Below are 51514 nucleotides of genomic sequence, written 5' to 3'. Positions count from 1 at the left end.
AAAATCGCGGAAGGGATGAAACAACAGCGCCTGACGGCGCTGTGTCTGGCATGCCTGCAATCCGGGAAACCGGACCAGGAAAAAACTTGCAGGCCATAACAGTATCTACACTCCGGGGGTTATTTTCCCCACAACCGGCGGGAAAAATCTTCGATCTTGCCGCTCAGTCGGCGCTTTTGCATCGTCCGCGTCCAGCTTTTCGATAACCCGGCGGCGGAGAGTAAACGGTGATACTGATCGTCATCAAACGGCATATGCCATGCGATGGCGGCAGCCTCCTGCACGGTCACATCACTGACACGGGAAACCAACTCCAGTGGCGCATCAGCAGATACCAACCCTGGTGCAATTACGCTATACAACCACCCCACTTTACCCGTGTTTTGCATCAACTGCGCTATGTCGCTGATATCAAAATGGTAATTGAGTTTATAGCAAGGCGAGCGCGGCTGGCTGACCTGAATTAATGCCTCTCCCCAGCGGAAAATATCGCCCATATAAACATTACTTTCCGTCAGACCGTCGGTTGAGAGATTTTCACCAAACGCAGGCGCAACAAACAACTCCGCCTGTTCCGGAAATTCCCGCGCCCAGTAGAGATAGTGCTCACGAGGATAATGACACAGCGCTCTGTCTGGCCCGCCGTGAACCATTTTCTCCGCCTGCTCGTCACCTTCCAGCCCCAGCTCCGTCAGCATCAACTCACCATCAACCTGGATTTTGGCAATTGCGCTGGGTTTGCCTTCGGGATAAGCCTGAATCTTGCCTGTGTATACATCAACCGGATATCGCATCTGTTCCCTCTCCACGAGAAATTTCCCCATTAGACCATATTTATTTTATGTCAGGCGTGCTGTTTTCGCGGTATGTATCCAGGCAGGAGCTCAATAGCAAACCGGACGAACGTTAGTTCATCCGGCTGTGGGGATTAAGGAAGCAGGTTTATTTCACCGTACCTAAAATTTCGATTTTCGCCGCTCTGGCTTTGACTTTACGTGACCAGATAGAGGTAAGAATTGGCACCAGAATCGAAGTCACAATGACCGCCGTCGCGACCAGCGAAGTTGCTGCCGGAGCCATCGGTTTAAACGCAGGCACCATTTCTGCAATCAGCACAGGTGTCGCTACCGCGGCCCCTGCGGAACTGGAAGCGGCAATTCCGGCAGTGCCATCGCCACCGCCAATCAATTTATCAGCGATAATCAACGGAATACCGGTCACGATAATTACTGCCACACCCAACAGGATCCCCAGCAAACCTGTCTGGGCAATTACAGTCAAATCAATGGTATTGCCCAGCGCGAAGGCAAAGAATGGAATCAGCGTCTGCACCGCTTTGCTGAAAAATTCTCGTAATTCAGGGTCAAGGTTCCCAAGGGCAAAGCCCACCAGGAACGGTAATACTGCGCCGACGAAAACATGCGGTTCAAACGAGGCAATCCCGGCAGTGCCCAGAATAATCATCGTCATGAGCGGCCCGGACTCCAATGACATCAACACAAATGCCCCAGCTTCTTCTTTTGTGCCGTACTGCTGCATGATGGAAGCGTAAAGTCCGCCGTTGGTCATATCCATCGCCGCCACCAGCGCCAGCGTTGAAAGTCCGGCAAAGAATCCAACTTCAACACCATGTTCCGGAATAATGCGCGAGGCAATTGCCGCAACCACCCACGCGACGGCAATTTTTGTTACCACCAGCGTACCGGATTTACGCAATACCGTTCCCGTCGCGCTTAATTTTATTGACGCCCCCATGCAAAAAAACCACACCGCCAGAATGGGCACCGTACCGGTAATCATCCCGTTGGTGAATGATCCAAAATATTTCCCCGCCCCCGGCGAGAAGGTGTGGCACAGTGCGCCAAGGAATAGCGGGACGAGCATCATCCCCCCCGGGATTTTCTCAATCGAGCGTTTTATCTGCATTTCCATCACCTGTCGGCATATTTTTAAGGGCTGATGCGTCATTCCTCAATGGAGCATCAGTGTTGATGGAAACGAAGATAGACATTCATTTGATCAATAAAAGTGATCAAAACCACATCAATTGAAACACTGTTTTATTTTTATCGGATCATTGTTTTTATTTTGAAATTGATCACAAAAAAACCACCGCCGTTGGCGATGGTTCATTTTTTAAGCTGCAATGCGACGTAAACGCCTCATTGCAGCAGGCGGCAAATGATTATTTTTTCGCCGCGAAACGTGCCGCTGCTTCGTCCCAGTTCACCACGTTCCAGAACTCTTTGATGTAGTCCGGACGGCGGTTCTGGAATTTCAGGTAGTAAGCATGTTCCCACACATCCAGGCCCACAATCGGGAAGCCGGAAGCGCCAGAAATAGCTTCACCCATCAGCGGGGAGTCCTGGTTAGCAGTAGAAACCACCGCCAGTTTATCGCCTTTCAGCACCAGCCATGCCCAGCCGGAACCAAAGCGGGAAGCTGCCGCTTTCTCAAATTCTGCTTTGAAGTTATCAACGGAGCCGAAGTCACGTTCGATAGCCGCTTTCAGGTCACCCTGCAGGGTGGTGCCTTTTTTCAGACCTTTCCAGAACAGGCTGTGGTTAGCGTGACCGCCAGCGTTGTTGCGCAGTACGGTTTTCTTGTCTGCTGGCAGCTGGTCCAGTTTGGTGATCAGCTCTTCAACCGGCAGGTTAGCGAATTCTGGCAGGCTTTCCAGCGCCGCGTTGGCGTTGTTGACGTAGGTCTGATGGTGTTTGGTGTGGTGGATTTCCATGGTCTGCTTATCGAAGTGCGGTTCCAGGGCATCGTAAGCATACGGCAGGGATGGCAGGGTATAGCTCATATTCATCTCCAGTATTGTCGGGCGGCCGATTGTTAATGCCGCGTAAGCAGTTGGTTCATTATAGTTAATTAAATGATATTGAAAATGATTATCAATGCCGTACTTTTCGTAAGGGTATGGTTTTGCAGGAAAATGCCCAAGATGTGAAGCAAATCACCCACTTAATGCCGTGATTGCCAGTAAATCGGCAGCGGCGGCAACAGGCGAAAGGTTAATCGACAGCACGATTTTTACACTCATCTCGTCGGAGATGTGACGCGACGAAAAATGATGAGGATAAGAAGATGAGTAACGCGATTACGATGGGGATATTTTGGCATTTGATCGGCGCGGCCAGTGCAGCCTGTTTTTACGCTCCGTTCAAAAAAGTAAAAAAATGGTCATGGGAAACCATGTGGTCAGTTGGTGGGATTGTTTCGTGGATTATTCTGCCGTGGGCCATCAGCGCCCTGTTACTGCCGAATTTCTGGGCGTATTACAGCTCGTTTAGTCTCTCTACGCTGCTGCCTGTTTTTCTGTTCGGCGCTATGTGGGGGATCGGTAATATCAACTACGGCCTGACCATGCGTTATCTCGGCATGTCGATGGGAATTGGCATCGCCATTGGCATTACGTTGATTGTCGGTACGCTGATGACGCCAATTATCAACGGCAATTTCGATGTTCTGATTAATACCGAAGGCGGACGCATGACGTTGCTCGGCGTTCTGGTGGCGCTGATTGGCGTAGGGATTGTGACTCGCGCCGGGCAGTTGAAAGAGCGCAAGATGGGCATTAAAGCCGAAGAGTTCAACCTGAAAAAAGGGCTGGTGCTGGCGGTGATGTGCGGCATTTTCTCTGCCGGGATGTCCTTTGCGATGAACGCCGCAAAACCGATGCATGAAGCAGCTGCCGCACTGGGCGTCGATCCACTGTATGTCGCTCTGCCAAGCTATGTTGTCATCATGGGCGGCGGCGCGATCATTAACCTCGGTTTCTGCTTCATTCGTCTGGCAAAAGTGAAGGATTTGTCGCTAAAAGCCGACTTCTCGCTGGCAAAACCGCTGATCATTCACAATGTGTTACTCTCAGCACTGGGCGGGTTGATGTGGTATCTGCAATTCTTTTTCTATGCCTGGGGCCACGCGCGTATTCCGGCGCAGTATGACTACATCAGCTGGATGCTGCATATGAGCTTCTATGTATTGTGCGGCGGTATCGTCGGGCTGGTGCTGAAAGAGTGGAACAATGCAGGTCGCCGTCCGGTAACGGTGTTGAGCCTCGGTTGTGTGGTGATTATTGTCGCCGCCAACATCGTCGGCATGGGCATGGCGAATTAATCTTTCTGCGAATTGAGATGACGCCACTGGCTGGGCGTCATCCCGGTTTCCCGGGTAAACACCACCGAAAAATAGTTACTATCTTCAAAGCCACATTCGGTTGAAATATCACTGATTAACAGGCGGCTATGCTGGAGAAGATATTGCGCATGACACACTCTGACCTGCCGCAGATATTGATTGATGGTCATGCCAGTCTGCTGGCGAAATTGCTGACGCAAAACGCGCTCACTGCACGATGCCTCATCACAAAAGTTATCCAGCGCAAAGGGACTTTTCAGGCTGGCCGCCAGCCGGGTAATCAGCTTATCCAGCAACGTTTCGCTGGATGTTGGCGGCAACGAATCACTGGTGTAACGATGGCGATTCAGCAACATCACCAACTGCCCGAACAGCAACTCAGCCATTTCGTTAGCAAACGGCACATGCTGACTACTTTCATGTTCAAGCTGACCGATAATCTGCCGCGCCTGTGCCATCCCCATGCTACCTAAGCGCCAGTGTGGTTGCCCTGCGCTGGCGCTAAATCCCGGAATCGCCCCCTGCCAGTCAAGATTCAGCTTCAGCCGCTCCGGGCAATAAATAATATTCTGCAAAACCAGATCGTTAACGGAAGCGTAGGAGTGTTTATCGTCAGCATGAATGTAAAAGAGATCGCCACGGGTAATGCGATAAGGGCGATCGTTGAGTACATGCAGACCATTACCGCGCCAGACAATCACCAGCTCACAAAAATCATGTGTATGTTCGGCAAAGACATCTTGCGGATAACGGTCAGCCACAGCGACTGCCTGCTGGTCGCTGGCAAAAAAATCATCTTTGAGAAGTTTTAACTGATGCGCCACCGTGGCTACCTCGGCCAGAGAACGAAGTTGATTATTCGCAATATGGCGTACAAATACGTTGAGAAGATTCGCGTTATTGCAGAAAACCATCCCGTCCCTGACGAATATCACGCGGTGACCAGTTAAACTCTCGGCGAAAAAGCGTCGAAAAGTGGTTACTGTCGCTGAATCCGCAGCGATAGGCGATGTCAGTAACGCTGGCCTCGCTGTGGCGTAGCAGATGTCGGGCTTTCATCAGTCGCAGGCGGTTCAGGTAACGCTGAGGCGTCAGTCCCGTTTGCTGCTTAAGCTGCCGATGTAGCGTACGCAGTGAAAGAGAAAATTGATCCGCCACGGCATCCCAATTCACCTCATCGGCAAAATGGTCCTCCAGCCAGGCCAGAAGCAAGTTGAGACGTGATGCGCTGTTTTCCAGGTTCTCCTGCAAACTGCTTTTACGCAGCAAGAGCAGTAATTGCATAAACAAGATCTCGCGACTGGCGGTCGAGGGTAAATCATTTTCCCCTTCCTGCTGTTCCATCTGTGCAACCAGCTGTCGCACCTGCTGCAATACGCTGTGGTTAACGCGCCAGTGAGACGGATACTGCCCATCCTGCTCTTGTGGCAGCAACTGATTCAGCCCGGCGAGAAACTGAAATCGATCCGGCGAGCGATACAGCACATTGGTCAGACACAGATTATCGGTATGTTCATACAGATGCCGATCATGATCGCGTACGAAACAGACCGTTCCACCGGTGATGGTATAGGGCTGCCCATTAAACACATGAATACCCGTGCCATGTTCGACAATCACAATTTCATGAAAATCATGATGATGTTCAGGAAAATCCGCCTGCGGGAGCCGGGGTTCTATCGCCACGGACGCGTTACCAGACGGAAAAAAATCCACACTATGTAATACGGTCATACTGGCCTCCTGATGTCGTCAACACGGCGAAATAGTAATCACGAGGTCAGGTTCTTACCTTAAATTTTCGACGGAAAACCACGTAAAAAACGTCGATTTTTCAAGATACAGCGTGAATTTTCAGGAAATGCGGTAAGCATCACATCACCACAATTCAGCAAATTGTGAACATCATCACGTTCATCTTTCCCTGGTTGCCAATGGCCCATTTTCCTGTCAGTAACGAGAAGGTCGCGAATTCAGGCGCTTTTTAGACTGGTCGTAATGAAATTCAGCAGGATCACATTATGACCTTTCGCAATTGTGTCGCCGTCGATCTCGGCGCATCCAGTGGGCGCGTGATGCTGGCGCGTTACGAGCGTGAATGCCGCAGCCTGACGCTGCGCGAAATCCATCGTTTTAACAATGGCCTGCATAGCCAGAACGGTTATGTCACCTGGGATGTGGATAGCCTGGAAAGTGCCATTCGCCTTGGATTAAACAAGGTGTGCGAGGAAGGGATTCGTATCGATAGCATTGGGATTGATACCTGGGGCGTGGACTTTGTGCTGCTCGACCTACAGGGTAAGCGTGTGGGTCTGCCCGTTGCTTATCGCGATAGCCGCACCCATGGCCTGATGACGCAGGCACAACAGCAACTCGGCAAACGCGATATTTATCAGCGTAGCGGCATCCAGTTTCTGCCCTTCAATACGCTTTATCAGTTGCGTGCGCTGACGGAGCAACAACCTGAGCTTATTCCACACATTGCTCACGCTCTGCTGATGCCGGATTACTTCAGTTATCGCCTGACCGGCAAGATGAACTGGGAATATACCAACGCCACCACCACGCAACTGGTCAATATCAATAGCGACGACTGGGACGAGTCGCTACTGGCGTGGAGCGGTGCCAACAAAGCCTGGTTTGGTCGCCCGACGCATCCGGGTAATGTCATTGGTCACTGGATTTGCCCGCAAGGTAATGAGATTCCTGTCGTCTCCGTTGCCAGCCATGACACCGCCAGCGCGGTTATCGCCTCGCCGTTAAACGGTTCACGCGCCGCTTATCTCTCTTCTGGCACCTGGTCATTGATGGGCTTCGAAAGCCAGACACCATTTACCAATGACACAGCGCTGGCAGCCAACATCACCAATGAAGGCGGGGCGGAAGGTCGCTATCGGGTGCTGAAAAATATTATGGGCTTATGGCTGCTTCAGCGGGTGCTTCAGGAGCGGCAAATCAACGATCTTCCGGCGCTTATCGCCGCGACACAGGCACTGCCGGCTTGCCGCTTCACCATCAATCCCAATGACGATCGCTTTATTAATCCTGACGAGATGTGCAGCGAAATTCAGGCTGCGTGTCGGGAAACGGCGCAACCAATCCCGGAAAGTGATGCTGAACTGGCGCGCTGTATTTTCGACAGTCTGGCGCTGCTGTATGCCGATGTGTTGCATGAGCTGGCGCAACTGCGCGGTGAAGATTTCTCACAACTGCATATTGTCGGCGGTGGCTGCCAGAACACGCTGCTCAACCAGCTGTGTGCCGATGCCTGCGGTATTCGAGTGATCGCAGGGCCTGTTGAAGCCTCGACGCTCGGCAATATCGGCATCCAGTTAATGACGCTGGATGAACTCAACAATGTGGATGATTTCCGTCAGGTCGTCAGCACCACCGCGAATCTGACCACCTTTACCCCTAATCCTGACAGTGAAATTGCCCACTATGTGGCGCAGATTCACTCTACACGACAGACAAAGGAGCTTTGCGCATGACCACTCAACTGGAACAGGCCTGGGAGCTGGCGAAACAGCGTTTCGCGGCAGTAGGGATTGATGTCGAGGAGGCGCTGCGCCAACTTGATCATTTACCCGTTTCAATGCACTGCTGGCAGGGCGATGATGTTTCCGGTTTTGAAAACCCGGAAGGTTCGCTGACCGGTGGGATTCAGGCTACTGGTAATTATCCGGGCAAAGCGCGTAATGCCAGCGAGCTACGTGCCGATCTGGAACAGGCTATGCGGCTGATTCCGGGTCCGAAACGGCTGAATTTACATGCCATCTATCTGGAATCAGATACGCCAGTCGCGCGCGACCAAATCAAACCAGAGCACTTCAAAAACTGGGTTGAATGGGCGAAAACCAATCAGCTCGGTCTGGATTTTAACCCCTCCTGTTTTTCGCATCCGCTAAGCGCCGATGGCTTTACGCTTTCCCATGCCGACGACAGTATTCGCCAGTTCTGGATTGATCACTGCAAGGCCAGCCGCCGTGTTTCAGCCTATTTTGGCGAGCAACTCGGCACACCGTCGGTGATGAACATCTGGATCCCGGATGGCATGAAAGATATCACCGTTGACCGTCTCGCCCCGCGCCAGCGTTTACTGGCAGCTCTGGATGAGGTGATCAGCGAGAAGCTGGATCCGGCGCACCATATCGACGCCGTTGAGAGCAAATTGTTTGGTATTGGCGCGGAGAGCTACACGGTTGGCTCCAATGAGTTTTACATGGGGTATGCCACCAGCCGCCAGACGGCGCTGTGCCTGGACGCCGGGCATTTCCACCCGACTGAAGTGATTTCCGACAAGATTTCCGCCGCCATGCTGTATGTGCCGCAGTTGCTACTGCACGTCAGCCGTCCGGTTCGCTGGGACAGCGATCACGTAGTGCTACTGGATGATGAAACTCAGGCGATTGCCAGTGAGATTGTTCGTCACGATCTGTTCGACCGGGTACATATCGGTCTCGATTTCTTTGATGCCTCTATCAACCGCATTGCCGCATGGGTCATTGGTACGCGCAATATGAAAAAAGCCCTGCTGCGTGCGTTGCTGGAACCTACCACTGAGCTACGCAAGCTGGAAGCGGCGGGCGATTACACTGCGCGTCTGGCGCTACTGGAAGAGCAGAAATCGTTGCCGTGGCAGGCGGTATGGGAAATGTATTGTCAGCGTCACGATACGCCAGCGGGTAGCGAATGGCTGGAGAACGTGCGGACTTATGAGAAAGAAATTTTGAGTCGCCGCGGGTAAACACTGCCGGATGCGGCACAAGTGCCTTATCCGGCCTACGGGTCGGCAATAGTTGTAGGCCTGATAAGACGCGACAGCGTCGCATCAGGCATTGATTGCCGGATGCGGCACGAGCGCCATATCCGGCCTACGGGTCGGCAATAGTTGTAGGCCTGATAAGACGCGACAGCGTCGCATCAGGCATTGATTGCCGGATGCGGCACGAGTGCCTTATCCGGCCTACAGATCGTACATCCGGCAACAGGCACGGACGTCCAATTAACAGGAACACAGAACATGCAAAACATTACCCAGTCCTGGTTTGTCCAGGGAATGATCAAAGCCACCACCGACGCCTGGCTGAAAGGCTGGGACGAGCGCAATGGTGGTAACCTGACGCTGCGCCTGGATGACGCCGATATCGCGCCTTATCACGGCAACTTTCATGCACAACCGCGCTATATCCCGCTCAGCCAGCCCATGCCTTTACTGGCAAATACACCGTTTATTGTCACCGGCTCCGGCAAATTCTTCCGTAACGTCCAGCTTGATCCTGCGGCTAACTTAGGCGTCGTAAAAGTCGACAGCGACGGCGCGGGCTACCATATTCTCTGGGGGTTAACCAACGAAGCCGTCCCGACATCCGAACTTCCGGCTCACTTTCTCTCTCATTGCGAGCGCATTAAAGCCACCAACGGTAAAGATCGGGTGATCATGCACTGCCATGCCACCAACCTGATCGCCCTTACCTACGTACTGGAAAACGACACCGCGGTCTTCACTCGCCAACTGTGGGAAGGCAGCACCGAATGTCTGGTAGTGTTCCCGGATGGCGTCGGCATTTTGCCGTGGATGGTGCCCGGCACGGACGAAATCGGCCAGGCGACCGCACAGGAAATGCAAAAACATTCGCTGGTGTTGTGGCCCTTCCACGGCGTCTTCGGCAGCGGTCCGACACTGGATGAAACATTCGGTTTAATCGACACCGCAGAAAAATCAGCACAAGTATTAGTGAAGGTTTATTCGATGGGCGGCATGAAACAGACCATCAGTCGTGAAGAGCTGATAGCACTCGGCCAGCGTTTCGGCGTTACACCACTTGCCAGTGCGCTGGCGCTGTAAGGAGCAAATATGATCCGCAAAGCCTTTGTCATGCAGGTTAACCCCGACGCCCACGAAGAGTATCAGCGTCGGCATAATCCCATCTGGCCGGAACTGGAAGCAGTGTTGAAATCTCACGGTGCACATAACTACGCCATTTACCTCGACAAAGCGCGTAATCTGCTGTTTGCCACGGTAGAGATTGAATCTGAAGAACGGTGGAATGCGGTAGCCAGTACTGATGTTTGCCAACGTTGGTGGAAATATATGACCGACGTTATGCCAGCTAACCCGGATAACAGCCCAGTCAGTAGCGAGCTGCATGAAGTGTTTTACCTGCCTTAATGAGTTGCGGTGCCGGAAAATATCCAGCACCGCGCCTTCATCAGAAGAAGTATTTAAAGCGAACGCGTGCGCCGTAACGGTCATCAGTATCATCACCGTGTTTTTTATCACCGTCGCTATCCAGAATGGAGTAATACGTCCCGAGGTAAATATTAAAGTTCTCCATATCCATCACATTAGCGAACTGATAAGACGCATGAATGGTGTGAATGGTGTACGTCCCTTCATCATCAATCCAGCAGTCGTTATCACAAACTACACCGCTGAATTCATCAATCTTATTGTGCGCGTAGATATAACCCAGCTCGAAACGTTTCCACAGCGCGTTAATCCCGGCAGTGAAATCTTTCTCATTATTAGCATCTAAATAGGCGGTATTAAGATTAACCACGACGCCATTTTCCGGATCCGTTTTCAGGCCATTCCAGGTCATGCTCATACCATAGCCGGTACGATCGGACTGATCGACAAAATTACCCTTGCTATCGGTATAACCATAAGCATTATTTACCACGTTCGCTTCCATCGCTGCGGAAACGGTGAATTCTTCTGTCGGCGACCAGGCAATTACCGGACGCAGATAAGCAACATTTTTCTGCTGCTCCATATCGCGTCCATGATAATTACCGTCATTATATAAAGATGTTCCGTCTTCAAGTAACGTGTTTAATTCAAAATACCAGTTATCAAGTTGTTTGCTGACGAGGAAATTACCGCCAGCGTTAGAACGCCCGCGGCCCTCTTTCATCATATAGATATAACCGCTGCCATCGTCATAAAGATCGTTCGCAGTATTACCGGAATGTTCAACAAAGGTATCCTGATTCAGCGGGAACATATCGTAGGCTTCAAAACGGCCTACTTTGACCTTCCAGTCGTTTTCTTTGCCAAAGAAGAAAACCGCATCATCGATATTTACTGAACCGTGCATATCCCCCAGCGGTTGTGCGGAGAACCCGGCGAAATAGCCATTATCCAGTTTTCGCATACCATCAAAACCTAACAAAATACGACCATTGAGATTCCACTGTTCATTAGTGGGATCGCTATTCACATCAGCGTTGGTCATTGCCAGCAGGCCATGATTACTTTCCGCATCCATATTAAATTCTACGTCGCCGTAGATTTTTAAATCGCCATAACCTGAGAGCAAAAGATTAGGTGAGGTGGAATTTTTCTTTGCAGATTCCGCCGTTGCCTGTCCATTTACCGGCGTATTGCCCTGGGCAGCCTTAATTTCGCGGATCTCAGCGGCTTGTTGTGTCTGCAGCTGTTTAACCTGGCTCTCTGCTTTTGCTGCCCGCATTTCTGCCGCTTCCAGGCGTTCTTCCAGCAATGCCATGCGTTGTTCCAGCGTTAAATGCTGTGTTTTTGCCATTCCGGTACTACATGCCAATAATAAACCGATGGCTAAAGATAATGTCGATTTTTTCATTATTTACGTTCCCTGAAATAAAAGAGACCCTACGCTTTCCAAAAGGAATACGTATATAGAGAAATATAAGGTGTGCACTTTCGAATTTTTAATCCAACTTCAGCAGGCCGATGGATAGTATCCTGCTGCATAATATGAGTAAATCCGCTGATTTCCTGGAACGTGAGGAATATAACAATAGTGCCGTTTTTAACCAAATATCGTAAAAAATATTAGATATAATTCACGCTGACTCATAAGCCACAAATATAAATAACCTTGCTGCAAAACATGTGCGGCAGTTAAACATTCACAACATCATTAAATAATGATTTTTTATTCACGGCATTTATTTTTCCCATCAATATGTGCCTTACACTGCAAAATTTATCCTTCACTCTGCCTTATATTGTCACGACTTCACGACATATCCGCGCTCATCACAAAACCGCCCCGCCGTTACAATTAACTATAATATTTTTTCATGGAATCCAATAATGGCAGCACTTACTGCAAGCTGTATTGACCTGAATATTCAGGGCAATGGCGCTTATTCCGTTCTGAAGCAGTTGGCGACAATGGCGTTACAAAACGGTTTTATCACCGACTCACACCAGTTCCTGCAAACCCTGCTGCTGCGCGAAAAAATGCACTCCACGGGATTTGGTTCCGGTGTCGCCGTGCCGCACGGTAAAAGCGCCTGCGTTAAACAACCGTTCGTGTTATTCGCCCGCAAAACGCAGGCCATTGACTGGCAGGCCAGCGATGGCGAAGACGTCAATTGCTGGATCTGCCTCGGCGTGCCACAAAGTGGCGAAGAGGAACAGGTCAAAATCATCGGCACGCTGTGCCGCAAAATTATCCACCAGGATTTTATCGACCAACTGCGACAGGGCGACGCCGACCAGGTGCTTGCTTTGTTAAATCAAACCCTCAGCTCATAAGGACGTGGCGATGGAGTCATCCTTACGTATTGTCGCGATCACCAACTGCCCCGCCGGGATCGCTCACACCTACATGGTGGCGGAAGCCCTGGAACAGAAAGCCCGTTCTCTCGGTCATACCATTAAAGTTGAAACTCAAGGATCCAACGGCGTCGAAAACCGCTTATCCAGCGAAGAGATTGCCGCTGCCGATTACGTGATTCTCGCTACCGGGCGTGGCCTGAGCGGTGATGATCGCGCGCGATTTGCCGGGAAAAAGGTTTATGAGATTGCCATCTCCCAGGCGCTGAAAAATATCGACCAGATTTTCAGTGAATTACCGACAAACTCACAACTTTTTGCCGCAGATAGCGGCGTGAAGCTCGGCAAGCAGGAAGTGCAAAGTGGCAGCGTAATGAGCCATCTGATGGCGGGTGTTTCTGCGGCGCTGCCGTTTGTCATCGGTGGCGGTATCCTGGTGGCGCTTGCCAACATGCTGGTGCAGTTCGGTTTGCCGTATACCGATATGTCGAAAGGTGCGCCGTCGTTTACCTGGGTGGTTGAATCCATCGGTTATCTCGGCTTCACCTTTATGATCCCCATCATGGGCGCTTATATTGCCTCGTCGATTGCCGATAAACCCGCTTTCGCTCCGGCGTTTCTGGTTTGCTATCTGGCGAATGACAAAGCCCTGCTCGGCACCCAGTCTGGCGCGGGCTTCCTCGGCGCGGTGGTGCTGGGGCTGGCGATTGGCTATTTCGTCTTCTGGTTCCGTAAAGTGCGCCTTGGCAAAGCATTACAACCGCTGCTCGGTTCCATGCTGATCCCGTTCGTCACTCTGCTGGTTTTCGGCGTACTGACTTACTACGTTATCGGACCGGTGATGTCCGACCTCATGGGCGGGTTGCTGCACTTCCTGAACACCATTCCTCCGTCAATGAAGTTTGCGGCAGCGTTTTTGGTCGGTGCGATGCTGGCGTTCGATATGGGCGGCCCTATCAATAAAACCGCCTGGTTCTTCTGCTTCTCACTGCTGGAAAAACACATTTACGACTGGTACGCCATCGTCGGCGTTGTCGCGCTGATGCCGCCCGTCGCGGCGGGTCTTGCGACGTTCATTGCGCCCAAACTGTTTACCCGACAGGAAAAAGAGGCTGCCAGTAGTGCCATTGTGGTCGGTGCCACGGTCGCGACCGAACCGGCTATTCCTTACGCTCTGGCGGCACCACTGCCAATGATCACCGCCAATACGCTGGCGGGCGGCATTACCGGCGTGCTGGTGATCGCTTTCGGAATCAAACGACTGGCACCTGGTTTGGGTATCTTTGACCCGCTGATCGGCCTGATGTCACCGGTAGGTTCGTTTTATCTGGTGCTGGCGATTGGCCTCGCGCTGAACATTTCATTCATTATCGTCCTGAAAGGATTATGGTTACGCCGCAAAGCCAAAGCTGCGCAACAGGAGCTTGTCCATGAACATTGAGTTACTGCAACAGTTGTGCGAAGCCAGCGCCGTCAGCGGCGATGAACAGGAAGTTCGCGACATTCTGATAAACACGCTGGAACCCTGCGTGAATGAGATCACCTTCGATGGTCTGGGCAGCTTTGTTACCCGTAAGGGGAATAAAGGGCCGAAAGTTGCCGTTGTCGGGCATATGGATGAAGTCGGCTTTATGGTCACCCACATCGACGAGAGCGGTTTTCTGCGTTTTACCACCATTGGCGGCTGGTGGAATCAGTCGATGCTCAATCACCGGGTAACCATACGCACACACAAGGGAGTGAAAATCCCTGGTGTAATTGGCTCCGTCGCCCCACATGCGTTAACCGAAAAGCAAAAGCAACAACCGCTGTCATTTGATGAAATGTTCATTGATATTGGCGCGAACAGTCGCGAAGAGGTGGAAAAACGCGGCGTGGAAATTGGCGATTTTATTAGCCCGGAAGCCAATTTTGCCTGCTGGGGCGAAGATAAAGTGGTCGGCAAGGCGCTGGATAACCGCATCGGCTGCGCAATGATGGTCGAGCTACTACAGACAGTAAATAACCCCGAAATTACGCTTTATGGCGTTGGCAGTGTGGAAGAAGAAGTTGGGCTACGCGGGGCACAAACCTCGGCTGAACACATTAAACCGGATGTGGTGATCGTGCTGGATACCGCTGTCGCGGGCGATGTTCCAGGCATTGATAACATTAAATATCCGCTGAAACTGGGCCAGGGGCCGGGGCTGATGCTGTTTGACAAGCGCTACTTCCCCAACCAGAAACTGGTAGCTGCGTTAAAAAACTGTGCCGCACATAACGATTTACCGCTGCAATGTTCCACCATGAAAACCGGAGCGACGGATGGCGGGCGCTACAACGTGATGGGCGGCGGGCGTCCAGTTGTCGCGCTGTGTCTGCCAACGCGTTATCTGCACGCCAATAGCGGTATGATTTCAAAAGCCGATTACGATGCTCTGCTCACGTTGATAAGGGATTTTCTGACCACCTTAACCGCGGAGAAAGTCAACGCGTTTAGCCAGTTCCGTCAGGTGAGCTAATGCTAAACGAACGCCAGTTAAAGATTGTCGATCTGCTGGAGCAACAGCCGCGCACGCCTGGCGAGCTGGCGCAACAGACTGGCGTTTCCGGCAGGACCATCCTGCGTGATATTGACTATCTCAACTTTACCCTCAACGGCAAAGCCCGCATCACTACCAGCGGCAGCGCGGGCTACCAACTGGAAATTTTTGAGCGTCGCAGCTTTTTTCAGTTGCTGCAAAAGCACGATAACGACGATCGGCTGCTGGCGCTGTTATTACTGAATACTTTCACTCCCCGTGCGCAACTCGCCTCGACGCTTAATTTGCCAGAAACGTGGGTAGCAGAGCGCCTGCCCCGCCTGAAACAGCGCTATGAACGCGGTTTTTGTCTCGCTAGTCGCCCTGGTTTGGGCCATTTCATTGATGAGACAGAAGAGAAACGCATTATTTTGCTGGCGAATCTTTTACGCAAAGATCCGTTTTTAATTCCGCTGTCGGGCGTAACACGAGACAATTTTCAACAATTAACCACCGCCTGCGAAAAGCAACGTCGCTGGCCGCTGATGCAAAGCGACTATCTCTCAAGCCTGATTCTGGCTATTTACGCGTTGCGTAATCAGCTTACTGACACATGGCCTGAATATCCCGGTGACGAGATAAAACAAATCGTTGAACAAAGCGGCATGTTTCTTGGTGATAACGCTGTAAGAACCCTGACAGGTTTGATAGAGAAACAGCATCAGCAAGCACAGGTAATTTCTGCCGATAATGTGCAGGGGTTGCTGCAAAGGGTGCCGGGCATCGCGTCATTGAATATTATTGATACGCAGCTGGTTGAGAATATTACCGGGCATTTATTACGTTGCCTTGCCGCACCAGTATGGATTGCTGAGCACCGCCAAAGCAGCATGAATAACCTGAAAGTCGCCTGGCCTGCGGCCTTTGATATGAGTCTGCACTTTATTACGCTACTGCGTGAACAGCTCGATATTCCCCTTTTCGACAGCGATCTGATCGGCTTGTATTTTGCCTGTGCGCTGGAGCGGCATCAAAACGAACGCCAGCCGATCATTTTGCTCTCTGATCAGAACGCGATTGCTACTATTAATCAGCTCGCCATTGAGCGCGATGTCCTGAATTGTCGGGTGATTATTGCCCGCAGCGTAAGCGAACTGGTTGCCATTCGCGAAGAGATTGAGCCGTTATTGATCATTAATAACAGCCATTATTTACTGGATGACGCGGTCAATAATTGCATCATCGTAAAAAATATCATTACGGCTGCCGGTATCGAACAAATAAAACATTTTCTGGCGACGGCATTTATTCGCCAGCAACCGGAGCGTTTTTTCTCTGCCCCCGGAAGTTTTCATTATTCGAATGTACGCGGTGAAAGCTGGCAACATATTACCCGGCAAATTTGTGCTCAATTAGTCGCACAACACCATATTACCGTCGATGAAGCGCAACGGATCATCGCCCGCGAAGGCGAAGGTGAAAACCTGATTGTTAATCGCCTCGCCATCCCACATTGCTGGAGCGAACAGGAGCGACGTTTTCGTGGATTTTTTATTACCCTCGCCCAATCAGTTGAGGTGAATAACGAAGTCATTAACCATGTTTTGATCGCCTGCGCCGCCGCCGATGCGCGTCATGAGCTAAAAATATTTAGCTATCTTGCCAGCGTATTGTGTCAGCATCCGGCAGAGGTTATTGCCGGGTTAACAGGATATGAGGCATTTATGGAGTTACTTCACAAGGGGTGAACTGTGTCGGATGCGCCGCATCCGACACTGCATTTATCATCAAAAACGTTTAACGCAGGCGATTATAATCATCGACCATTTCGTTGTACTCGCGTAATGCTCTCGGGAAAGAGTCTTCGACCATCCAGCTTGAGTTTGCGTCCTGAAGTTGCTCTTTATCCCAGTCAGAGTACGGGACTTTATCTCTGATGCGGCGAACGTATTTTTTAGCCTCGAGTTGATACTGGCCTGCCGAATTAATAAACGAGAAATTCATGCCGCCTTTATCCGCTTCTTTGGCCTGCGCCACCAGCGTTTCCAGTTCAGAGACTTTCTTCATTGCCGCATCAACATCAAACTTCTCTTGCGAAATCAGGTTATTAATTTGTTTCGCTGAAATCATGACTGCCAGAGAGTAGTAGTGGAATGTTTTCCCTTCTCTTTCTTCAATATTTTTCAATTCCGCAAGCTGACGCTTATCATTAATTTCCTGGATCGCCGCATGATAAGATTCGGCTACAGGTTCAAAGGCTTCCAGATTTTTTAAGAATGTCTGGTGCAGCGTTTTCCCTTTCGCAAAAGCATCGTCTTTATAATTTTCCTGGGTGTAATATTTATCCATTTCGTTAATGGTATTACCCAACGCCACGGCAGCATCGATATAACTCACCGCTACGCCATCAATAGGTTGCAGCGCAGGCGTTAACGCCACAGCACTTTTTACGCCTTTTTCACACTCAGCGAGGCTGGATTCACTAATGCCGTAGATGCCATAAACAGTACTCTCTTTACCGGTAGGCCCCTGTTTAAAATCTTTCAGCCAGTCAGCATAACGCGCCAGACTGCGCTGTACCGGGATCTGTAACTTGTTGTAGCACTTGATATAGACATCCATTTTTTCGTCGAAAACCGCTTGTTCATCGACCACCGGTTGGGCAGGCGTTTCAGGTTTAACTTCTGCTTTTGCAACGGGAGCTTCAGCAGGTTTCGCTTCAGGAGCTGGTGCGGCAGGTTGACTATTGGCAGGCGGGGGCGTTTCTGTTTCGGCTTTTTTATCATCACAACCCGTGAGACCGAGGGCCATGATGGCGACTATAATAGCGGAAGATAATAAATTCCTTTTCATTTAATTGCCTTATAAATATTTAGATAAGAGAGATAATATTTTAAATGAAAAAATGATCCGTCACTATACACATTTTGCTTATAAACAAACCGAAATCATTCACACTCCGAATAATTCCTGCGACTTAAAATATAAATCGCAGGAAGCGATTTTAATTACCCGCTCTACCACTGGCGCAGGATATAAACTCTCACCTACATTCCATAACGTTCAGAAATAGCAGCATGCTTCTCTTCATTCGCCCCGGCTTCTTTGGCAAGACGCCACCAGCACAACGGATGTTCCCAGTCAGCGGTCAATTCGTGCAAGGTCTTATCGATATCACCTTTAGAAACTGAACGCGGCGCGCTGATAACAAAGTAGAACGCGGGCAGCGGCTGTGCATCTTCTCCCTGCTGGCTGTCCGTTAACGTATAGTCCTCGTTACTGTTGCTCCAGTAGTACCAGTTTCGTTCACGGAGCGCCTCACGGAAGGCATTAAACTGTTCTTCACCAGGCATGACACCTTCGCAGAACCAGGACTCGCCGTACTCAGTCGGGATAATGGTTTGCAGGCAGGCATAAAGTGGCGTGAAATTCTTCCGTTCTTCCTCATCCTCTGGTTGGGTGTTCAATATTTCCGCATCGAATACCACAACTTCATCAACATGTTGCGGATAATCGGTCCGGTAAGTTGGCTCAATGATCCTTGCTGTTACCGGCCCAATACGTTGAGCATAGTAATAGCGGTATTCATAATTTTCCCGGAAGCGAATGTTTAGCAGTCCCCATTTTTCGTCGATAAAACCTTCACCTTCCGTAAGTTCGATTTCCAGTTCAGCTGCAATAGCACGAACCAATTCCCATTGTTGCAGGATGCTGGCGGTCGCCATGATATCCCACTGGATATTACGAATATCTTCTTCACGGCTAATCATCAGTTGCTGCAATTGTTGTAAATAATCCAGCTGTCGATCCCAGGCTTCCTGTTTTTGTGCTGCCCAGGAGCACATGCGATAAACGCCGATCCACTCACGCCCTTTTTCGTTTTGCAGCAACTGGTGCCCAATCGACTCGAGTTCACTCCAGTCTTCCTGTTGGTTGATCACTCGCGCACGGAACCACAAGGCCATATGTAGCAGCCCCGCCTGTTCATACTGCTTCGCCAGGTGCTCAATGGTTTGCAGATCGTCACGGTGGAGCAATAAATCCAACAGATCGAAGCAAAGACCATTATCTTCCTGGATGTGGCTTTCGACGTAGCGTTGCAGAAGTTCAATCGACTCATCAATCGCATTACAGGCGTTTAACGCATTGACCAGTTTGCCCAGCAATTCCGCATCATCTGGCGCGTTCAGGTAAGCGCGGCGGAATGTTTCGACGTCTTTTTCTGGATCTGGCTGCGTTTCTTCATCGCTATTTTCAGGTATTTCTACAACCGGACGAGCAAGCAACTCTGCTTCTTTGGCGGCGATTTTTTCACTCAGTTCGAGAAACTCACGATCAACCCCCAGTAACACGCGTAATTTTGGCATGTGTCGCTGGGCCAGTTTCATCGCTATTTTGGCAACCCAGACGGATTCACGCTCCAGCGCCAGGGTAATTTGCAGTTTCGCCAGATCAACCACTTTGCGGTGCGCTCCGGCCTGCGAGCGGTGCTCCAGTATTTTTTGGATGATGCGCGCCAGTTGCCAGTTGTTTCTTTGTGGATGACGGGGAAGTAACACAGTAATGATTTTCAGCCATGACCCCCATGAATGGGGAGTCAGATCTGACCAACGCGGTAATTCCTCCCAGACTTCTTCGTCCTGCCCGCATAACGCCATGATGTACAGTTTTTTGAGGTGATTACTAATGCGGTCGCGGCCCCAGTAATCATTGGCTTCTGTCAGCTCATCAATCAGTATGCGTGCTTCATCATAACGCTGAAGTTCAATCAGAATATCGGCACGAGTATAAAGTAATGCATCAATATCATCTTCCCCGGCTGCTTTAACTGCGTCGATTTGTCGATCCAGATAAGCCAGTGCCTCCTCTATTCTTTTGGAATCTATCAGTGCACTGGCATATTCAGTGGACAAACACTGAAAACAGCTCCAGGTCGGATCAATCCGCGCGATGGTTTCTTCACATACCGCCATACGTTCATTCGCCCAGCCAGGTGCATCAATATTTTCGTAGCAGGCGGATAAATCCTGGGTAACGCAGATAGATTGTGGGCAATCTTTTGTCTCTTCCCGGTGCGCTTTTTCAAACAGCGCTACCACGTCTGGCAGCACCTTTTCACCTTCTTCATAGTTAGTCAGGCGATGACGCATTTCCCAGTGACCAATAAATATTTCCAGCCACGGATTTTTTGCCACCTGGGTAAGTGCTTTTACTTCAGGTAACAGCGAATCGCACTTTTCCATTTGCAGGTGCATAACGCCTTCCGAATAATCATCGATAAGTTGCGGAATATACTCCTGCCCGGCATCGCGTAACTCCTTAGTATATTTGTGATACCACTCCCATATATCCATTTTATTTTCCTTGATTAATTAAGACAGGAATAACCTGAGTAAAATCTTCCAGTGCCTGGTGTAAATCCCAATGCTGTTCTTTATTACCGCTGGAGCACAAAATCACTTTCAGCGATTTTAATAAGCGTAATGCCGCTGCGGGCTGTTGCTGGTGTTGTAATGCCGTCACCAGTTGCATGATGCAAGGGTTATTAAGGTTGATGTATAAACTTGAGGTTTTCGTTTTTTGGATTTGTGAAGTAAATTGCCGCGCCAGCATTAACGCTGCGGTGCTGATGCGTTTATCTGCGTCATCCTGTTCGAGAATTTGTTTTAATTCTGCTTCGCGGTCTGGCGTAACCACTAACGGTAAAACGGCGGGTTCGAAGCGGGAGATAATTAATTGCTCGCCATCGCAGAGATGCTCTTCCAGATAAGCTACCTGCTCTTCGGGTAATTCCGCCAGGCTGAACAACTGCTCATTACCTGTTTGCGTACCGACTTCGACAATCCGGCAGTGATATAACAGCGCCCAGCGACGTAAAAATGGCACGACGGCATAGCGATCGCCACGGGCAACGGGCCGTTGCAGAATGTGGAACAACATCTCTTCAAAACCGCCGTCGCGGCTTAACAGAATATGAATGCTGTTATTAACGCGTAAATCCTTCGCCAGCAACGCCCCTTTTGACGTTGGCACCTGCAAGCGATCTTTGAGCAAATCAAACAGACGGTCATCACATAATGCCGCACCGAGCAACGCTTCGTTGTGGCGCATTAATACACGCCGCCAGATTTCTGGCTGATTTTGTGCGAGATCGGACAAACCAGAAATCAGCGCCTCTTTTAACGCCTCCTGCACCGCAACCCAGGTTTCGTCCCGCTGGAGATCTTCCCGGCTCGCCGTAGGCGTTAGTTTCGATGACTCAATCACGCCGCCAATAAATCCGGCCCAGGGAGGTAACAACTCACGCGCTTCATCATCCAGTAACATACCGCGCAAAAACAGCGACAGGTTGCGGTTATCGCTGGTGCCGTAGGTTGCGCCATCCTGAATCCATAAAATCCCAACCGCGTCGCTCATCCCCACGGGCACCACCGGAATGGTGCAAATCGGTTCGAAGGAGGATTCAAACTGGGCGGCAAAGGCGAGATTTTTACGCTGTACCAGCGCGCGGTGCATGGTTACGCCTTCGGGGGCAACTTCACGCCACGGTGGTTGAAGTTTATTTACCGGCTCGCTGGCATCGCCGACATAGACCGGTTCGTGCAGCAATATACAGTAGCGGGAAAGAACGCGGTTCAGCAAATTGTTACTCGCCAGATGGCTGTACTCTTCTTTGAGCGTCAGAATCACCTGCGTACCCGTTTCCGAGGACTGATGCGGCGTAACGGTATATTTTTGCCCGTCGGTAGAGTGGTATTTCCAGCTCTGATCCGGCGTTTGCCAGGATGTGGTCAACACCGTGACCTCTTTCGCCAACACAAAGGCCGACAAAAAACCGAGGCCGAACATACCAATTAAACCGGTGTTGTCATCCTGCTGGCGCAACATTCGGGTATAACCCACGCCTACTGTCGCCAGGAAGCCGTGAATTTCACTTTCTGTCAGTCCAGCGCCAGTATCGCTAATAGTGATAGTGGACTTCGCCACGTCTGCCACCACACGAATCGCGTTATCCTTTGGCGCATCGGGCTGCTCAATCCTGCGGCGAACGATCGCATCATGGCCGTTCTGCACCAGCTCGCGCACGGCAACCACGGGAGTGGAGTAAAGATGCTTACTGAGCACCTCAATTAAGCCGTTTAAATTAACTTCTGTAGAATATGAACTACCAGGTAACTGTAATGTACTCATTTTTCAATACTCATAATCCATCACCTACTATTGAAAATACATCGCTGTTTTTACAACCGGTGCAAGGTTTGTTATTTCATTCACTCATCGGAAACATTTATTTATTGACGCGATGATTAAAACAAAATGTCTTATATAAATAATGATTAATTCTTAAAGGATTAATGCGACTGGAGTATATCGATATAACCCGGAGTTAACGAGATAATTTCTTGTGGTGAAATTATTATTTGAATGCTGAATAATATATTGAGGATTATTTAATAGAAAAATAAAACCGCAATCCAGAATCAGAATTGCGGTATTTCTTTAATTATGAATCAATCGCTGCGGATGAGTATAAACCGTTGCCCGACCCGGTTTACAAAAACCTACCAGTGTCAGATTACAGCGTTCAGCCACTTCTACAGCAAGTGTGGTCGCGGCAGATACCGCAAACAAAATCTCTACGCCACACATCGCTGACTTTTGCACCATTTCATAACTGGCACGGCTGGAAACCAGCACCGCACCTTGCTGCCAGCTTTCCCCTTCTTGTGACCGGCGGCCTAACAGTTTGTCCAGCGCCACATGGCGACCCACGTCTTCATGCCCGCCGACCAGTTCGCCAGATGGCAACATCCATGCAGCGGCGTGAGTACAACCAGTCAGTTGCCCCACTGGCTGGAAATCATTGAGATGACGTAATGCATCATCCAGTTTGTTGAGATCAAACGTCTGGGTGAATGGCAGCGGCTGCACCGGTTTACCGATGTCATTAAGTTGCTCCACGCCGCATACGCCACAGCCCGTACGCCCCGCCAGCGCCCGGCGACGTTCCTTCAACCCCATAAAGCGGCGGCTGGAAAGCTCAATTTGAACTTCAAGACCATTACAGGAAGGAACGACATCCATGCCAAAGATATCGCGCGGACTTTCGATTATCCCCTCGGAAAGCGAAAAACCGAGCGCAAAGTACTCAAGGTCTTTGGGCGACGCCATCATCACCACATGCGAAATGCCGTTGTAGACCAGCGCAACGGGAACCTCTTCCGCCACCTCATCTAACCGTGGGTGTTGTAAATCATCACGCCGCCATAACTCAATTTGACGAACACCTGTGATATTTGTCACATTTTCGATTTCTTTTTGCTGTGTTTTTTTCACTTTCTCTTAACCAGATAAGAACACACACACCAACATTATGGTATTCTGTTACAAACCCTTCCTGGATGGAGGGAAATTGAGCCAATTCTGGACCTTTGCGGCCCCTTCCGCAAAGAAAAATAACTCCCACTCCCTGCACACGCAGCAAGCGAATGTAAATGGGACGTGACAATGTCGAAACAAGGAGCAATCCATGCAGGTCAGCAGAAGGCAGTTCTTTAAGATCTGCGCTGGCGGTATGGCAGGCACCACGGCAGCGGCACTGGGTTTTGCACCCAGCGTAGCACTCGCGGAAACCCGGCAGTATAAACTGCTGCGCACCCGCGAAACCCGTAATACCTGCACCTATTGTTCCGTAGGCTGTGGGCTGTTGATGTACAGCCTCGGTGACGGAGCAAAAAACGCCAAAGCATCTATCTTCCATATCGAAGGCGATCCGGATCACCCGGTCAACCGCGGTGCACTTTGTCCGAAAGGCGCTGGCCTGGTGGATTTCATCCACTCCGAAAGCCGCCTGAAGTTTCCGGAATACCGTGCGCCAGGTTCTGATAAATGGCAACAAATCAGTTGGGAAGAGGCGTTTGATCGCATCGCCAAACTGATGAAAGAAGACCGCGATGCGAACTACATTGCGCAAAACGCCGAAGGCGTGACTGTTAACCGCTGGCTCTCCACCGGGATGCTGTGTGCTTCCGCGTCGAGTAACGAAACCGGCTATTTAACGCAAAAATTCTCCCGCGCGCTGGGGATGCTCGCGGTCGACAACCAGGCGCGTGTCTGACACGGACCAACGGTAGCAAGTCTTGCTCCAACATTTGGTCGCGGTGCGATGACCAACCACTGGGTCGACATCAAGAACGCCAACCTCGTCGTGGTGATGGGCGGTAACGCCGCTGAAGCTCACCCGGTCGGGTTCCGCTGGGCGATGGAAGCCAAAATTCACAACGGCGCGAAGCTGATTGTGATCGATCCTCGCTTTACACGTACGGCGGCGGTGGCTGACTACTATGCCCCTATTCGTTCCGGTACTGACATTGCTTTCCTGTCAGGCGTATTGCTGTACCTGCTGAACAATGAAAAATTCAACCGCGAATACACCGAAGCCTATACCAACGCCAGCCTGATCGTGCGTGAGGATTACGGCTTTGAAGATGGCCTGTTCACCGGCTACGACGCGGAAAAACGCAAGTACGATAAATCCAGCTGGACCTACGAGCTGGACGAAAACGGCTTCGCCAAACGCGATACCACGCTGCAACATCCGCGCTGCGTGTGGAACTTGCTGAAACAGCACGTTTCCCGTTATACGCCAGATGTGGTTGAAAACATCTGCGGTACGCCAAAAGACGCGTTCCTGAAAGTCTGCGAATACATCGCCGAAACCAGTGCTCACGATAAAACTGCCTCGTTCCTTTACGCGCTCGGCTGGACGCAACACTCCATTGGTGCGCAAAACATTCGTACGATGGCGATGATCCAGCTGCTGCTCGGCAACATGGGGATGGCAGGCGGCGGCGTTAACGCCCTGCGCGGTCACTCCAATATTCAGGGGCTGACCGACCTGGGGCTACTGTCGCAGAGTCTGCCAGGTTACATGACGTTGCCAAGCGAGAAGCAGACCGATCTGCAAACTTACCTCGCTGCCAACACGCCAAAACCACTGCTGGAAGGCCAGGTCAACTACTGGGGCAACTACCCGAAATTCTTCGTCTCTATGATGAAGGCCTTCTTTGGTGATAAAGCGACGGCGGAAAATAGCTGGGGCTTTGACTGGTTGCCGAAGTGGGATAAAGGCTACGACGTCCTGCAATACTTCGAGATGATGAAAGAGGGCAAGGTCAATGGCTATATCTGCCAGGGCTTTAACCCTGTTGCCTCATTCCCGAACAAAAACAAAGTGATCGGCTGTCTGTCGAAGCTGAAATTCCTCGTGACTATCGACCCGCTGAACACTGAAACCTCTAACTTCTGGCAGAACCACGGTGAGCTGAACGAAGTTGACTCGTCGAAGATCCAGACCGAAGTGTTCCGTCTGCCATCGACCTGCTTTGCGGAAGAGAACGGTTCAATCGTCAACTCTGGTCGCTGGTTGCAGTGGCACTGGAAAGGTGCGGACGCCCCGGGGATTGCGCTGACTGACGGCGAGATCCTCTCCGGTATCTTCCTGCGCTTGCGCAAGATGTATGCCGAACAGGGTGGCGCGAACCCGGACCAGGTGCTGAACATGACCTGGAACTACGCCATTCCGCATGAGCCATCTTCAGAAGAAGTGGCGATGGAGAGCAACGGCAAAGCGCTGGCCGATATTACCGACCCGGCAACCGGTGCGGTTATCGTCAAGAAAGGCCAACAACTTAGCTCGTTCGCCCAACTGCGCGATGACGGTACAACCTCCTGTGGCTGCTGGATTTTCGCCGGTAGCTGGACGCCGGAAGGCAACCAGATGGCGCGTCGTGATAACGCCGATCCGTCTGGCCTCGGTAACACGCTGGGCTGGGCATGGGCATGGCCGCTTAACCGCCGCATTCTGTATAACCGCGCCTCCGCAGATCCGCAGGGTAACCCATGGGATCCGAAGCGTCAGTTGCTGAAATGGGACGGCACTAAGTGGACCGGCTGGGATATTCCGGATTACAGCGCAGCGCCTCCGGGCAGCGGCGTAGGGCCGTTTATCATGCAGCAGGAAGGCATGGGACGTCTGTTTGCCCTCGATAAGATGGCGGAAGGTCCGTTCCCGGAACACTACGAGCCGTTTGAAACGCCGCTGGGAACTAACCCGCTGCATCCAAACGTTATCTCGAACCCGGCTGCGCGAATCTTTAAAGACGACGCCGAAGCATTGGGTAAAGCCGATAAGTTCCCGTATGTCGGAACCACCTATCGTCTGACCGAGCACTTCCACTACTGGACCAAACACGCGCTGTTGAACGCGATTTTGCAACCAGAGCAGTTTGTGGAAATCGGGGAGTCGCTGGCGAATAAACTTGGCATTGCCCAGGGCGATACTGTGAAAGTCTCCTCCAACCGTGGCTATATCAAAGCCAAAGCGGTAGTGACCAAACGTATTCGCACGCTGAAAGCAAACGGCAAAGATATCGATACCATCGGTATTCCGATTCACTGGGGCTATGAAGGTGTTGCGAAAAAAGGCTTTATTGCCAATACGTTGACGCCATTCGTCGGTGATGCGAACACGCAGACGCCGGAGTTTAAGTCCTTCCTTGTGAATGTGGAAAAGGTGTAACGGAGACGACATATGGCTTATCAATCGCAAGATATCATTCGTCGTTCCGCGACTAACGGTCTGACCCCCGCGCCTCAGGCGCGGGACTTCCAGGAAGAAGTGGCGAAACTCATCGACGTCACCACCTGTATCGGCTGTAAAGCCTGTCAGGTGGCGTGTTCAGAGTGGAACGACATTCGCGATACCGTCGGCAATAACATTGGGGTGTACGACAACCCCAATGATTTAAGTGCCAAATCGTGGACGGTGATGCGATTCTCGGAAGTGGAGCAGAACGACAAACTGGAATGGCTGATCCGCAAAGACGGCTGTATGCACTGTTCCGATCCAGGCTGCCTGAAAGCGTGCCCGGCGGAAGGGGCAATTATTCAGTATGCCAACGGTATCGTCGACTTCCAGTCCGAGCAGTGCATCGGCTGCGGTTATTGCATTGCGGGCTGTCCGTTCGACATTCCGCGCCTCAACCCGGAAGACAACCGCGTCTACAAATGTACGTTGTGCGTTGACCGCGTGGTGGTTGGGCAAGAACCGGCCTGCGTGAAGACCTGCCCAACGGGCGCGATTCACTTCGGTACGAAAGAGTCGATGAAAACGCTGGCGAGCGAGCGCGTGGCGGAGCTGAAAACCCGTGGTTACGACAATGCGGGTTTGTACGACCCGGCAGGCGTCGGTGGTACACATGTTATGTACGTGCTGCACCATGCTGACAAGCCAAATCTGTATCATGGCTTGCCGGAGAACCCGGAAATCAGCGAAACCGTGAAATTCTGGAAAGGCATCTGGAAACCGCTCGCAGCTGTTGGCTTTGCGGCTACCTTCGCAGCCAGTATCTTCCACTACGTGGGTGTCGGTCCGAACCGTGCGGATGAGGAAGAGAATAATCTGCACGAAGAGAAAGACGAGGAGCGCAAATGAAACGACGTGACACCATCGTGCGCTACACCGCGCCGGAACGTATCAACCACTGGATCACCGCCTTCTGCTTCATCCTGGCGGCGGTGAGCGGGCTGGGCTTTTTGTTCCCGTCCTTCAACTGGTTGATGCAAATCATGGGCACACCGCAGCTGGCGCGCATTCTGCACCCGTTTGTCGGCGTGGTTATGTTTGCCTCGTTCATCATCATGTTTTTCCGTTACTGGCATCACAACCTAATCAATCGGGATGATATCTTTTGGGCGAAGAATATTCGTAAGATCGTCGTCAACGAGGAAGTAGGTGACACCGGGCGTTATAACTTCGGTCAGAAATGCGTTTTCTGGGCGGCGATTATTTTCCTGGTTCTGCTGCTGGTGAGCGGCGTGATTATCTGGCGTCCTTATTTTGCGCCTGCTTTCTCAATCCCGGTGATCCGATTCGCGTTAATGCTGCATTCATTTGCCGCAGTGGCGTTAATTGTGGTTATCATGGTGCATATCTACGCCGCCCTTTGGGTAAAAGGCACGATTACCGCCATGGTGGAAGGATGGGTGACCAGCGCCTGGGCGAAGAAACATCACCCGCGCTGGTACCGTGAGGTCCGCAAGACAACGGAAAAGAAAGCTGAATGAGTATTCGCATAATCCCGCAAGATGAGCTGGGTTCGAGCGAGAAACGTACGGCGGATATGATTCCGCCGTTATTGTTCCCTCGGCTCAAGAATTTATACAACCGCCGCGCCGAGCGTCTGCGCGAGCTGGCAGAAAATAATCCGCTGGGTGATTACCTGCGCTTTGCTGCGCTTATCGCCCACGCCCAGGAAGTGGTGCTGTACGACCATCCGCTGGAGATGGATCTGACCACGCGCATTAAAGAAGCCAGCGCACAAGGCAAGCCCCCGCTGGATATTCACGTTCTGCCGCGTGATAAGCACTGGCAAAAGCTGCTGATGGCGCTGATTGCTGAGCTGAAACCTGAAATGAGCGGCCCGGCGCTGGCAGTGATTGAGAATCTGGAGAAGGCATCGACTCAGGAGCTGGAAGATATGGCCAGCGCACTGTTTGCCTCTGATTTCTCGTCCGTCAGCAGCGATAAAGCGCCGTTTATCTGGGCTGCGCTGTCGCTCTACTGGGCGCAGATGGCTAATCTGATCCCCGGCAAAGCCCGCGCTGAATACGGCGAACAACGTCAATATTGCCCGGTATGTGGCTCTATGCCGGTGTCCAGCATGGTGCAAATTGGCACCACTCAGGGGCTGCGTTACCTGCACTGCAACCTGTGTGAAACCGAATGGCACGTAGTGCGCGTAAAATGCAGCAACTGTGAACAGAGCGGCAAACTGCATTACTGGTCGCTGGATGACGAACAGGCCGCGATTAAAGCCGAAAGCTGCGATGACTGCGGCACTTACCTGAAGATTCTTTATCAGGAAAAAGAACCGAAAGTTGAAGCCGTGGCAGATGACCTCGCCTCTCTGGTACTGGACGCGCGAATGGAGCAAGAAGGCTATGCCCGTAGTTCCATCAACCCGTTCCTGTTCCCGGGTGAAGGGGAGTAATCTCTGACGTTTTCCGGGTGGCGCAGGTCGCCCGGATTACAGCTCATAGGGTGTGACGACACCTGCTATTCCCGCAAAATCTCTCGTATTTCGCGTTACCAGTTCAAAGCCATAAATCTGTGCTGTTGCCAGAATAATGGCATCTGGAAGTTTCATTCTATACTCCTGCCTTAAAGCAACGCTTCGTTCCGCGATATCCTGCGAAATCCCAATAACGTTAAACGCACTCATTGCAATCCGTGTGCGATGTTCTTGATCATATTTTTTTGCGCCAACCAGCACCTCCATCCATGTGACCAGACTAATCGCATTCTGTAGGGGCCATGCCTCCAGAGCCTGTTTTGCCTCAATTCGTCCGCTGAACAAATCGATAAGGATATTGGTATCAAAAAGCGCAGTTCTTTTTGCCATTACCATTCCTCACGCAGCTTACGCTGATATTCGACACCATCTTCCTCACACCCTTGCCAGATACCAAAAGCACTGGATATTGTCGTTTTCGATTGATTTTCCAGATATTGATCTACAGCTTCTCGTAATAGCTCTGCGCGAGGAAGATTGCGCTGCACTTTGAGATCATCAAGTCGCTTAATCACCTCATCGGATAAATCGAGTAAAATTCTGCCCATATCCATACCTGCCATAGCGCTCATATATACCTCCAGTATATCATTTTTGAATGCATGGTGAGCAAAATACTCTTGCAAAACCTTTAAAGAAAGCGCATTTACGCATCATTTTTTATTTTTGCGAGGCGTTTTCCAGATATGATGTAACAGTTGCAGTTATTATAAGTTCAAGTAAAACAACCTTGTATTAATACCAGAATAAGGGCATCTGGTTTTTTATATTCAAGAATAAAAAATTTTTTGTCATTCCTTATGCTCCTTACACTGATCATCGACACCCACTGTCTCCCCCTTTTGCCTGCCTCCCTTTGCTTTACGCACCGGGAATTGCTGACGTTCCAGATATTGCTCTACCGCTTCGCGTAAAATTGCAGATCGTGAAACCTTACGCCAGCCCCTAAGCTTGTTCAGCCGTTTAATTGCCTCTTCTGATAAATGAAGAAAAACCGTATTCATCGCCATTACCAATACCTTATATATGACTCATTAATGTATGTGCGAAAATTACGCCGAAAAATCATTTAAAAAAAGCGGATTTTTGCATGCTGTTTTGTTTTTGCGAGACGTTTTCCAGAAATAATAAGAACGTTGCAGTTGTTTCATTTGTTAATCAAAAATGGTTTAGTTATCGCCCAGGATGAGATATGGGTGCTATAAATATATTATATTCAGGGATATTTATTTTTTGATTGGGTCTTCATTTGCATAATCTGAATGGTGTACCCGAAAAATGTCAGCATCCTAACAGCACCAGGATTTAAGGTGAAATTAATCATCCATCACAGACCGGTCTTTACTTGCTCGTCGTTATAATTTTGTTGGTAACAGTTTGGGAAACAAGGAATTCCTTCCGGAACACCCCCGGTATCATCCGATAGCATTGACGTCAATCATCGGCGCGACGATGAGTTTTTTTAATCGCATCATAGGGTGGCAACGGTCAGCACGATACGGGTCATAGCAAAACTCCTGCACAGGCGGCCACTATGCCGCTTTCACAGGAGTTCTGAATGCTAGTGCTTTCTGTATGGCATCGCCATGCCCCTCGCGGCTAAGCGCCTGCACACATCTCTCTTTGAATGTCATTTTTGCAATGCATTGTCCGAATTCTGATAATCCTAATGAGTTTTACCCGTCAGACTCCCATCCCTACGGTATACGAGCTAGATTCATGAATGAAATCGACATTTTTAAAAAACGAATCTTGTAAAACATCAGTGTTGATATTACCTTGCAACCCAACATTGAATTTGTTAGAGACATGAAGAACTCGAATATCAAAAAGGTCTTTTAATATCATTAATTCTTCGGCTGTTAATGAATCGCAGTTAAAATATCCCTGTTGATCAACAAGATTTTCTATTTCTCCATCATCAGCGAGGCGTTTTTCAAAGAGTGTTTGCAACATCGAGTTGCCAAGGACAATGGATATCGTGCGATCTTTCGCAGATTTACACCCCATCACAACGGCAACATTCGTATCCCCCTCAGGAGTTTCATTTATCGCCGTCGCTAAAATGGTGGTCAAACACGCAAACGGAACTGTATTTCTTTCGTGATTTAATTTATCTACCAGCTCATTCCATTTATCAAAAGCCGGGCGATATTTGTTGCGCACAGAAGCATCCAACTGGGTAAACAATTGAGCCATGCGATTTTTTATCATCTCGATATCCGGCGAACCAGAAAGACTTTGTGCATAATACGGTCCTGATGATGTTGCATACATTAAAGCCGAGCCCACACCTGTCGCCATGATGGGCGCAGCCACGGTTTTGGCAAGGGCGACGCTGCGATGGCTATGCGCTTCACAGGCTAAAGGAACATATTCCACTGACTGCGGTAATTCCTCACATGCCTCCCTCATCATTGCGGTATGCTTTACAAACAACGGTTTTTCACTGCCCAAAAAAACTTTCTGCTTAATTGCACTAAGAAAACGTAAATCAAAAATGATTGTTTTTGGTTTATTATTTTTTGGCACATTTCCTATTATCCCGCTAAGAACCTTTCTTGCTGCATGGAGATTTTTTTGCACAGCACATAACACAATTGACGAAGCCTTCTCTACTGCATTATTGATTTTAATTTTAAAATCTGCATGATATACGTTGACGGGCAATGCAAGTATATCTTCCCCTACATCTTTGGCTGAGTATTTATTTGTGATCGACGGTCGTGAATCCACGAGAAAACTTAGCTGCAAATTATGCTCTATATTACCAGCTGTTTTTGTAGTGTGATTAAACATAGAGATGCCACCTCTCATTCTTTCACACATATCCTCAACTTTTTCACTTCGTTCTTGAGGCAATTTGGCTTTAACGTTAATTTGATGATTTTTACCCGTGCATTCCTTAACTACAAGAGGAATGTTATCTAAAGTGCCATACAGGCTAATAACGTCACCAGGATTTTTATCATGTAAGTAAGTTTGATTAATACTCGAAGCATTCACAAAGAGGTCAATATTATAACTGTTTATAACTTCACCTACATCAAATGTGTAGTGCTTACTCTGGAGGCTGCCATCCTTGTTTAATTGTATATCAATCAATATATCCCCGGACTTTGTCACCATATCTTTGCCATAAACCATTTGCATAGCCATTTCGAGGAGATTTTTATCTAACTGATTGCGGGCGTTGAGTAAGCGACTACCAAATAATTTATATACTGTTCCCGTCATTGCCAGCGCTGCACTTTCTGGTACTTTGCGTTTCCACAGTGAGGTTTCTTTATTTTTAAACAGGTCATATTTATTATTACTCGACAACCCGAGTTTAAGTTCGTTAACACAATCGCACAGTTGCTCCTCACTTTCCATTTTAAGGCGATGTGAAAAATCATTTAATAGCGTTTGCTTCGGTGATTCATTACTCATTAGTTGTTTTTCTAAATTAACAATAGAATAACTTTCTTGTTTAATGAGATTAATATTGGCAACCATTACAGCCTCCTTCCCACGGTTTAAGAGCAAACATGCCACATAATTATTTACAACATCCAGAAGCAGTAAATGAATGATACTGACAATGACGCCAGTCCATTATCTTTGCATAATGTTTGTTAGCTATAGATTTTAAAAATATTTATGAGAAAAGTATGGCACCAGAGGGGATTTTGACTATCAAAAATCGCTCAAACCTGAACTAAGATGATGAATTAAGCATTATCAGCGATAATTGCCACTCAGCTCTACAAATAATATTTAAATGCTCCTGAACAGTGATGTAGCAAGACACGTATGGTGCCAACGAAGAATAAAAATTTATGGAGTTCTTATTCAATATAACCGAAATAGTCAGGGGCTGATGTAAATGACCTGAAAGAATGAGAGAGGCAGCACCGCCCCTCTCCATCAGCTACTCTTCTTCGTTCCCGCCCTCTTCATACGGGCCAAATGGCTTCGCGGGCAGAACGATATACGTGCCTTCAAACACTGCGCCCGGCGTCTCGTCGCCAAAGATTTCGACCTGCATTTGTACCCGCGCTTTGCGCCCGCGCGCCAGACGGTCGAGATCGCCGCTTAAGGCACCGAGGTCGGCTACCGCATGAGGTTTACCGCTAATCGGCTTGCTGTAGCGAATATGCGCATCCGCCAGAATAATCGTACCGCCCAGATGGCGTTCACGCAGCATCAGCCAGATAAGCCCCCAACCGGTGAGCGTTGCCAGTGAGAATAAACTCCCGGCAAACAGCGTATGGTGCGGATTCTGATTACCGGTTTCCGGCATGGTGGTGATAAATTTTTGCCCGGTATATTGCTGAATGCGCACGCCCATTTTTTCACTCAGCGGGATATGTTCGTACCACGCCTGTTGCAGCTGCGCGCACCAGTCGCCGCGATGCAAAATATCATCCAGAGTGGCAACGGGTTTAATCATCAAAAAATGGCGAATCGGCGTGGTGGTTGGGGTAGTGATCTCCCCTTGATTGACAAACCCCAGTTTGGCAAAAAACTCCACCGCGTCTTCACGGGCACTACAGGTCACGCGCTTAACGCCTTCCTGACGCGCCACCGACTCAAGGGTCATCGCCATCAGCGTTCCTAACCCTTTGTCCTGCACGTCGGGATGAACGGCCATAAAGCGAATGGACGCTTCATTGTCGGCATTAATATACAGTCGGCCTACCGCCACCAGATTACCCTGCTCGTCGACGACCATCTGGTGATGCGCCATCGCATCCCACGCGTCGCGTTCCGAACCTTTCGGTTGATGCAGGGGCTTACGCAACATTTCCCAGCGAAACTGATAGTAACGCTCTAATTCTTCTTCTGTTTGTGGAACCCGAAGGTGATACATAGCGATACTCTCTCTTGTTTCCCGTGACAACCCTGGAAGCTGGCTCATACCTGCAACCAGAATGTCACGGGGCCATCATTGACCAGCGATACCTGCATATCGGCAGCGAAGCGTCCTGTTTGCGTGTTCATCTCTTGCTGACGGCAGCGTTCGACGAAATAGTCATATAACGCCTCTGCGCGATCCGGTGATGCACCTTTGGAGAAACTTGGACGCATCCCCCGTTCGGTATCTGCGGCGAGGGTAAACTGGGAAACCACCAGCACACTGCCGCCCGCCTGTTGCACGTTGAGGTTCATCTTGCCTTCGGCATCGCTAAAGATGCGATAGCCGAGCACACGCTCGCACAGACGGTTTGCTTTCTGTTCGTCGTCATCCTTTTCGACACCCAATAACACCAAAAGTCCCGCGCCAATTTCGCCCGTCACTTCTCCCTCCACGGTGACGCTGGCACGGGTTACGCGTTGAATTAATGCAATCATGGTTCGTCGTCTTCTTCTTGTTCAGCTGCTTGTTTTAGTTTGCGGTATTCCCCGAGAGTGACAGTAATTTCCGCACCAAGCAAGACGATACACCATGTCCAGTAGACCCAGACAAAGAGAATGGGGATCACCGCCAGCACACCGTAAATGAGCTGATATGAGGGGAACATGGTGATATAAAGCGCGAAACCTTTCTTTCCTGCTTCGAACAGGAGTGCGGCGACAAACGCGCCGACAATCGCGTCGCGATTAGGTACGCGGATAGTAGGAACAATGCTGTACAGCAACCAGAAGGAGATCCACGACAACAGCAGCGGAAAAATACGCAGCACGTTGTCGATGACAGTATTGAGATCGCTCGCCCAGCGCAGGGAGAGCAAATAGGAACTGATCGCCAGACTGGCCCCTGCCAGCAGCGGCCCCAGCGTTAAAATCATCCAGTACACGGCAAACGAGTAAATTTTTGGTCGCGCTCGTTTACTGCGCCAGATGGTATTCAACGCGCTATCGATGGAGTACATCAACAATAACGCCGTGACGATCAGCCCGCACGCCCCAACGGCGGTCATCTTGTTGGAATTGGCAACAAATTGTTCGATATACCGCTGAATAACATCGCCAGTAGCAGGCAGAAAGTTGGCAAAAATAAAGTGACGCAACTGAATGCTGACGTCGGAAAACATGGGAAAAGCGGCGAAAAGCGCAAAAACAACGGCAACCAGCGGCACTAATGAGAGCAATGACACATAGGCAAGGTTACCTGCCAGGGTTGTCATGTTGTCCTCATCAATGCGTTGCCAGAGTAGTTTTAGCCAGGCCCATAGTGGACGGGTACGGTGCCTGGCTTTGTCCTGAATGGTTTTTAGCATAACACCTTCGCGAAATAGTCCGGGATGGTGGTTTTATCTTTCACCAGAATACTGGTAATGCCTAGCTGATTCGCTCCTTCTATATTATCGGCGTTATCGTCGAAAAAGACCGTATCGCTGGGTGAAAAACCTTCTGCCTGCAAAACATGCTGATAAATTCGTGCTTCAGGTTTGCGCATCCCCAGATCTTGCGACAGATAGATATGGTCAGCAGCATCACGGATTTCCGGGTATTCCTCCGGCCAGAAGGTAGTATGCAGGCGGTTAGTATTGGAAAGCACCACCACGCGATGCCCCTGCTCACGCAGTTTATGCATGATGGCGATCACTTCCGGGCGCAGCGCGACAAACACCGCCTGCCAGCCGTGAGAGAACTGCTCGTAGCTTAGCGGTAGAGCCATCTCATGACACAGCGCCTCTGCGAACGCTTCGTCGCTAATTTCCCCACGCTCATGCTGATGAAACGCCTCGCCCATGTGGAAACTCTTCTTAAGCGTAGCCAGTGGAACACGCGTTAAATCGCTCCAGGCTCCCAGCACACGGTTAAAGTCGATATCGACAATCACATTACCTAAATCAAAGATATAGAGCATTTTTGCCTCCTTTCGCGCCACAAGAAATTAACTGTAGCGGGAAAGGATGGGTTTGGCTATGTGGCCAGGTATGAAGGCAGGTCAACGGTCACAAAATTCTACGTGTCTTCCTGGGGAAGGATGATTTCAATTTGGCTGTCTTGTAAGCGTGATTTTAGCGCAGCGGGCGGCAGCTCGTCGGTAAAGAGCGCAGTGACCTGTGCCACATTACCAATTTCAACCGCCGCCGAAGCATGATACTTAGTGTGATCGGCGACCAGCAGAATATTTCTCGCGTGCGCCATCATCGTTTTCACCACGTTAGCTTCGTTAACATCAAACTCCATCAACGCGCCATCGCTCTCAATTGCGCCTACACTTGTTACCAGATAATCGGCGCGAAAATCGGCCACAAAGGACGCCGCTGAAGGGCCAATGATCCCACTGTTATGGGAACGCAGCGTTCCGCCAGGCACCATCACTTCAAAGCGCGGGTTGTGGTAAAGAATATGCGCCACACGCAGGCTGTTGGTGATTATCCGCAAATGATTATGGTTAAGTAACGCCCGGGCAACATGCTCAACAGTCGTACCGATGGTGATAAATATTGTCGATCCATCAGGAATATAGTCTGCCACCGCTTCGGCAATCGCTTTTTTCTCTTCAGTTTGCGAAACCTCACGCTGCTCAAACGCCGTATTAACGACGCTGGAGGCCCGACCCGCGCCACCGTGATGGCGCGTAATCAGTCCTTGCTCGCTTAATTTACGAATATCCCGGCGGACCGTCTGCGTGGAGACATCCAGCAGATTTGCCAGCTCATCAATATTCATATACCCACGCTCGGCGATCAGCATGAGGAGTTGGTCGTGCCGCGGGTTACCGGTTAGTTCGGTAAGGCTCATGAAAATTCCTCGAAAAACCATCACCCTGGCATTTTATACAAAAAGTGACAAAAAAGATCGGGTTTGATCACAGTCGGGGATCCCGGCTCGTCCACCGGGACGCGTGCATTTTAACGCCGCCACACCGCTGGCGAAGCGGACTGACCCCGCTAAATCCCCACCTGTGGCCAGCGCCACCGCCAAAGCGCCGTGAAAAACATCACCCGCTCCTGTGGTATCTACCACATCAACTTTGAAGGCCGGTTGATGTTGACGCCCGCCATTTTCCAGCCAGTCGCAGCCTGCGCTGCCCTGGGTCACATAGACATGACCATTTGTGAGCGTTTGTGCCTGTTTTAGCGCACTGGCCATCTCTTTCACCCCCGTTAAGCGCGCCAGACCCGGTTCTGAAAAGGCCGCATGATCGCTTAATGCCACCAGCTCACTGATATCCTGCGGCGTAATGTCCCCGTCCAAAACAGTCATCACGCCCGCCTGCCGGGCCAGGGTGAAAGCTTTTTTAGCACCTTCGTGCCAGCGTACATCCGCCAGCACAACATCCCACTGAGAGAAATCAATTTCCTCCAACCACTCTGCGTCAGGCAGCAAGTCCGGGCTGGGGTAGTTAATGATTATCCGCTCGCCTTTGGTATCCACCATGATGGCGGATTGCGAAGATTTCGCCTCGTTATACCGTTTGGTATAACGGGTGTTAACGCCCCAGGACTCCAGCTCTGCCAGCAGGCTGTTGCCTGTGTCGTCGTCACCGACGCGACCAATAAAATCGACCTGCGCACCTAGTCTGGCCGCCGCAACTGCTGCTGTAGCCGCTGGCCCGCCGCCAACTTCCGTATAATTTTTCGCCACGTATTTACCGCTCTCCGTCGGCAATCCTTCCACGTAATAGATGCGATCCATCACGGTAATTCCTACACAAGCAACACGAATCATGGTCATTCCTTAAGCATTTTGGGATGCGTTCATTTTAATTTCACCAATTGTTTAAAAAGTGACGGCTGTCAATTTTTTGACGATAAATTACAAATACGATCAAAAACAGACAAGCAAGGCATGTCATAAATGACAAAAAGTGACATTACTGTATTCAGGAGAGGGTTATGGCAGCAATCGCGTTTATCGGTTTAGGGCAAATGGGTTCGCCAATGGCGAGCAATTTATTGCAGCAAGGGCATCAACTTCGCGTCTTTGATGTGAACGCCGAAGCTGTGCGGCATCTGGTAGACAAAGGTGCGACTCCCGCCGCCAACCCGGCGCAGGCCGCTAAAGATGCCGAATTTATCATTACCATGTTGCCGAATGGTGATCTGGTGCGCAGCGTGTTGTTCGGTGAAAACGGTGTCTGTGAGAGCTTATCTTCCGATGCGCTGGTCATTGATATGTCGACCATCCATCCGCTGCAAACCGATAAATTGATTGCTGATATGCAGGCCAGAGGCTTCAGCATGATGGATGTTCCGGTAGGCCGTACTTCTGCAAATGCCATTACCGGTACTCTGCTACTGCTGGCTGGCGGCACTGCTGAACAAGTTGAACGCGCCACGCCGATCCTGATGGCGATGGGCAGCGAGTTGATCAACGCGGGCGGTCCGGGCATGGGGATCCGCGTTAAGCTTATCAACAACTACATGAGCATCGCGCTCAATGCGTTGTCGGCAGAAGCCGCCGTTTTGTGCGAAGCCCTGAATCTTCCCTTCGATGTTGCCGTCAAGGTGATGAGCGGTACCGCCGCCGGTAAAGGCCACTTCACCACTTCCTGGCCGAACAAAGTCCTCAGCGGGGATCTTTCTCCCGCCTTCATGATCGATCTTGCCCATAAGGATCTTGGCATCGCCCTTGATGTCGCCAACCAGTTGCATGTGCCGATGCCACTGGGGGCCGCCTCACGGGAGGTTTATAGCCAGGCGCGCGCAGCGGGTCGCGGTCGCCAGGACTGGTCCGCCATTCTGGAGCAGGTCCGTGTCAGTGCCGGGATGACTGCCAAAGTAAAAATGTAACGACTGGATAAAGGAATAAATGAATGAATAAGTACACCATCAACGACATTACGCGCGCATCGGGCGGTTTTGCCATGCTGGCGGTCGATCAGCGCGAAGCCATGCGCATGATGTTTGCCGCGGCTGGCGCACCCGCTCCAGTAGCCGATAGCGTTTTAACTGATTTCAAAGTTAACGCCGCGAAGACTCTTTCACCTTATGCATCGGCGATTCTGGTAGATCAACAATTCTGCTACCGCCAGGTGGTTGAGCAAAACGCAATTGCCAAAAGCTGCGCCATGATCGTCGCTGCCGATGAATTTATTCCAGGCAACGGTATTCCGGTGGATAGCGTAGTCATTGACCGCAAAATCAACCCGCAACAAATCAAACAAGACGGTGGCAAAGCCTTAAAACTGCTGGTGCTGTGGCGTAGTGATGAAGATGCGCAGCAACGCCTGGATATGGTGAAAGAGTTCAATGAACTGTGCCACTCACACGGTCTGGTGAGCATCATTGAGCCAGTCGTTCGTCCGCCGCGTCGTGGCGATAAATTCGATCGCGAACAAGCAATCATCGATGCAGCCAAAGAGCTGGGTGATAGCGGTGCAGACCTCTACAAAGTTGAAATGCCGCTTTACGGCAAAGGTCCGCAACAAGAGCTTCTCAGTGCTTCACAACGTTTGAATGACCATATCAATATGCCGTGGGTGATACTTTCTTCCGGTGTCGACGAAAAACTGTTCCCGCGTGCCGTACGCGTGGCAATGACGGCGGGCGCATCGGGATTCCTTGCAGGCCGTGCAGTCTGGGCATCGGTCGTCGGTTTACCAGACAACGAGTTGATGCTGCGTGACGTTTGCGTACCGAAATTACAACAACTTGGCGATATCGTCGACGAAATGATGGCTAAACGCCGTTAAGATGGGGATACAAAAATGAAATGGTTTAACACCTTAAGTCACAACCGTTGGCTGGAACAGGAAACCGACCGCATCTTTGATTTTGGTAAAAATTCCGTGGTGCCGACTGGTTTTGGCTGGTTAGGCAATAAAGGGCAAATCAAAGAAGAGATGGGCACCCATCTGTGGATCACCGCCCGTATGTTACACGTTTATTCCGTTGCTGCGGCGATGGGTCGACCTGGCGCTTACTCGTTGGTTGATCACGGTATCAAAGCCATGAACGGCGCACTGCGCGATAAAAAATATGGCGGTTGGTATGCCTGCGTGAATGACGAGGGCGTGGTGGATGCCTCCAAACAGGGCTATCAACACTTCTTCGCTCTGCTGGGTGCCGCCAGCGCGGTCACAACGGGTCACCCGGAAGCGCGCAAGCTGCTCGATTACACCATTGAAATTATCGAGAAATACTTCTGGAGCGAAGAAGAGCAGATGTGCCTGGAGTCCTGGGATGAAGCCTTCAGCAAAACCGAAGAGTATCGCGGCGGCAATGCCAATATGCACGCGGTGGAAGCCTTCCTGATTGTCTATGACGTCACCCATGACAAAAAATGGCTGGATCGCGCGATTCGCGTGGCTTCCGTGATTATCCACGACGTCGCCAGAAATAATCATTATCGCGTTAACGAGCACTTCGATACCCAGTGGAATCCGCTGCCGGATTACAACAAAGATAACCCGGCGCACCGCTTCCGCGCATTCGGAGGCACGCCAGGCCACTGGATCGAGTGGGGTCGTTTAATGCTGCACATCCATGCCGCCCTGGAAGCCCGCTGCGAACAGCCGCCAGCCTGGCTGTTAGAAGATGCCAAAGGTCTGTTCAACGCCACCGTGCGCGATGCCTGGGCGCCCGATGGTGCGGACGGGATTGTTTATACCGTTGACTGGGAAGGAAAACCGGTCGTTCGCGAACGTGTGCGTTGGCCTATCGTCGAGGCGATGGGTACGGCTTACGCGCTCTACACCGTCACCGGCGATCGCCAGTACGAAACCTGGTATCAGACATGGTGGGAGTACTGCATTAAGTACCTGATGGACTATGAAAATGGTTCCTGGTGGCAGGAGCTGGATGCGGACAATAAGGTCACCACCAAAGTCTGGGACGGCAAACAGGATATTTATCACCTGCTGCATTGCCTGGTGATCCCGCGTATCCCGTTAGCGCCCGGCATGGCTCCAGCGGTTGCGGCGGGGCTGCTGGACGTGAATGCCAAATAACTGACTGAAAACCCTAACCCTCTCCCCAAAGGGGAGAGGGGACCGCCCGGCGCAGTTTTTTGGTTTGACATCAGCCTCATGGGAGGCTGTATACCGTTTTTTTAATTAAGGTACCTCGTATGCAAACCACCAATATGCATTGCAGTGGACAGACCGTTTCACTCACCGCTGGGGATTATCACGCAACTATCGTGACGGTTGGCGCAGGTCTGGCTGAATTAACTTTTCAGGGCTGCCATTTAGTTATTCCGCATAAACCCGAAGAGATGCCGCTGGCACACCTGGGCAAAGTCCTTATTCCCTGGCCTAACCGGATTGCCAACGGCTGTTATCGCTATCAGGGGCAGGAATATCAGTTACCCATTAATGAACATGGTTCAAAAGCCGCTATTCACGGGCTGCTTGCCTGGCGTGACTGGCAAATAAGCGAACAAACCACCACCAGCGTCACATTAACGGCCTTTTTGCCGCCCAGTTACGGCTATCCGTTTATGCTGGCCTCGCAAGTTGTTTATTCGCTCAACGCACGCACGGGCCTTTCCGTTGAGATCGCAAGCCAGAATATCGGCACTGTCGCAGCACCTTATGGTGTGGGTATTCATCCTTATTTAACCTGCAACTTAACGCCTGTTGATGACTATGTATTCCAGCTTCCAGCAGAACAGGTTTATGCCGTCGAGCACGCGAATCCGACAACGCTTCACCACGTTGATGAGCTGGATTTAAATTTCACGCAGGCGAAAAAAATAGCCGCGACAAAAATCGACCACACCTTTAAAACCGCTAATGATCTGTGGGAAATGACCATTACCCATCCACAACAGGTTCTTTCGGTAAGCCTTTGTTCCGATCAACCCTGGGTGCAGGTTTATAGCGGAGAAAAATTACAGCGCCAGGGCCTGGCAGTTGAACCTATGAGTTGCCCGCCTAACGCCTTTAATTCAGGTATCGACTTATTATTACTGGAACCAGGAAAAACGCACCGCCTGTTTTTTAATATTCACGGACAGAGAAAATAACTTGTATTGATTAGCAGTCAAAATCATTGAAGAACATTTCACTCGTAAAGGCAACGTTATGTATCTTCAATTTATTAAGTTAAAAAAAGCTCAGCTTCTGTAAAGTTTATATATATCAGTTTTATGAGAATCATTTTACATAAGCCTGTAATAACGGGAAGGAAACAATCTCGTCCTCAACTCTATGGAGATTATTTATGGATACGCCACGCCCACAGCTATTAGATTTTCAATTTCATCAGAATAACGACAGTTTTACTCTACGTTTTCAAGACCGCCTTATTTTAATCCATAGCAAAGATAATCCTTGCTTATCGATTGGCTCAGGTATAGCGGATATCGATATGTTCCGCGGTAATTTCAGCATTAAAGATAAATTGCAGGAGAAAATTGCGCTTACCGACGCCATCGTCAGCCAGTCACCGGATGGCTGGTTAATCCATTTCAGCCGTGGTTCTGACATTAGCGCCACGCTGCGTATCTCTGCCGACGATCAGGGCCGTTTATTGCTGGAACTACAAAACGACAACCTTAACCACAACCGTATCTGGCTGCGCCTTGCCGCTCAACCAGAGGACCATATCTACGGCTGCGGTGAACAATTCTCCTACTTTGATCTGCGCGGCAAACCGTTCCCGCTATGGACCAGTGAACAAGGCGTTGGTCGCAACAAGCAAACCTATGTCACCTGGCAGGCCGACTGCAAAGAGAACGCGGGCGGCGACTATTACTGGACTTTCTTCCCGCAGCCTACGTTTGTCAGCACGCAGAAGTATTACTGCCATGTTGATAACAGTTGCTACATGAACTTCGACTTTAGCGCCCCGGAATACCATGAACTGGCGCTGTGGGAAGACAAAGCAACGCTGCGTTTTGAATGTGCTGATACATACATCTCCCTGCTGGAAAAATTAACTGCCCTGCTGGGACGCCAGCCAGAACTGCCCGACTGGATTTATGACGGGGTAACGCTCGGCATTCAGGGCGGGACTGAAGTGTGCCAGAAGAAACTGGACACCATGCGTAACGCGGGCGTGAAGGTCAACGGCATCTGGGCGCAGGACTGGTCCGGGATCCGTATGACCTCGTTTGGTAAACGTGTGATGTGGAACTGGAAGTGGAACAGCGAAAACTATCCGCAACTGGATTCGCGTATTAAACAGTGGAACAAAGAAGGCGTGCAGTTCCTCGCCTACATCAACCCGTATGTTGCCAGCGATAAGGACCTCTGCGCCGAGGCGGCTTCACACGGCTATCTGGCAAAAGATGCCTCTGGCGGTGACTATCTGGTGGAGTTTGGTGAGTTTTATGGCGGCGTTGTCGATTTGACCAATCCTGAAGCCTATTCCTGGTTCAAAGAAGTCATCAAGAAAAACATGATCGAATTGGGCTGCGGCGGCTGGATGGCAGATTTTGGCGAATACTTGCCGACCGATACGTATCTGCACAACGGCGTCAGTGCCGAAATAATGCATAACGCCTGGCCTGCGCTGTGGGCGAAATGTAACTACGAAGCCCTTGAAGAAACGGGCAAGCTCGGCGAGATCCTCTTCTTTATGCGCGCCGGTTCTACCGGTAGCCAGAAATACTCCACCATGATGTGGGCGGGCGACCAGAACGTTGACTGGAGTCTGGACGATGGCCTGGCGTCTGTCGTCCCGGCGGCGCTGTCGCTGGCAATGACCGGACATGGCCTGCATCACAGTGATATTGGCGGTTACACCACCCTGTTTGAGATGAAGCGCAGCAAAGAGCTGCTGCTGCGCTGGTGCGATTTCAGCGCCTTCACGCCGATGATGCGCACCCACGAAGGCAACCGTCCTGGCGACAACTGGCAGTTTGACGGCGACGCGGAAACTATCGCCCATTTTGCCCGTATGACCACAGTCTTCACCACGCTGAAACCTTACCTGAAAGAGGCCGTCGCGCTGAATGCGAAGTCCGGCCTGCCGGTTATGCGCCCGCTGTTCCTGCATTACGAAGACGACGCGCAGACCTACACCCTGAAATATCAGTACCTGTTAGGCCGCGACATTCTGGTCGCTCCGGTGCATGAAGAAGGCCGTAGCGACTGGACGCTCTATCTGCCGGAGGATAACTGGGTCCATGCCTGGACGGGTGAAGCGTTCCGGGGCGGGGAAGTTACCGTTAATGCGCCCATCGGTAAACCGCCGGTCTTTTATCGCGCCGATAGCGAATGGGCGGCACTGTTCGCGTCGTTAAAAAGCATCTAATCACATCCGCCCGTGGGGAAACTCACGGGCAAAGGGAGAACAACGATGAGTCACATCACAACGGAAGATCCAGCAACTTTACGCCTGCCCTTTAAAGAGAAACTCTCTTACGGTATTGGCGACCTGGCCTCTAACATCCTGCTGGATATTGGTACGCTTTATCTTTTGAAGTTTTATACCGACGTTCTGGGGCTGCCTGGCACCTATGGCGGCATTATCTTTTTGATTTCAAAATTCTTTACCGCCTTTACCGATATGGGTACCGGCATTATGTTGGATTCCCGACGCAAGATCGGTCCAAAAGGTAAGTTCCGTCCTTTTATTCTGTATGCGTCATTCCCAGTCACCTTACTGGCGATCGCCAACTTTGTCGGCACACCGTTTGATGTCACCGGTAAAACGGTGATGGCCACCATCCTGTTTATGCTTTACGGACTGTTTTTCAGCATGATGAACTGTTCCTACGGCGCAATGGTGCCTGCCATCACCAAAAACCCCAACGAGCGCGCATCGTTGGCGGCATGGCGTCAGGGCGGCGCTACGCTGGGCCTGCTGCTGTGTACGGTGGGATTCGTGCCGGTTATGAATCTTATCGAGGGTAATCAGCAACTTGGCTATATCTTCGCCGCCACGCTGTTTTCACTGTTCGGCCTGCTGTTTATGTGGATCTGCTATTCGGGCGTGAAAGAGCGTTATGTCGAAACCCAACCTACCAATCCGGCGCAAAAGCCTGGCTTGTTGCAATCTTTCCGTGCGATTGCCGGTAACCGCCCGCTGTTCATTCTGTGCATTGCCAACCTCTGCACTTTAGGGGCATTTAACGTCAAGCTCGCCATTCAGGTCTATTACACCCAGTACGTGCTCAACGATCCCATCCTGTTGTCATATATGGGATTTTTCAGCATGGGCTGTATTTTCATCGGCGTGTTCCTGATGCCCGGCGCAGTCAGACGTTTTGGTAAGAAGAAGGTCTATATCGGCGGCCTGCTGATTTGGGTGCTTGGCGATCTGCTCAACTATTTCTTTGGCGGCGGTTCGGTCAGCTTCGTGGCGTTCTCCTGCCTGGCATTCTTCGGCTCAGCGTTTGTTAACAGCCTGAACTGGGCGCTGGTTTCCGACACCGTCGAGTACGGCGAGTGGCGCACCGGTGTGCGTTCGGAAGGTACGGTCTACACCGGTTTCACCTTCTTTCGCAAAGTATCTCAGGCGCTGGCAGGTTTCTTCCCAGGCTGGATGCTGACGCAAATCGGCTATGTGCCAAACGTCGCCCAGGCTGACCACACTATCGAAGGGTTGCGCCAACTGATCTTCATCTACCCAAGCGCACTGGCAGTAGTCACCATCGTGGCAATGGGTTGCTTCTACAGTCTGAACGAGAAGATGTACGTCCGCATTGTTGAAGAGATAGAAGCCCGTAAACGCACGGCGTAATTATAATAAACAACGCCCTGCGGGGCGTTATAAGGAGTGATTATGTCTGACCATAATCCACTGACATTAAGACTGAATCTGCGGGAAAAAATCGCCTATGGTATGGGCGACGTCGGTTCGAATTTAATGCTCTGCATCGGTACTCTGTATCTCCTCAAATTTTATACCGATGAATTAGGGATGCCTGCTTACTATGGCGGGATTATCTTTCTGGTGGCGAAGTTTTTTACCGCATTTACCGATATGCTCACCGGATTTTTACTCGACTCGCGGAAAAATATTGGGCCTAAAGGCAAATTTCGTCCCTTTATTTTATATGCAGCGGTTCCGGCGGCGTTAATTGCAACGCTCCAGTTTATCGCCACCACCTTTAGTTTGCCGGTTAAAACGACGATTGCCACCGCACTGTTTATGATGTTTGGACTTTCATACAGTCTGATGAACTGCTCGTATGGTGCGATGATCCCGGCCATTACCAAAAACCCCAATGAGCGCGCGCAGCTCGCGGCTTACCGCCAGGGTGGTGCAACCATAGGGCTATTGATTTGTACCGTGGCGTTTATTCCGTTGCAGTCGCTTTTTTCTGACTCAACCGTCGGTTATGCCTGTGCGGCACTGATGTTCTCCATTGGCGGCTTTATTTTTATGATGCTGTGCTACAGAGGCGTCAAAGAGCATTATGTGGACACGACGCCAACCGGACATAAGGCCAGTATTCTCAAATCATTTTGCGCGATATTTCATAATCCACCTTTGCTGGTATTGTGCATTGCTAACCTGTGTACTCTGGCGGCATTTAATATCAAACTGGCGATTCAGGTCTATTACACCCAGTATGTGCTAAATGATATTAATTTATTGTCGTGGATGGGATTCTTCAGTATGGGATGCATCCTCGTCGGCGTATTACTGGTGCCATTAACTGTAAAATATTTTGGTAAAAAACAGGTTTATTTAGCTGGCATGGTGCTGTGGGCGGTTGGTGATATCCTGAATTATTTCTGGGGAAGTAACTCTTTCACTTTCGTCATGTTCTCTTGTGTCGCCTTTTTTGGCACGGCCTTTGTAAACAGCCTGAACTGGGCACTGGTGCCAGATACCGTAGATTACGGTGAATGGAAAACCGGTATTCGTGCCGAAGGTTCTGTTTATACCGGTTATACCTTCTTTCGTAAAATTTCTGCCGCACTTGCTGGCTTCTTGCCAGGCATTATGCTGACGCAAATAGGTTATGTTCCCAACATCGCGCAAAGTGATGCGACATTACAGGGTTTGCGTCAGCTCATTTTTATCTGGCCTTGTGCACTGGCAATTATTGCTGCATTGACGATGGGATTCTTTTACACACTCAATGAAAAACGGTTTGCACTGATTATTGAGGAAATTAACCAACGCAAAAATAAAGAAATTGAGACAGAAGAAAAAACGGCTTCCGTAACGTTATAAATGTCAATAGCCGCTATTTCCATCCTGGTGGGTGGCGGCCTCCCTACGCTTAAAAATGGACTTATTATGAAAAAGATTAATGCAATAATTCTATTATCCTCTCTGACCTCTGCCTCGGTATTTGCTGGCGCATACGTCGAAAACAGGGAGGCATATAATCTCGCCTCCGATCAGGGCGAGGTTATGCTACGTGTGGGTTATAACTTCGATATGGGCGCGGGTATTATGTTAACCAATACCTACACCTTTCAGCGAGAAGATGAACTCAAACATGGATATAACGAAATCGAAGGTTGGTATCCGTTATTCAAACCAACCGATAAATTAACCATCCAGCCCGGTGGCTTAATTAATGATAAGAGTATCGGTTCGGGTGGTGCTGTTTATCTGGATGTTAACTACAAATTTACTCCATGGTTTAACCTGACGGTACGTAATCGTTTTAACCATAATAACTATAGCTCAACCGATTTGAACGGTGATCTGGATAATAATGACAGCTACGAGATTGGCAACTACTGGAACTTTATTATTACCGATAAGTTCTCATATACCTTTGAACCGCATTATTTTTATAACATTAATGATTTCAATAGCAGCAATGGTACGAAGCATCACTGGGAAATCACTAACACCTTCCGTTATCGCATTAATGAACACTGGCTCCCTTATTTCGAATTACGCTGGTTAGATCGTAATGTCGAACCGTACCACCGCGAGCAAAACCAGATTCGTATCGGGACGAAGTATTTCTTCTGATGTAAAACTGCCGGATGAGGCGAAAACGCCTTATCCGGCCTACGGTTGATACGGTTTTCGTTGGCCGGATTAAGCCACATCCGGCCATTAATTAAGCTTCAGCCGCCAGCATCTCTTTCTTACGTTGGCTAATACGCTTAACCAGCATTACGGAAACCACCGCACCACAGAATGCGAAGCAGGCCATAATGCCAAACACGATTTTGTAGCCAATAATCCCCGGATTTAAATCCAGAATGTAGCCATACAGACTGAAGCAGAACATCGCCGGGGCGTAACCAATAAAGCTACCCAACGCCATCGCCGCGCCTGTTTTATTTTCAGCAATTTTTGCTTCGCCGATAGGTGCAAAAAATACGGCTCGCTGTGTAAAGACTATCGCGCCAAAGCCCAGCGTACATGCCATCCCTAAATAGACCGGCATACTTTCGTGCGGCAGCATAATCAACAGTACGAGCGCAGCGGTACTGATGATAAAGGTGTAGCATAGATATTTACTCGGCGATTTCAGGATCTTATCTGAAATCATGCCACCAATCGGTCCACCAATCATTTTCAGACAGTATTGGTTAATGATGCCGTAAGCCCCCACCAGCGCAACGGGCAATAGATAGATGTTTTTCAGGAATGGAATGAAGAATGTCAGGCCACAGTAAACCGCGTAAACGAAGAAGACGTTAAAAGCGATAAGCCAGATGGTTTTGTCTCTCAGCACCGAGGTCATACTGGTGTTTTGCGATGCTCCGTCTTCTTTTTTCACCTCAACGGACGGTGCCTCTTCTTTGTCATTCAGGACAAAGAAAATAATAATGCCTACGGCAATCACAATAAGGGAATAGAACCAGATGCCTGCTTTAAAACCCAATAAGCCACTGCCAAACCAGGTAAATACTGCCAACGCAGAAAATGCCACCACGGTATCGACAATGCCACGCCCTGTTTCGAAGAAGCCAAACAACCGACCTTGTTGTTCGCTATTGCCCAATCGACTTACCGACTTGAGCAAGACCGGCCAGTTCATCATGTCGCAAGTAACGCCAAATAGCGCCCAGACAAAGAGGATGCCCCAATACCCCGGCATTGTCGTCAAATAAACACCCAGTAATCCTGTCGCAATGAGTGAGAATGACATGGTGTATCTGCGCGGTAGTTTATCGGCAAAATAAATAGACAGAAAAAAACCCACTGTCGTGACAAATGAGTTTACCGACATAGCATTACCAATTTGACCATTGGTCAAATGGAAATATTCCTGCATCGGGATATAAAACGCATCTTTCAGCGACGGTAATTTATAAATTGTACCGCCACACAATGTTAATAGACTAAATAACGCCCATTTCTTTTTCGTGAGCATAACATCCCCTAAGCGATTTTTAAAATCACTGTTTTAAAGGCAATAAGATACCGACCATTCATATGGAATGGTTTTATTAACTGCGTATGAGTTAAAACTTATTAGTGGTTCAGAAGATGGTTTGCCTCTTGTTTGATTTGTTGTAGTACGTTACGCACATGATTTATCTGATTAATTGCATCTTCTTTTTCTTTACGTAACCGCGCATCCAGTAAATGATTTTCTGGCAATGGTGTTTCACTCATCTGGCGATAAGGGATCCACGGATTATCATCTTCGTCTTCAAAGCGGAACGCCGGCGCATAGTAATCAACCTCTTCTTCCAGGCCATATGCCGTCACCTGCGGCTCATCATCACCCAGGCATATAAGGTGCGTTAATAACGCTTTGAACGGCATATCACCCTGACCTGAAATACAGGCTTTATGACCCAGGCCACCCGGTTCTTTAACGATCAAGGCATCTTTGATATGGACCTGGGTAATATGCGGTGCCATCGTTTTTAAAGCGTCGATGGGATGCTCATTTGCATTGATCATGTTCGCAAAATCAAACAGTAAGGAAAGAGATTCCATCTCACTTTCTTTGACCAGCGACACCAGCTCATGACTTTTTAAATCTTCATGCTGCTCGATCGTAAAAGTCAGGCCGCTGTCCTGATACGTTTCCCGTACATAGGCAATGTCGTTAGCGATAATCGATAATACATCGCGCAAATTACCTTCATAACGCGGATAAAAACGTACGGAGGATGCCCCAGTTTTCAACGCGATGGCGACGGCTTCGTCAATAGATTTTTTATCTGAGGCGCTGGTTTCAATATGAATATCAAGGTTCAGACGGCGGGCTTTATCCCCAAAGGCAGAGAGTTCTTTATCGTCCATATTACCAAGAGAAAAACGCTCTCCATCCAGAACATGGATTTTGACGCCACGTAGATTATTTTCACTTGCGATATCAAGTAAATCAGCAGGCAACACTCTTTCCAGTCGCATATTTAAATGAAAGGCATAAGCATGTAAATAAAGAGGAAGAGTGTCGACACGTTGTAGAATCTTTCTTGCGTTATTTATTGTCACCATAAAACACCTACAGATTAATGATGAGGTCTACGGCCTCAAATCGCCAATATTCAATATCTATCTGGACAATATTGCCCTGCTGGTCGGCGCGATGCTTTTCAATTAAGATCGCTGGCATACCCGCAGAACCGCCAAGATACTTGCTGATATCGCCCGGCATTCTGACGGGTTTGAAAATCAATTTTTTTACTACCGTCTCTTTTTGGTAGCACTTTTCCCAGACTGCAGAAAATGAGTGGTTTTCAAGTTGTTCAATAAAACCCGGGGCAACTTCAGGATTAATATATGTTTCGTGATAGAAAACTTTATGTCCTTCCAGCGCCCCCCAGCCGGTGATGCGATAGAGTTCAGTTGATGGTGTCACTGCAATCAGTGGCGCGAGCGTCTCGGGAATATCGCTGGTACGGTTTTTCTCGGTAAACCCCCAGGAAGGCTCTCGTCCTTGCTCAATTGCGGCCCGCTGAAAGCTCGCTGACAGCTCCGGACTGTAATTAAATCGCGGCTGGGTCACGAACCACCCCTTACGATCCTTACGGAAGATTTTGGATTCTGCCTCGAGGTTCAACAACGCCTGGCGCAGCGTCATACGTTTAATGCCCAGCAGTTCTCCCAGCTCTCTTTCTGAAGGGAGTTTTCCACCCGGCGTGGTGATGCCATCTTTCAACCACCGATCCAGTTTCTCTTTTGCATTTTCTACGGTGGATTGATTCTCCGCCATTGTTTAATCCTTTTGGTTTAAACCAGATGAAGCATCTTACGCTTACGCCAAAAAAGAAAGCAATTAACGGTGTATGACTTTGCAGATAATTGTGACAAAGCTCTCTATTGACGTAATCACAGACTTATAAGGGAGATACTCGCATTGGTGTGCGCTCACGACAGGTAAAAAAAAACCTGCCAGCGATGGCTAATGCCAGTCAGTTAAGCAACTGACTGGCTCTTTTTCGGGGCTGTGGGGTATTTCCAGGGCCTCTCCTTTACCACTCTCGGGAAGGCCCTTTCCCTTCTTGTCGGTAA

At 49.9% G+C, this 51514-nt stretch carries 45 protein-coding genes and 1 pseudogene; 21 read left to right on the top strand and 25 right to left on the bottom strand.

All coding sequences use genetic code 11. The annotated features are described in order from the left end of the window. Positions 1 to 119 precede the first annotated feature (119 nt). The 3 genes from yiiM to sodA form a co-directional block, all read right to left on the bottom strand. On the bottom strand, positions 120 to 794 hold the full coding sequence (yiiM, locus tag ACJHYW_RS22780) for a 6-hydroxyaminopurine reductase (RefSeq protein ID WP_001270277.1): 675 nt from the start codon (positions 792 to 794) through the stop codon (positions 120 to 122). 148 nt (positions 795 to 942) lie between these two features. After that, positions 943 to 1926: a 2-keto-3-deoxygluconate transporter gene (gene kdgT, locus ACJHYW_RS22775; RefSeq protein WP_001166063.1), complete on the bottom strand. Its 984-nt coding sequence runs from the start codon at positions 1924 to 1926 to the stop codon at positions 943 to 945. Positions 1927 to 2185: 259 nt separating this feature from the next. Further along, a complete protein-coding gene (sodA, locus tag ACJHYW_RS22770) occupies positions 2186 to 2806 on the bottom strand; it encodes a superoxide dismutase [Mn] (RefSeq protein ID WP_001361705.1) in 621 nt (206 codons plus the stop codon). Positions 2807 to 3090: 284 nt separating this feature from the next. Between sodA and rhaT the strand changes: the two genes are divergently transcribed. Then, positions 3091 to 4125 (top strand): L-rhamnose/proton symporter RhaT, encoded by a 1035-nt coding sequence (rhaT, locus tag ACJHYW_RS22765; RefSeq protein ID WP_000063508.1) that lies wholly within the window; start codon positions 3091 to 3093, stop codon positions 4123 to 4125. On the opposite strand, the gene rhaR is transcribed toward rhaT, so the two are convergent. Both rhaR and rhaS read right to left on the bottom strand, forming a co-directional pair. Further along, complete coding sequence (gene rhaR, locus ACJHYW_RS22760) at positions 4122 to 4970, bottom strand: HTH-type transcriptional activator RhaR (RefSeq protein ID WP_024179500.1); 849 nt, start codon at positions 4968 to 4970, stop codon at positions 4122 to 4124. The two genes, rhaT and rhaR, sit on opposite strands and share 4 nt — an antisense overlap. Before the next feature lie 73 nt (positions 4971 to 5043). Further along, the gene (gene rhaS, locus ACJHYW_RS22755) at positions 5044 to 5880 is read right to left on the bottom strand and encodes an HTH-type transcriptional activator RhaS (RefSeq protein WP_000217156.1); all 837 of its coding nucleotides are present in this window, start codon (positions 5878 to 5880) and stop codon (positions 5044 to 5046) included. Positions 5881 to 6167: 287 nt separating this feature from the next. On the opposite strand from rhaS, the gene rhaB reads away from it, so the two are divergent. The 4 genes from rhaB (at position 6168) to rhaM (ending at position 10318) form a co-directional block, all read left to right on the top strand. Then, positions 6168 to 7637 (top strand): rhamnulokinase, encoded by a 1470-nt coding sequence (rhaB, locus tag ACJHYW_RS22750; RefSeq protein ID WP_000144063.1) that lies wholly within the window; start codon positions 6168 to 6170, stop codon positions 7635 to 7637. Further along, a complete protein-coding gene (gene rhaA / locus ACJHYW_RS22745) occupies positions 7634 to 8893 on the top strand; it encodes an L-rhamnose isomerase (protein ID WP_001361707.1) in 1260 nt (419 codons plus the stop codon). Before rhaB ends, rhaA begins: the two co-directional genes overlap by 4 nt. 276 nt (positions 8894 to 9169) lie before the next feature. Continuing rightward, on the top strand, positions 9170 to 9994 hold the full coding sequence (rhaD, locus tag ACJHYW_RS22740; RefSeq protein ID WP_001179755.1) for a rhamnulose-1-phosphate aldolase: 825 nt from the start codon (positions 9170 to 9172) through the stop codon (positions 9992 to 9994). Between the two features lie 9 nt (positions 9995 to 10003). Beyond that, complete coding sequence (rhaM, locus tag ACJHYW_RS22735; RefSeq protein ID WP_000619501.1) at positions 10004 to 10318, top strand: L-rhamnose mutarotase; 315 nt, start codon at positions 10004 to 10006, stop codon at positions 10316 to 10318. A gap of 40 nt (positions 10319 to 10358) precedes the next feature. On the opposite strand, the gene ACJHYW_RS22730 is transcribed toward rhaM, so the two are convergent. Then, positions 10359 to 11753: a carbohydrate porin gene (locus tag ACJHYW_RS22730; protein WP_000749944.1), complete on the bottom strand. Its 1395-nt coding sequence runs from the start codon at positions 11751 to 11753 to the stop codon at positions 10359 to 10361. A 476-nt stretch (positions 11754 to 12229) separates the two neighbouring features. Between ACJHYW_RS22730 and ACJHYW_RS22725 the strand changes: the two genes are divergently transcribed. Genes ACJHYW_RS22725 through ACJHYW_RS22710 form a run of 4 tightly spaced genes read left to right on the top strand, consistent with a single transcriptional unit; the run spans position 12230 to position 16946 of the window. Next, positions 12230 to 12676, top strand: a complete 447-nt coding sequence (locus ACJHYW_RS22725) for a PTS fructose transporter subunit IIA (protein WP_000729610.1) — start codon at positions 12230 to 12232, stop codon at positions 12674 to 12676. Between the two features lie 10 nt (positions 12677 to 12686). Then, complete coding sequence (locus ACJHYW_RS22720) at positions 12687 to 14138, top strand: PTS fructose-like transporter subunit IIBC (RefSeq protein ID WP_000445997.1); 1452 nt, start codon at positions 12687 to 12689, stop codon at positions 14136 to 14138. Beyond that, a complete protein-coding gene (locus tag ACJHYW_RS22715; protein WP_001019504.1) occupies positions 14128 to 15198 on the top strand; it encodes an aminopeptidase in 1071 nt (356 codons plus the stop codon). The genes ACJHYW_RS22720 and ACJHYW_RS22715 overlap by 11 nt, the downstream gene beginning before the upstream one ends. Further along, a complete protein-coding gene (locus ACJHYW_RS22710; protein WP_000931361.1) occupies positions 15198 to 16946 on the top strand; it encodes a putative frv operon regulatory protein in 1749 nt (582 codons plus the stop codon). The genes ACJHYW_RS22715 and ACJHYW_RS22710 overlap by 1 nt, the downstream gene beginning before the upstream one ends. A 49-nt stretch (positions 16947 to 16995) precedes the next feature. On the opposite strand, the gene ACJHYW_RS22705 is transcribed toward ACJHYW_RS22710, so the two are convergent. The 4 genes from ACJHYW_RS22705 to fdhD form a co-directional block, all read right to left on the bottom strand. Then, the gene (locus tag ACJHYW_RS22705) at positions 16996 to 18051 is read right to left on the bottom strand and encodes a YiiG family protein (protein WP_001330210.1); all 1056 of its coding nucleotides are present in this window, start codon (positions 18049 to 18051) and stop codon (positions 16996 to 16998) included. A 194-nt stretch (positions 18052 to 18245) separates the two neighbouring features. Next, positions 18246 to 20552 carry a hypothetical protein gene (locus ACJHYW_RS22700; protein ID WP_000355937.1) on the bottom strand — a complete coding sequence of 769 codons (2307 nt, stop codon included), beginning with the start codon at positions 20550 to 20552 and terminating at the stop codon, positions 18246 to 18248. A 1-nt stretch (position 20553) separates the two neighbouring features. After that, on the bottom strand, positions 20554 to 22389 hold the full coding sequence (locus ACJHYW_RS22695; RefSeq protein WP_000105770.1) for an ATP-binding protein: 1836 nt from the start codon (positions 22387 to 22389) through the stop codon (positions 20554 to 20556). A 309-nt stretch (positions 22390 to 22698) separates the two neighbouring features. Beyond that, the gene (gene fdhD, locus ACJHYW_RS22690) at positions 22699 to 23535 is read right to left on the bottom strand and encodes a formate dehydrogenase accessory sulfurtransferase FdhD (RefSeq protein WP_000753588.1); all 837 of its coding nucleotides are present in this window, start codon (positions 23533 to 23535) and stop codon (positions 22699 to 22701) included. Between the two features lie 193 nt (positions 23536 to 23728). On the opposite strand from fdhD, the gene fdnG reads away from it, so the two are divergent. The 4 genes from fdnG to fdhE are packed head-to-tail and all read left to right on the top strand — an operon-like array spanning position 23729 to position 29252. Next, entirely contained in the window at positions 23729 to 26779 is a 3051-nt protein-coding gene (fdnG, locus tag ACJHYW_RS22685) for a formate dehydrogenase-N subunit alpha (protein ID WP_012602895.1), read from the top strand. Positions 26780 to 26791: 12 nt separating this feature from the next. Continuing rightward, on the top strand, positions 26792 to 27694 hold the full coding sequence (gene fdoH / locus ACJHYW_RS22680) for a formate dehydrogenase O subunit beta (RefSeq protein ID WP_000331377.1): 903 nt from the start codon (positions 26792 to 26794) through the stop codon (positions 27692 to 27694). Continuing rightward, on the top strand, positions 27691 to 28326 hold the full coding sequence (fdoI, locus tag ACJHYW_RS22675) for a formate dehydrogenase cytochrome b556 subunit (protein WP_000829013.1): 636 nt from the start codon (positions 27691 to 27693) through the stop codon (positions 28324 to 28326). Before fdoH ends, fdoI begins: the two co-directional genes overlap by 4 nt. Next, positions 28323 to 29252 carry a formate dehydrogenase accessory protein FdhE gene (gene fdhE, locus ACJHYW_RS22670; protein ID WP_000027720.1) on the top strand — a complete coding sequence of 310 codons (930 nt, stop codon included), beginning with the start codon at positions 28323 to 28325 and terminating at the stop codon, positions 29250 to 29252. Before fdoI ends, fdhE begins: the two co-directional genes overlap by 4 nt. A gap of 36 nt (positions 29253 to 29288) precedes the next feature. On the opposite strand, the gene ACJHYW_RS22665 is transcribed toward fdhE, so the two are convergent. From ACJHYW_RS22665 to yihV, 11 genes and pseudogenes are all read right to left on the bottom strand, one after another. Beyond that, positions 29289 to 29663, bottom strand: coding sequence for a type II toxin-antitoxin system VapC family toxin (locus tag ACJHYW_RS22665; RefSeq protein WP_001129490.1), 375 nt, complete (start codon positions 29661 to 29663; stop codon positions 29289 to 29291). Next, on the bottom strand, positions 29663 to 29905 hold the full coding sequence (locus ACJHYW_RS22660; RefSeq protein ID WP_001275523.1) for a CopG family transcriptional regulator: 243 nt from the start codon (positions 29903 to 29905) through the stop codon (positions 29663 to 29665). Before ACJHYW_RS22660 ends, ACJHYW_RS22665 begins: the two co-directional genes overlap by 1 nt. A gap of 219 nt (positions 29906 to 30124) precedes the next feature. Further along, the gene (locus ACJHYW_RS22655; protein ID WP_001251290.1) at positions 30125 to 30343 is read right to left on the bottom strand and encodes a CopG family transcriptional regulator; all 219 of its coding nucleotides are present in this window, start codon (positions 30341 to 30343) and stop codon (positions 30125 to 30127) included. A 673-nt stretch (positions 30344 to 31016) separates the two neighbouring features. After that, a complete protein-coding gene (locus ACJHYW_RS22650; protein ID WP_072649161.1) occupies positions 31017 to 31931 on the bottom strand; it encodes a transposase in 915 nt (304 codons plus the stop codon). 12 nt (positions 31932 to 31943) lie between these two features. Further along, a pseudogene (locus ACJHYW_RS22645) lies at positions 31944 to 32831 on the bottom strand (hypothetical protein); the annotation flags it as partial. Positions 32832 to 33246: 415 nt separating this feature from the next. Then, positions 33247 to 34188, bottom strand: coding sequence for a fatty acid biosynthesis protein FabY (gene fabY, locus ACJHYW_RS22640; RefSeq protein ID WP_001297068.1), 942 nt, complete (start codon positions 34186 to 34188; stop codon positions 33247 to 33249). A gap of 44 nt (positions 34189 to 34232) precedes the next feature. Next, complete coding sequence (dtd, locus tag ACJHYW_RS22635; protein WP_000560983.1) at positions 34233 to 34670, bottom strand: D-aminoacyl-tRNA deacylase; 438 nt, start codon at positions 34668 to 34670, stop codon at positions 34233 to 34235. Further along, positions 34667 to 35539: a virulence factor BrkB family protein gene (locus ACJHYW_RS22630; protein WP_000920762.1), complete on the bottom strand. Its 873-nt coding sequence runs from the start codon at positions 35537 to 35539 to the stop codon at positions 34667 to 34669. The genes dtd and ACJHYW_RS22630 overlap by 4 nt, the downstream gene beginning before the upstream one ends. Beyond that, the gene (yihX, locus tag ACJHYW_RS22625; RefSeq protein ID WP_001315111.1) at positions 35533 to 36132 is read right to left on the bottom strand and encodes a glucose-1-phosphatase; all 600 of its coding nucleotides are present in this window, start codon (positions 36130 to 36132) and stop codon (positions 35533 to 35535) included. The genes ACJHYW_RS22630 and yihX overlap by 7 nt, the downstream gene beginning before the upstream one ends. Positions 36133 to 36230: 98 nt before the next feature. Next, positions 36231 to 37016 carry a DeoR/GlpR family DNA-binding transcription regulator gene (locus ACJHYW_RS22620; protein WP_000059679.1) on the bottom strand — a complete coding sequence of 262 codons (786 nt, stop codon included), beginning with the start codon at positions 37014 to 37016 and terminating at the stop codon, positions 36231 to 36233. A 33-nt stretch (positions 37017 to 37049) separates the two neighbouring features. After that, on the bottom strand, positions 37050 to 37946 hold the full coding sequence (yihV, locus tag ACJHYW_RS22615; RefSeq protein WP_000621623.1) for a sulfofructose kinase: 897 nt from the start codon (positions 37944 to 37946) through the stop codon (positions 37050 to 37052). A gap of 167 nt (positions 37947 to 38113) precedes the next feature. Here yihV and yihU point away from each other — a divergent pair, with 167 nt between their 5' ends. From yihU to ompL, 8 genes are all read left to right on the top strand, one after another. After that, the gene (gene yihU / locus ACJHYW_RS22610) at positions 38114 to 39010 is read left to right on the top strand and encodes a sulfolactaldehyde 3-reductase (RefSeq protein ID WP_000718898.1); all 897 of its coding nucleotides are present in this window, start codon (positions 38114 to 38116) and stop codon (positions 39008 to 39010) included. 23 nt (positions 39011 to 39033) lie between these two features. After that, positions 39034 to 39912, top strand: a complete 879-nt coding sequence (yihT, locus tag ACJHYW_RS22605) for a sulfofructosephosphate aldolase (RefSeq protein ID WP_001046465.1) — start codon at positions 39034 to 39036, stop codon at positions 39910 to 39912. A 15-nt stretch (positions 39913 to 39927) separates the two neighbouring features. Further along, complete coding sequence (yihS, locus tag ACJHYW_RS22600) at positions 39928 to 41169, top strand: sulfoquinovose isomerase (protein WP_000870917.1); 1242 nt, start codon at positions 39928 to 39930, stop codon at positions 41167 to 41169. A gap of 119 nt (positions 41170 to 41288) precedes the next feature. After that, positions 41289 to 42188 carry an aldose-1-epimerase gene (locus tag ACJHYW_RS22595; protein ID WP_001195127.1) on the top strand — a complete coding sequence of 300 codons (900 nt, stop codon included), beginning with the start codon at positions 41289 to 41291 and terminating at the stop codon, positions 42186 to 42188. 197 nt (positions 42189 to 42385) lie between these two features. Continuing rightward, positions 42386 to 44422 carry a sulfoquinovosidase gene (gene yihQ, locus ACJHYW_RS22590; RefSeq protein WP_000380853.1) on the top strand — a complete coding sequence of 679 codons (2037 nt, stop codon included), beginning with the start codon at positions 42386 to 42388 and terminating at the stop codon, positions 44420 to 44422. A 45-nt stretch (positions 44423 to 44467) separates the two neighbouring features. Continuing rightward, on the top strand, positions 44468 to 45853 hold the full coding sequence (locus tag ACJHYW_RS22585; protein ID WP_000018387.1) for an MFS transporter: 1386 nt from the start codon (positions 44468 to 44470) through the stop codon (positions 45851 to 45853). Between the two features lie 42 nt (positions 45854 to 45895). After that, on the top strand, positions 45896 to 47299 hold the full coding sequence (locus tag ACJHYW_RS22580; protein ID WP_001279701.1) for an MFS transporter: 1404 nt from the start codon (positions 45896 to 45898) through the stop codon (positions 47297 to 47299). Positions 47300 to 47365: 66 nt separating this feature from the next. Continuing rightward, the gene (ompL, locus tag ACJHYW_RS22575) at positions 47366 to 48058 is read left to right on the top strand and encodes a porin OmpL (protein WP_012602496.1); all 693 of its coding nucleotides are present in this window, start codon (positions 47366 to 47368) and stop codon (positions 48056 to 48058) included. Between the two features lie 91 nt (positions 48059 to 48149). Here the strand turns inward: ompL and ACJHYW_RS22570 are convergent, their stop codons facing one another. The 4 genes from ACJHYW_RS22570 to ACJHYW_RS22555 all read right to left on the bottom strand — a co-directional run. Next, entirely contained in the window at positions 48150 to 49415 is a 1266-nt protein-coding gene (locus ACJHYW_RS22570; protein WP_000956320.1) for an MFS transporter, read from the bottom strand. Between the two features lie 101 nt (positions 49416 to 49516). Next, positions 49517 to 50497, bottom strand: coding sequence for a sugar phosphate isomerase/epimerase family protein (locus ACJHYW_RS22565; RefSeq protein WP_000256412.1), 981 nt, complete (start codon positions 50495 to 50497; stop codon positions 49517 to 49519). Between the two features lie 7 nt (positions 50498 to 50504). Next, positions 50505 to 51215: a GntR family transcriptional regulator gene (locus tag ACJHYW_RS22560; protein WP_000829798.1), complete on the bottom strand. Its 711-nt coding sequence runs from the start codon at positions 51213 to 51215 to the stop codon at positions 50505 to 50507. A gap of 203 nt (positions 51216 to 51418) precedes the next feature. Beyond that, positions 51419 to 51514, bottom strand: a 96-nt coding sequence (locus tag ACJHYW_RS22555; RefSeq protein ID WP_223963258.1) for a hypothetical protein, incomplete at its 5' end; no start/stop codon positions are given.

Origin of the sequence: Escherichia sp. WS3063, assembly GCF_046486595.1 — a bacterium.
GTDB lineage: Bacteria > Pseudomonadota > Gammaproteobacteria > Enterobacterales > Enterobacteriaceae > Escherichia > Escherichia coli.
Note: the sequence above shows the minus strand (reverse complement) of the source record. Positions and strands in the feature narration are given on the sequence as shown.

Bases quoted from the DNA above. Each gene is read 5' to 3' on its own strand.
- ACJHYW_RS22720 (WP_000445997.1), top strand. From the start codon at position 12,687: ATGGAGTCATCCTTACGTATTGTCGCGATCACCAACTGCCCCGCCGGG.
- kdgT (WP_001166063.1), bottom strand. From the start codon at position 1,926: ATGCAGATAAAACGCTCGATTGAGAAAATCCCGGGGGGGATGATGCTC.
- ACJHYW_RS22620 (WP_000059679.1), bottom strand. From the start codon at position 37,016: ATGAGCCTTACCGAACTAACCGGTAACCCGCGGCACGACCAACTCCTC.
- rhaA (WP_001361707.1), top strand. From the start codon at position 7,634: ATGACCACTCAACTGGAACAGGCCTGGGAGCTGGCGAAACAGCGTTTC.
- yihU (WP_000718898.1), top strand. From the start codon at position 38,114: ATGGCAGCAATCGCGTTTATCGGTTTAGGGCAAATGGGTTCGCCAATG.
- fabY (WP_001297068.1), bottom strand. From the start codon at position 34,188: ATGTATCACCTTCGGGTTCCACAAACAGAAGAAGAATTAGAGCGTTAC.
- fdoI (WP_000829013.1), top strand. From the start codon at position 27,691: ATGAAACGACGTGACACCATCGTGCGCTACACCGCGCCGGAACGTATC.
- rhaM (WP_000619501.1), top strand. From the start codon at position 10,004: ATGATCCGCAAAGCCTTTGTCATGCAGGTTAACCCCGACGCCCACGAA.
- ACJHYW_RS22585 (WP_000018387.1), top strand. From the start codon at position 44,468: ATGAGTCACATCACAACGGAAGATCCAGCAACTTTACGCCTGCCCTTT.
- ACJHYW_RS22565 (WP_000256412.1), bottom strand. From the start codon at position 50,497: ATGGTGACAATAAATAACGCAAGAAAGATTCTACAACGTGTCGACACT.
- ACJHYW_RS22560 (WP_000829798.1), bottom strand. From the start codon at position 51,215: ATGGCGGAGAATCAATCCACCGTAGAAAATGCAAAAGAGAAACTGGAT.
- ACJHYW_RS22695 (WP_000105770.1), bottom strand. From the start codon at position 22,389: ATGAGTACATTACAGTTACCTGGTAGTTCATATTCTACAGAAGTTAAT.
- ACJHYW_RS22580 (WP_001279701.1), top strand. From the start codon at position 45,896: ATGTCTGACCATAATCCACTGACATTAAGACTGAATCTGCGGGAAAAA.
- yihX (WP_001315111.1), bottom strand. From the start codon at position 36,132: ATGCTCTATATCTTTGATTTAGGTAATGTGATTGTCGATATCGACTTT.
- yiiM (WP_001270277.1), bottom strand. From the start codon at position 794: ATGCGATATCCGGTTGATGTATACACAGGCAAGATTCAGGCTTATCCC.
- rhaT (WP_000063508.1), top strand. From the start codon at position 3,091: ATGAGTAACGCGATTACGATGGGGATATTTTGGCATTTGATCGGCGCG.
- ACJHYW_RS22660 (WP_001275523.1), bottom strand. From the start codon at position 29,905: ATGAGCGCTATGGCAGGTATGGATATGGGCAGAATTTTACTCGATTTA.
- yihS (WP_000870917.1), top strand. From the start codon at position 39,928: ATGAAATGGTTTAACACCTTAAGTCACAACCGTTGGCTGGAACAGGAA.
- ompL (WP_012602496.1), top strand. From the start codon at position 47,366: ATGAAAAAGATTAATGCAATAATTCTATTATCCTCTCTGACCTCTGCC.
- fdhE (WP_000027720.1), top strand. From the start codon at position 28,323: ATGAGTATTCGCATAATCCCGCAAGATGAGCTGGGTTCGAGCGAGAAA.
- ACJHYW_RS22570 (WP_000956320.1), bottom strand. From the start codon at position 49,415: ATGCTCACGAAAAAGAAATGGGCGTTATTTAGTCTATTAACATTGTGT.
- yihV (WP_000621623.1), bottom strand. From the start codon at position 37,946: ATGATTCGTGTTGCTTGTGTAGGAATTACCGTGATGGATCGCATCTAT.
- ACJHYW_RS22630 (WP_000920762.1), bottom strand. From the start codon at position 35,539: ATGCTAAAAACCATTCAGGACAAAGCCAGGCACCGTACCCGTCCACTA.
- ACJHYW_RS22665 (WP_001129490.1), bottom strand. From the start codon at position 29,663: ATGGCAAAAAGAACTGCGCTTTTTGATACCAATATCCTTATCGATTTG.
- rhaB (WP_000144063.1), top strand. From the start codon at position 6,168: ATGACCTTTCGCAATTGTGTCGCCGTCGATCTCGGCGCATCCAGTGGG.
- yihQ (WP_000380853.1), top strand. From the start codon at position 42,386: ATGGATACGCCACGCCCACAGCTATTAGATTTTCAATTTCATCAGAAT.
- ACJHYW_RS22595 (WP_001195127.1), top strand. From the start codon at position 41,289: ATGCAAACCACCAATATGCATTGCAGTGGACAGACCGTTTCACTCACC.
- yihT (WP_001046465.1), top strand. From the start codon at position 39,034: ATGAATAAGTACACCATCAACGACATTACGCGCGCATCGGGCGGTTTT.
- ACJHYW_RS22705 (WP_001330210.1), bottom strand. From the start codon at position 18,051: ATGAAAAGGAATTTATTATCTTCCGCTATTATAGTCGCCATCATGGCC.
- dtd (WP_000560983.1), bottom strand. From the start codon at position 34,670: ATGATTGCATTAATTCAACGCGTAACCCGTGCCAGCGTCACCGTGGAG.
- fdoH (WP_000331377.1), top strand. From the start codon at position 26,792: ATGGCTTATCAATCGCAAGATATCATTCGTCGTTCCGCGACTAACGGT.
- ACJHYW_RS22715 (WP_001019504.1), top strand. From the start codon at position 14,128: ATGAACATTGAGTTACTGCAACAGTTGTGCGAAGCCAGCGCCGTCAGC.
- ACJHYW_RS22710 (WP_000931361.1), top strand. From the start codon at position 15,198: ATGCTAAACGAACGCCAGTTAAAGATTGTCGATCTGCTGGAGCAACAG.
- rhaD (WP_001179755.1), top strand. From the start codon at position 9,170: ATGCAAAACATTACCCAGTCCTGGTTTGTCCAGGGAATGATCAAAGCC.
- sodA (WP_001361705.1), bottom strand. From the start codon at position 2,806: ATGAGCTATACCCTGCCATCCCTGCCGTATGCTTACGATGCCCTGGAA.
- ACJHYW_RS22730 (WP_000749944.1), bottom strand. From the start codon at position 11,753: ATGAAAAAATCGACATTATCTTTAGCCATCGGTTTATTATTGGCATGT.
- rhaS (WP_000217156.1), bottom strand. From the start codon at position 5,880: ATGACCGTATTACATAGTGTGGATTTTTTTCCGTCTGGTAACGCGTCC.
- ACJHYW_RS22700 (WP_000355937.1), bottom strand. From the start codon at position 20,552: ATGGATATATGGGAGTGGTATCACAAATATACTAAGGAGTTACGCGAT.
- ACJHYW_RS22655 (WP_001251290.1), bottom strand. From the start codon at position 30,343: ATGGCGATGAATACGGTTTTTCTTCATTTATCAGAAGAGGCAATTAAA.
- ACJHYW_RS22725 (WP_000729610.1), top strand. From the start codon at position 12,230: ATGGCAGCACTTACTGCAAGCTGTATTGACCTGAATATTCAGGGCAAT.